Below are 55,897 nucleotides of genomic sequence, written 5' to 3' on the forward strand. Positions count from 1 at the left end.
GCGATCAGCCCCTGCAATCCGCCAACCGAGCGGGCCCAATCCAGTGAAAACAGATAATCCTCAACGGCCAGCATGGATGGGGTGTTGATGGTCTCACCGATAAAGATGCCTTCGATCAGCTTGCCGCCTTTGGTCAGGCGGAAAATCTTGGGCAGGGGCCATGGCGGCGTGTAGCTTTCCAACCGCGCGACGGCGCAGGGCGACAGGATCAGCATGCCATGGGCCGCTTCGCCACCCAGCACTTTTTGCCAGCTGAAGGTCGTGACATCCAGCTTGTCCCAAGGCAGGTCCATCGCGAATGCGGCAGAGGTCGCATCGCACAGCGTCAGCCCGGCACGATCCGCCGGGATCGCATCGCCATTTGGCATCCGTACGCCAGATGTCGTGCCGTTCCACGTAAAGCAGACGTCATTGTCATAGTTCAGCGCGGCCATATCCACGATCTCACCGTATTCGGCGGTGTGGACGGTGTGGTCGATCTTCAGCTGCTTGGCAACGTCCGTGACCCAGCCTGCGCCAAAGGATTCCCATGCAACCATTTCGGCCGGGCGTTCGCCCAGCAGCGACCACATGGCCATTTCGTAGGCACCGGTGTCCGAGGCAGGAACGATGCCGATGCGGTAGTCGTCCGGCACGCCAAGGATATCGCGGGTGTCGTCGATGGCCTGCTTCAGCCTGGCCTTGCCAACGGCTGCGCGGTGCGAGCGGCCCAAGGGTGCGTCGGACAGGGCGGTCAGATCATGTGTGGGAGGTTTGGCACAGGGGCCAGAGGAAAAACGCGGATTCGCCGGCCGCGTTGCCGGTATTTGAGTAGCCATTGCTGCTATCCTTACAGATAATCGCCCTTCGTTGGGGAAGGGTGTCCCGCGTTCGCATCTACGGGCGTGGTCGGGGTGGTGCAAGCGGGGATTGGGGGCTATAGCGCCGCTTGACCATTTAATTGCGACACGCGCGTCGCCTTTCGGAAACTCGGCTCATGTTTGTTTGTACGCTGCTGACGGCCCCCGCCAATCCCACGCTTGACCCGGCCCTTGTGGACAGTATGCGCAATGCGTGGGGTGGGGGGATGCGCAATGGCTGGCGCCGGACGAGGCTGTCGCCTTTTCGCTTGTGAGCATGCCGGACAACCAGTGGGACGTCTGGGCGGATGTGCAAGGCCTGGGTGTCGATCTGGTGATCACCCCCTGGCGGGGCGTCGCAAGGCGATGCTGATCGCAGACATGGACAGCACCATGATCCAGCAGGAATGCATTGACGAACTGGCCGATGTTGCTGGTGTCGGCGACCGGGTCAAGCAGATCACTGCGCGCGCGATGAATGGCGAGTTGGATTTTGAGGAGGCCATTCGGGAGCGTGTTGGCTTGCTGAAAGGTTTGCCAGAGACTGTGATTGACGAGGTGCTGGCCACGCGCATCACCCATATGCCCGGCGGCGCGGTGCTGCTGGCGACGATGAAGGCGCACGGTGCCTATGCCGCCCTTGTGTCCGGTGGGTTTACGGCCTTTACCGCTGCGGTTGCCGGTGCGCTTGGCTTTGATGAAAACCGTGCCAACACTTTGCTGACCGAAAATGGCGTTCTGACCGGGCAAGTCGGGATGCCGATCCTTGGCCAGCAGGCCAAGGTCGATGCACTTGAGGACATCACCGCGCGCCTTGGCATCGCGGACACGGATGTGCTGGCCGTCGGGGATGGGGCCAACGATCTAGGGATGCTGCATCGCGCCGGTCTGGGTGTGGCTCTGCACGCCAAGCCAAGTGTGGCTGCGCAATGTGACGTCCGGGTGAATTTCGGTGACCTGACGGCCCTGTTGTACCTGCAGGGCTATGCGCAGTCTGAATTTGTGAGCGCCTGAAGGGGCTCTGCCCCCGGTTTTTCGGACTGCCCCCGGATTTTGAGTCAGCGAAGCCCGACTGCCGCGCTGTGGGAACGGTGCGTTTTGTGATATACTGCACAAAGCCAAAACGGGAAGGGAGCCGGATCATGCCGAAATTCATGTTTGCCTATCACGGGGGCGGGATGCCCGAGACACCGGAAGAAGGCGCGCGGATGATGGCCGCCTGGAATGACTGGTACGCTGACATGGGCGAGGCGCTGGTCGACGGCGGTGCCCCGGTGGGTCAGTCCATGACAGTGTCCAAAAGCGGGGTGGCAAGCGACGGCGGTGCGAATCCACTGTCCGGTTATACGGTCGTTCAGGCGGATACGATTGAGACAGCGTGCGAGATGGCCAAGGGATGCCCCATGATTGCGGACGGGTCAGGATCAGTTGAGGTCGCACCCGTCATCGACATGTAACCCTGCCATCACAGCAGGGCAGGGGCCGCACGCAGGTGTCCGGTTTCGAGCCCATCCCAATTCTTGATCGGGCCATTTGTATACGCCAGCGCCTCGGGGTGATTGGGATCGAGCGCGCCGAGTTTGACGAGGATTTGCGCCATCGCGCATTCGCTCGCGCGGGTGCCGCCATCGGTAATCTTGAGGGCCACGCCAAGTTTCTGTTCGGGCAGGATCGCGATGTTGTATCCTTCGGCCCCTGTCTTGATCGCAACGCCGTGCCCTGCGGCGCGCATCTGACGGGTGCAGGCGCGCCCCTCGCCTGCGACCAGTTCCGGGTGCAGCGCCATGGCATTGCGCAGTCTTCCCTGCGGGCTTTCGTTGTCCGCCACTGCGTAGCGCGCCATGGCCCGCGCCATTCCGTGCAACGTGCAGGCAAAGTTCGGAGCCGAACAGCCATCGACACCGTGACCGGGTGAGGTTTCTTCGGTCATCCGCTCGAACGCGTCGAGGCAGGCCTTTTGCACCGGGTGATCGAGGGCCACATAGTCTGCACTGCCACCCAGATGCTGTGACAGGGTCAAAAACCCTGCATGTTTGCCCGAACAATTGTTGTGAATGCGGCGCGGATCCTGATGGGCGCGTATCATCTCTTCGCGCACCTCCTTGTCGCGGGATATTTGCGGCCCGCAGCAGAAATCATCGTCGCAGCATCCGATATGATCGAGCCATGCACCAACCTTTTCCGTATGGATGGCCGCGCCCTGATGGGACGCACAGGCAAGGGCCAGATGTTCAGTTCCAAGATCCCGTGCCTTGGCTGCGCCGCTTTCGATCAGGGGCAGGGCTTGCAGCATCTTGGAGGAGGAGCGCGGCAGGACGACCGCGTCGGGGACGCCCCATGCCTGAACGATCTGGCCCGTTTCATCACAGACGACAGCGTGGCCCTGATGTGCGCTTTCCAAAAACGGTCCGCGCCACGCTTCGACCAATGTGACGGCGTCGTGGGCTGGATGCGTCATATTTTCCCTCACATCTGCGCGAAAACCTGCCAATTGGCCATTCCCGCGTCGCGCGTTTCGCGCTAATGTGCCACTTGTCGAGAAGAATTGCCGCCCTTGCAAGAGAATGCACCGAAAATGGTGCACCACATGTGCGGTTGCGTGGATTGAGGTTAGGACAGCTTGGAGGCTGTAGACATGGGATTTATTTCTAAGATCGCACTTGGTGTGGGCGCGCTGTCGCTCATGGCGGGTGTTGCGGTTGCGCAAGAGCAAAGCACGAACCGCGTTGCCGCGAAAACGGACTGGAGCGTCTTTGTCGAGGACAACCCGACCGAATGCTGGGGCGTGGCCACACCCAAGGAAACGGTGAACACCCGCGAAGGTCGCGTTGTTGCCGCCACGCGCGGTCAGATTCTGCTGATGGTGTTTTACCGCCCAAGCGCGCAAGCCAACGGGCAGGTCGCCTTTACCGGCGGCTATCCGTTCCGGTCGGGATCGACCGTCAACATCAACATCAGTGGCAACGAGTTCGAGCTGTTCACCGATGGGGAATGGGCATGGCCTGCGACCCCTGCAGACGATGCCAAGATTGTCACAGCCATGAAACGCGGCGCCGATGCGATCGTGACCGGTGTGTCCAGCCGTGGCACCACAACCAAGGATACCTTTTCGCTGCTGGGCTTTACTGCCGCGGTTGAGGATGCCGAGGTCGCGCTGCGGCGGCTGACGGTTTCACACCAAATCAAATCCACGAGAGCGGCTGTGCGGACATGCACGGCCGCTTTCGCGTTTCGGACTATTGGGAACTAAGCGGTTCCGTATTAGCTGTTCAGTCATGCAACCCGAAAGGATACCGACATGGTTACCACGACAGTACATACGCTTGATACAGCGCCAGACGCTTCCAAACCCCTGCTGGAAAATTCAATCAAGGCCTTTGGCCGTCTGCCCAGCCTGCACGGCGTTATGGCGGAAAGCCCCGGACTGCTGGAAGGGTATCAGCATCTCCATCGCCTCGCGATTCAAGGCACCGCCTTCACCCCCGAAGAGCGCACAGTTGTCTGGATGACAGTCAACGTCGCCAACCGCTGCCACTATTGTGTGCCTGCCCACACCGGCATCGCGAAGATGGAAAAGATTGACGCGGATATCGTGAACGCGCTGCGGGACGAGACGCCGTTGCCTGCCAAGCTGGAGGCGCTGCGCACCTTTACGCTGGCCATTCGTGACACACATGGCCGCCCCAGCGCGGATGCTATCGCAGCCTTTGAAGCGGCCGGTTATGGCGAGCGTGCGATCTTGGACACCATTCTGATCTACGCCCAGAAGGTCATGTCGAATTTCACCAATGCGCTGTTTGACACGCCGACCGATGCGGCCTTTGCCGCCTTTGCCTGGGAACCCAAGGCCGTCGCTGCAGAATGATACCGGGGAGGGGGCCAGCCCCCGCCCTTCGGGCCCCCGGAGTTTATCTGGCAAGATGAAGGAGCAGTGGTTTCGGACCGCGGCTCTTTTTCATGTCGGGCGAATCCTTTTGATCGTCCGCGGTTTTCCTATATAGGGGCGCATCACCTTACCATTTGGACCTTTGCCATGGCTGACGCGCCGATCACTCAGGATGTTTTGACGATCCCCCGGAAACTGCCGGAGGGGCCTGTGAACCTGGTCGGGCTGACACGCGATGCGATGCGGGAAGCACTGATCGCCCATGGCACGCCGGAAAAGCAGGCCAAGATGCGGGTCGGGCAGATCTGGCAGTGGATCTATCAGTGGGGCGTGCGCGAGTTTGACGTCATGACCAACCTGTCCAAAACCTATCGCGCGGAACTGGCGGAAAAGTTCGTCATCGAAATCCCCGAGGTTGTGTCGAAACAGGTCAGCGAAGATGGCACACGCAAGTGGCTCGTTCGTATTGCCGGTGGCCACGAGGTTGAAGTTGTTTACATCCCCGAGGAAGGGCGCGGCACGTTGTGCATTTCCTCGCAAGTCGGCTGCACGCTGACCTGTTCGTTTTGCCATACGGGCACGCAAAAGCTGGTGCGCAATCTGACAGCGGGTGAGATTGTCGGGCAGGTGATGATGGCGCGTGACGATCTGAACGAGTGGCCCATACCGGGCGCGCCCAAGGACGAAACGCGCCTGCTGTCCAACATCGTGCTGATGGGCATGGGCGAGCCGCTGTATAATTTTGAGAATGTGCGCGACGCGATGAAGATTGCGATGGATGCCGAGGGTATCCAGTTGTCGCGCCGTCGTATCACGCTGAGCACATCCGGCGTCGTGCCGGAGATTGCGCGGACAGCGGAAGAGATCGGGTGCCAGCTTGCCGTTTCGTTCCACGCCACCACGGACGAGGTGCGCAACAAGCTGGTGCCGATCAACAAGCGCTGGAACATCGACGCCCTCCTGGACGCGTTGCGCGCCTATCCCAAAGTGTCCAATTCCGAGCGGATCACGTTTGAATACGTGATGCTGAAGGACGTGAACGACAGCGATGAGGATGCCCGCCGCCTGATCAAACTGATCGAGGGCATCCCGGCCAAGATCAACCTGATCCCGTTCAACGAATGGCCCGGTGCACCCTATACCCGCAGCTCAAACAACCGTATCCGCGCCTTTGCCGACATCATTTACAAGGCCGGTTATGCCAGCCCGATCCGCACCCCGCGGGGCGAGGACATCATGGCCGCCTGTGGTCAGTTGAAGTCCGCCACCGAACGCGCCCGAAAATCCAGGGCACAGATTGCGACGGATGCAGGCCTGCAATGACGCTTGAGATCGTGACTGATCCGGCGCGGCTGGATTACGATCGCATCATCCCGTTTGTTCAGAACAGCTATTGGGGCACCGGGCGGGCTGCCGCCGATATCCGCCGTGCATTTGCAGGTTCGGCTGTTGTGGGTGTGTTCGAAGAAGGGGCGATGCTGGGCACGGCGCGGGCCGTCACGGATGGCGTGTTTCACGCATATATCTACGATCTGTTTGTGTTCGAAGAGCATCGGGGCCGTGGTCTGGCCCATGTTCTGATGGATGCGCTGTTTGATCATCCCGATTTGCGGGATGTGGCGGGTTGGATGCTGTCGACGCGTGATGCCCACGGTCTTTATGAAAAGTACGGATTTGCCCCCATCGATCCGGGGCGCGTGATGTGGATGCGCCGGACATCAACCTAGGCAAATTCCCGCTATGATTGTGTCCAAAATGGTCACAATCTTTCCTCGCTTCGGCACCAATGCAGCCTTGGTCGCTGTTCAGGATGCGACCCGAGGGAATACGGAGATACTCAATGTCTATTTCTACGACACAAGACCGGTTGGCTGCTGAACAGGTCCTTGATCTGGCCACGCGGGAACGTGCCAAGGCACTGTCACGTCGTGAATGGAAGCACCGGTTGGCTGGTTTTGGTTACAACATCCGCGAAACGGATGCGGGTGATGTGATCGAAACGCTGCGCAGCTGCGTGCAGGTGTGCGTGCTGCCGTCGGCCCTATCCGCCTAAGCCCAATCCGACGCGGGCGTTGATCAGCGCCCGGGGATGTCCCCACGCTTTTCCAGCGGCCCCCACCCGTCGATGATGTCGATGGCTTCGGCGGCGCTGTCGACAAAGCGGAACAGGTCCAGATCGTCGGCTGAAATCGTGCCGGCATCCGACAGTGCATCCCAGTTGATGATCTTTTCCCAGAACGCCCGACCAAACAGCAGGAATGGCACACGCGCCATGCGCCCTGTCTGGATCAGAGTCAGCGCTTCGAACAATTCGTCCATTGTGCCGAACCCACCCGGAAAGACACAGATTGCCCGTGCGCGCATCAGAAAATGCATCTTGCGGATCGCAAAGTAGTGGAAGTTGAAGGCCAGATCGGGCGTCACGTATGAATTCGGGGCCTGTTCGAACGGCAGCACGATGTTCAGACCGATAGACCGCCCACCCGCATCATAGGCGCCACGGTTTCCCGCCTCCATCACGCCGGGGCCACCACCTGTCACCACGATGTTTTCGGTTCCGCCACTGGCCATGGATTTCTCGGTCATCAGCCGGGCAAAGGTGCGGGCCTCGTCATAAAAATGGGACAGGTCCGCAAGTGTTTTGGTGCGTGCCTTGTCCTTGTCCACGGGGTCCGGAATGCGCGCACCCCCGAACAGGACGATGGTTGATTCAACCCCTGCCTCATTCATCAGCATTTCAGGTTTGAGCAGTTCAAGCTGCAACCGGACGGGGCGCAGTTCGTCCCGGCACATGAATTCGTCATCGGCAAAGGCCAGCGGATACGAGGGCGACCGCGTCTGGGGCGTATCGGGCACCCCTTCGGCCGCTTCGCGGTCGGTGTGGGCGTCACGAAACGGGCTTTGGCGGTCGTCTTTCATGCGGCAGTGCTCCTTTGGCTGACCAAAGGGGTATCGCGCACGGACCAGCTTGCCCAGATGTGATTGCACCGGAGCACGGATTGTTGTCTAAGCGCCGCGATCAATTGGGGAGACCGCGCGATGTCCAACGCTCAGCTTGAAACCGCCATCGAAGCCGCCTGGGAGGCGCGTGATACCATCACGCCCGCCACAACAGGTGAGACCCGCGAGGCCATCGAGGATACGTTGAACGCGCTCGACAGCGGGCAGTTGCGTGTTGCGGAAAAGCAGGTTAGCGGCGACTGGCATGTGAACCAGTGGGCCAAGAAGGCGGTCCTGCTGGGCTTCCGCATCAAGGACATGGAACAGCACGATGGCGGCCCGCAAGCAGGTGGCTGGTGGGACAAGGTTGATTCCAAGTTCAAGGGTTGGGGCGACACTCAGTGGAAAACCGCAGGGTTCCGCGCCGTGCCCAACTGTGTGGTACGCAAGTCCGCCTACATCGCCCCCGGCGTCGTGCTGATGCCGTCATTCGTGAACCTTGGCGCTTATGTGGACAGCGGCACCATGGTGGACACCTGGGCCACCGTCGGGTCCTGCGCCCAGATCGGCAAGAACGTACACCTTTCGGGCGGCGTGGGCATTGGTGGCGTGCTTGAGCCCATGCAGGCCGGTCCAACGATTATTGAGGACAACTGTTTTATCGGTGCGCGCTCTGAAGTGGTTGAAGGCTGCATCGTGCGCGAGGGTTCGGTTTTGGGTATGGGCGTGTTCATCGGCCAGTCGACCAAGATCGTGGATCGCGAAACCGGTGAATTCACCTATGGCGAAGTGCCCGCCGGGTCAGTTGTCGTTGCAGGGTCCATGCCGTCCAAAAACGGTGTGAACCTGTACTGTGCGGTGATCGTCAAACGCGTCGACGAACGCACCCGCTCCAAAACGTCGATCAACGAGCTGTTGCGTGACTGATACGGGCAAAAAGCCCAAAAAACCGTCGCGTCAGCAGGTCTACACCCTTGTGGTGCAGATCGGGCGCAAGGCGGGGGATGGGTTGCCCAAGGATGCGACGGGTGCCGCGCTGATGTGCTATGCCAGCGGCGTCGACGAGGCCGAAGCGGTGCGCGAAACGGTTGCATTGCTCAAGCAAGCCGATACTGCCCCACTGGATGTCACAGGCTACGGCACCCTTGCCGAACGCGAGGCCGAGGGCCATGAGATTGGCGATGATGAACGGGCACTGATGCAGCGCGCCTTGGAAGAAAACGCGGTGATCGTGGCCCAGATGACCCCGTTTTATGGTGATGAGCCCGAGACCGATTAAGCTGCGCGCTGATCCAGCAGTGTGACTGCTTCGAATGGGCGCAGCACCTGATGGAATGGTTTGGCGTGTTCCGGCAGCAGGCGGCTTGGCACACCGGCGAGGACGCTGGCCGCAAGCCGGTCTTCATCCCGCCTGATCCGCCCGATATACAGGCTTTCGACAGCGCAACCCGCTGCCATCAACACCTCGTGCCCCGGCAGCACGACCTGCACATATTCCACGATGGCACGCGGTGCCGCCCATGTTGCGGCATGGCCGTTCACCACATGCCGTGCGGGCACAAGCACCGCCTCTTGCCCAAAGTTGTACTCGACGTCGGATCCTTGCAGAACAAGGCGCTGTTCCGGGGCCACGATGATGTCGCGGGTCAGGCCAAAATAGGGGGCACGCAGCCGGACGGGCGCAAAACTGCCGCGTGCGGGCACGCGCAGACGCACCGTGTTCAAAACTGGCACAACAGCACCGGTATTGGTCAACACCGTATCCCCGCGTTGCAGACGGCCTGCATCGCAATACCCATCCGGTGTCGCAATCGGAGTTGCCGGGTGCAAAGTGGGCATCGGACCGATCGGGGTGATGTCCGTGGTCAGCGCGGCAAAGAGCACTTCGTGAGACAGGGTGCGACCGGCATGGCCAAGCATAAGGTCGCGCAGGTCGTTTGCAACCAGTGGGCGGGGTGTGTGGACCACGTTGGTCAGCGGCTGCGCGCCCTCGGGTTGTTCAAGCGCAAGGCGGGCCCAGCCAGACGTTACATCCCACGCATAACTTACCCGCAGCGAATGCGCGCGCCCGTCACCCACCCATTGCAGGGCAGAGTGGACAATATCCGCACTGTGTCGGTGCACCATTGCGATGCCACCGCCGGGGATCGCACGAAACGTCAACTCGCGCGGCCACGGGCACCCATGGGCCACACCCAAAAGATCGTGCGGGCGCATTTGCCCTGCCACATGGGTTTCAAACATGAACGTGCCGCGATCAAGCAGCTTGGGCAGTGGTTTGTGTGCGCCGTCCCCGCTTAGTCCCGAGGGCGCAAATCGTCCCTCTTCATGGTCCGTCAGGCCGACCCAACTCATGCTGCCGCCTGTGCCGTCCGCCAAATTGTCGCCTCGTACCCTTTCAGCATACGGCGTGCCGCCGGGCTGTATCCGTCCCCGGTATGTGGGTCTAACTCGGGGAAAATGGCACAAATCTCGTCCACGACCTGCGCTTCCATGCTTTTGACAGTCTGGGGACCGGGCAGGAAACTTTCGGTGGCCAACCCGTCTGAAAACACCACCTGATGCTTGTCGAACATGAGGTGGACATACGTGACCTCGCCACCTGTCATGCGGATGACCGAGTGATCGTTGACAAGGTCCTTGGCGGCGACCAGCACCTCTGCCTCTCCGAACAGCAACTCGGCAAGACTGTCCCGGATCAGCACGCGATGCAGCGGAGAAACCTGCACATCGCCGTGCCGCCCGAAAGTGCCTGCCCGAATGAGGATGGGTGCAAAGTCACCCGATGCAGCGACCGCGCGGCTGCCAACCCAGCGCAGCGCCTGTGGGCCATCATCCTGAGTCAGAACAAGGTCACCCGGTTTCAGATCCTCGACCTGCACGTCCCCGTCCGGTGTGCTTATCCGGGTTCCGGCCACGAAACAGGGAATGGAGGTGGCATTCACAAAGCCGGTGTCGGTGTTGACGCCGTCCGTGATCGCGTAGGTGAAGTTGAAGTCTTCGACATCGCCGTCGCCGGTCACGGTGAATTCACCGCCCGCACCAAGCGTTACGGTCTGCCCCGTGGGCAGTTGGATGGTGCTGCCAACACTGACAGACTGACCGTTGATATGGGTCACCGTCAGCGTCGAATTGGTGGGGCTAAGATCATTGTCGAGCACATTGAACGACTTGGACCCGTTGGCGTTCACAAATACATTGTCGGTGATCGCAACAAGGTCCGTCTGGACCGAGTTCGCCGCAATCATCAGGTTGGAATCGAATGAGCTGTCACTGACATCCGCGATCCCGATGCGGATCGAGTTCACCTCGTTGGGGTTGACGACCATCGTGAGGCTCAGGGTGATCGTGAACCCGTCCATCTCGGTGTTGAAATCGTCGCCGGTGTTGTCGACGTACAGGTTGGTGTTGTTGGTTTCGTTGACGTTGCCGGGGTCGATATCGCCGTTCCCGATCTCCATCTCGACCAGCTGGCCGTTCACCCAGACGCCCACAAAGTCCTGAAAGATCGAGTTCTGGAATTCAGGATATTCCTCTGAGCTGAACACGAACTGCATCGTCATGACTTCGTTTTCGGGAATGAAATCGACGTCCAGATAGGATGCGTCATAGGTGCGCGTCCCGGCGGCGGTGTTAAACTCGCTGTTGTTGTTCTGACCGGATGTGTTTGTCGATGTCTGGGTCGACTGGTTCGCCTCGCCAGAGGAATTCGTGTAATCCTCTGCCTCGCCTGTCGACAGGATGACGCCGCTGCGCCCCGGTGTCGAACCCAGTGACGAGTTCTTGTCCACCGTGAAGATACCGGCGCTGTCCTCGTCCCCGGTATAGGACGCGGATACGACCGTGACGCCATTGCCAAAGATCGTTTCGGCCATGTCCGTGGCGTCAACGCCCTCGCGGACTGTCCTGATCGGAATTTCCGATGCTGTAACCATGTTCTGCCCACCTCAAAGCCGACGGCAGAACAGGCGCAGCGCACGCGGTTTTTCCACGTGTCAGATCGTGCTGGTTTTTGCACTTGTGTGGCCACACGTTGGCGGCCGAACTGCTGTTACCCTGCCTCGGGCTGTATTATTATCGTTAACTCTAGCACAGAAATTAACCTCCTGTTAACTCTCATGTTGCTCCAAGGTGCCGAAAACGCGACCTTTTCGCCACAACTTACAGTAGGAACGCTTATGCCAGACATTGATCCCGCAGCGCTGACGGCCAAGCTGGTGCGCTGTCAGTCGGTAACACCGGCGGACGATGGTGCCTTGGATGTTCTGCATGATTTGCTGTCCGACGCACAGTTCGACTGCACGTGGGTTGATCGTGGTGGCATTCGCAATCTGTTCGCACGGTGGGGCAAACAGGGCCATGCCCGCAGTTTTGGCTTCAACGGCCACACCGATGTCGTCCCCGTTGGCGATGAGGCGGCCTGGACAAAACCACCCTTTAGGGCGGAGATTGAAAACGGCATCATGTATGGGCGCGGTACGACCGACATGAAGTCAGGCGTTGCCGCTTTTGCCGCTGCTGCCTTTGATTTTGTGCGCCACACACCCCCTGACGGTGCCGTGATCCTAGCGATCACTGGTGATGAAGAAGGCGACGCGATTGATGGTACCACTGCCCTGCTGGATCATATGGATGCGGCGGGTGAGGCGATGACCGTGTGTCTGGTGGGCGAGCCGACCTGCCCCGAGACGATGGGCGAGATGATGAAGATCGGGCGCCGCGGTTCGATGTCGGCATGGTTCACTGTGACAGGCATTCAGGGCCATTCGGCTTACCCGCACCGAGCGAACAATCCGCTGCCGCCGCTGATGCGTTTGATGGACCATTTGGCCAGCCATGAACTCGACACCGGCAACGATCACTTTGACGCCTCTACGCTGGCAATTGTAACTGTTGATACCGGCAATCCGGCGACCAATGTGATCCCGGCGCAGGCCAAGGCGACGGTCAACATTCGGTTCAACGACTCACATAGCGGCGACAGCCTGTCGGCGTGGCTGCGTGCGCAGGCGGATGCGATTGCAACCACATATGGCGTCGATATCGATGTGCGCATCAAGGTGTCCGGCGAAAGTTTCCTCACCCCTCCCGGCGCTTTGTCGGATCTGGTGGCGCATGCGGTCGAGGCGGAAACCGGCGTTGCGCCGGTGCTGAGCACAAGTGGCGGGACGTCCGATGCCCGCTTTGTCAAAGACCATTGCCCTGTCGTCGAATTCGGTCTCGTCGGGCAGTCGATGCACAAGGTGGATGAACACGTCCGCGTCGACCATATCCACCAGTTGAAGGCGATCTATGGGCGCATTTTGCGAGACTATTTCGCATGAATTGGAAGATTTCCCAGACGGACGACCTTGCGACCTGCCATGCCCTGCGCCGCGTCGTCTTTATCGAAGAACAGGGCGTCAGCGTGGCGGATGAAGTCGACGGACGGGACATTGAGGCGCTGCACGTTCTGGCCACTCTGGACCAAAAACCTGTAGGCTGCGCCCGCATCCTGATCGCCGGGGATACAGCCAAAATTGGCCGCGTCTGTGTGCTGAAAGAGGCGCGCGGCTCCGGGTTGGGCGCGGCCATTATTACTGCCTGCCTCGACACCGCACGCACGCAACCCGGTGTCACGCGCGCGATGTTGGGCGCACAGACCCACGCGTTGTCCTTTTACGAAAAGCTGGGGTTCGTCGCGTTCGGACCCGTCTATGACGATGCCGGTCTGCCGCACCGTGACATGGATCGCGCCCTTTGAAGCCGACGCTGGTGATCATGGTGAAAGTGCCGCGCCCGGGCCGGGTCAAGACACGGTTGGGGCGCGACATCGGGATGGTGCCAGCCGCGTGGTGGTTTCGGCATCAGGTGATGCGGCTGCTGCGTCGGATCAGGGATCCGCGCTGGCACACGGTTTTGGCCGTCGCCCCCGACGTTGAAGGGTTGCAAAGCCGGTGCTGGCCCGCAGATTTCGAACGATGGCCGCAGGGTCAAGGCAACCTGGGTGACCGAATGGTGCGGATGATGCGCCGTGCCGGTGGGCCGGTCTGCGTAGTTGGTGCTGATATTCCGGGCATTACGCGCGCGCATATCGCCGAAGGGTTTGCAGCGCTGGGCCGCAATGACGTGGTGTTTGGCCCTGCCCCGGATGGTGGGTATTGGCTGATCGGGGCCAAGTTAGGGTCTGTTTTGCGCCCCCGCGTGCTGGACGATGTGCGTTGGTCGACAGATCACGCGCTGAATGACAGCCGCGCGGCTTTTGCCGGAAAGCGGGTCGCCCTGATCCGCACTCTGGCCGATGTGGATACGGCTGACGATTTGCCATGACGCCATTTGGTGCGCGTGCTACCTGATGGGTCATGAGCCGTATCCCCACCAAGCCGGAAATCCTCGACTGGATCGCCGCCAATCCGACCCTCACCGCCAAACGTGACATCGCCAAAGCCTTCGGGATCAAAGGCGCTGCGCGGATCGACCTTAAACGTCTGCTGAAAGAGCTGGCGGCCGAAGGTCATATCGAAAAGCGCAAGAAAACCTATCAGGATCCGGACCGCCTGCCGCCGGTGAGCGTTTTGCTTGTCCTGGCTCCGGACGACAACGGTGACTTGTTTGCGCAACCGATGGAGTGGCACGGCGCCGGGGTCGAACCAAAGGTGCTGGTGATCCCGCGCGCGTCCGATCCGGCGCTGGGTGAGGGTGACAGGATTCTTGCCCGCCTCACGCTGGTGCAGGAAGACGATCACAATTACGAGGCGCGGCTGATCCGGCGCATCGGCACCAATCCGGCCCGTATTCTGGGCGTTTTCCGCAAAGGCGCCGAAGGCGGGCGTATCATGCCCGTTGCCAAGGGCAGCCAGAATGAATGGTCTGTTGCCGCCGATGCCACGGGTGGAGCCAAGGACGGCGAGCTGGTCGAGGCCGAACAGGCCGGTCCGAAGTCCCGCATCGGCCTGCAGCGCGCCCGCGTGGTCGAACGGCTGGGCAATCCAGCTGCGCCCAAGGCCGTGTCGCTGATCGCCATCCATGAACACGGAATCCCGGATTCGTTCCCGGATGATGTGATTGCCGAGGCGGATGCCCAAAAACCAAAGGGCCTCAAAGGGCGGACAGACCTGCGCGACATGCCCCTCATCACGATTGATCCTTGGGATGCGCGCGATCATGACGATGCCTGTTATGCCCATGCCGATGAAGACCCAAAGAACGTGGGTGGTCACGTCATCTGGGTCGCGATCGCGGATGTGGCGGCCTATGTCACGCCCGGTTCTGCGCTGGACCGCGAGGCCCGCAAGCGCGGAAACTCGACGTATTTTCCGGACCGTGTTGTGCCGATGCTGCCCGACAGGCTGTCAGGCGATCTGTGTTCGCTGCACGAAGGGGTGCCGCGCGCTTGCATTGCCGTGCGGATGCAGATCGACGTGCAGGGTGAAAAAATCGGGCACAAGTTTGTGCGTGGTTTGATGCGCTCACCTGCCTCGCTGAACTATGAAGAGGTGCAGGCGGCCATCGATGGTGCGCCGAATGACCGTACAAAGCCTTTGTTAGAGCCTGTTTTGCGCCCGCTTTACGGCGCCTACGCCGCTTTGGTGGATGCACGTCATCGCCGCCAACCGCTTGCGCTGGACCTGCCTGAACGGCAGATCGTTCTGGAAGATGACGGCACTGTGTCATCCGTGAATTTCAAGGATCGTCTGGATGCCCACCGGCTGATCGAGGAGTTCATGGTTTTGGCCAATGTGGCGGCTGCCGAAACGCTCAACTCCAAAAAATCGCCATTGCTGTTTCGCAACCACGAAGAACCGGCGCCTGAAAAACTGGAGGCGTTGCGGGAAACGGCGCAGGCTGCCGGCCTCAATCTGGCCAAGGGACAGGTGCTGCAAACCGCGCATCTCAACCGGTTGCTTGATCAGGCGCGCGACACCGACGACGCCGAGTTGATCAATATGTCGACGTTGCGCTCCATGACGCAGGCGTATTACGGGCCAGTCAATTTCGGGCATTTTGGCCTCGCGTTGAAAAACTACGCGCACTTCACGTCGCCCATCCGGCGCTACGCCGACCTGATCGTGCATCGCGCTCTGATCTCGGCCCATGGCTGGGGTAATGACGGCTTGCGGCCCGAAGACATTGAGATGCTGGAAAAAACCGGGACCCATATTTCCGACACCGAGCGTCGGTCGATGGCGGCGGAACGGGACACAACGGATCGTTATCTGGCCGCGTATCTGAGCGAGCGGGTCGGGGACGAGATGGAAGGGCGCGTGGCTGGCATTGCCAAGTTCGGGATTTTTGTAAAGCTGGATGACAGTGGCGCTGACGGCCTTGTTCCGATGCGCGCGATTGGATCCGAGTATTTCCATTTCGACCGCGACGCGGGCACATTGATGGGATCAGATACTGGCCTGACCATCAGTGTCGGCCAGCGCGCCACGGTCAGACTGGCCGAAGCGGTGCCGGTGACCGGAGGCATTGCGCTCGATCTGCTGGCGCTGGATGGTAAGTCGCTGCCCAAGGGGCGCACCAGCCCCGCCGGTCGCAGCCCGCGCCGCAAGGCAGTCAAATCCAAACGGCGCGGTGACAAGGTCAAGCGCAAGGTGAGCCGCAAGCGTTAACCGAATGCTTCGCTTGTCCGCGTGACGTAGGCGCTGAGGATTTCGTCGTTCTTCACACGCTGGGAGAGGGCCGTTTCACCCGGTGTTGCGGCCATGGCGGCCAGCATCGGTGCAACACTGGCATCCGCTGCCGTTGGGGTTGATCCAAACAGGAACGGCCCTTGCCAAAGGCGGTGCGTGATGGCCTGTAAGTCCGGCTCTACACGCGCCAGCCGCTCTGTCGCTGTCAGACGGCCCAAGCCTTGCGTTTGCATCCCTTTCAGAACGGTGCGCCGCAGCCCGCGCGTGATGATCCTGCGCGGCAGCGACGGGATTGAGGCAAAATATGTGTCTCTAACTATGGGCCAAACAGTGTCATCGCCCCATCGGTCGAGCATAATGTGAAAGTACAAATGCTCTTCGGCCATGCGGATGAAGGCACGTGACGTGGCCCGGTCAAGGTCGCTCAGAGATCCGTCAAACTCTGCGCCGTTCTGTTCGAGCCATGTGCGAATGTTGTCGCTGTCGCCGATGATCTCGTCCTTGATCCAAAGCGCTGGAAGTTTGCCCTTGGGCCAGTTTCTGGGGTCAGGCGTGTCCTGGCGCTGCCATTTCTGGCCGGAGTGATTCAAAAGATACATGGCCTTGACGCAAAACGGGCTGGCGCTGGGTTGGCCAAAGGCGGGGGGATAGGTGATCAGGGTCAGCATCTGGTCCTCGACTGTCTGTGCGGTCGGGTTGATCTACGGCGCTATGCTGACAAAAATTGGCAGGACATGTGGTAGGGTGATGATATGACCCGAACACACCGCCTGTTTCAGTTGATGCAAACCCTGCGCCGCATGACGCCGCCGATCACGGCGCAGTCTTTGGCCTACGAAATGGATGTGTCTCTGCGCACCATCTATCGTGACATTGACGAATTGCGGGGCCTTGGTGCTGTGATTGATGGCGAGGCGGGGTTCGGCTTTACTCTGATCGAGGATGCGACCCTGCCCCCGTTGGGGTTTGAGGATGACGAGCTGGAGGCACTGGTGCTCGGCCTGCGTGATGTTGCGGCCATTGCCGATCCCGCTTTGGCTGATGCGGCGACGTCCGCGCTTGTCAAAATTCAGGCGCGCGTTCCGCCAAAGCAGGCGCACCGTTTGCAACATGCGGTTCTGGACGCGCGCAGGTTTCGGTGCCGCGATCCGATCCGGATCGACGTGGCCGCCTTGCGTCAGGCGACATGGGATGAGGTCAGCGTGCGGTTCGCCTATCGCGATGCCAATGGCACCCCGACCAAGCGCGCGGTCAAACCCCTTGGGATTGTCTATTTCGACGAAACGAACATCTTGTTGGCATGGTGTCACCTGCGTCAGGATTTCCGGACATTCCGGCTGGACCGGATGGATGATCTGGCGGTGACCGGTGACAGTTTCCGCCCGCACCGCGTGTCACTGCTGCGCGATCACCTGGCGCGATTGCGGTCCGATAACGAAGAACGGGCGAGGGTTCGCACAGCCGCAGATTGAACCCTTTCTTGCGCGCGCGTTTTTCGGTATGTTGGACAAAACGCGAAACAAGCGAGCATGAGGCAAAAAATGCGGTGGGCAGTCTCTCTTGGGGCCGTAAGCGGCGCCCTTTTCTTTGGACAAATGGCTTTGGGTCAGACGATCGCTGGATCGCTCCGGCCGGAATTGCGCCCGGATGGAGCTGTGGTATCACGCGCTGCCGCCACGCCGCTGATTGCGCTGGATAACACGTCAGTGTCCCGGCCAAAGCTGAGGCCCGCCAAAGCGCCGCCAAAGACGTCATTGGCTGTCGAGCCGTCTGCCAAGGATCCCGGATTTCAGAAGTGGCTTGGTGGATTGCGTGCGCGTGCAGCGGCACAGGGCATCGATGCGAATGTCTTTGAGCGTGCATTTCGAGGGGTTCGATATGATCCCGACGTGATCAAGCGCGACCGCAACCAATCCGAATTCACCAAGACCATCTGGGACTATCTGGACAGTGCCGCCTCGGAGTCTCGAATTGAGAATGGCAAGGCCGCATTGCGCGAACACGGCCGCACACTGGACGCGATCGAGGCGCGCTATCGCGTTCCCAAGGAAGTCGTCGTGGCGGTCTGGGGGCTGGAAAGCAATTATGGCACGTTCCGCGGCAAAAACGATGTGATCCAAAGCCTTGCGACCCTGGCATATGACGGTCGGCGCGGTGCGTTTTTCGAGGAGCAGATGATCGCGGCCCTCAAGATCCTGCAAAGCGGCGATACTGCGCCGCGCAATATGACTGGGTCGTGGGCCGGCGCGATGGGGCACACGCAGTTCATTCCGACGTCATATCTGGACTATGCAGTTGATTTCACAGGCGATGGCAAACGCGACATCTGGTCGGATGACCCGACGGATGCACTGGCCTCGACAGCGGCCTATCTGGCGAAGTTTGGCTGGGTCAGTGGCCAGCCGTGGGGCGTTGAGGTTAAGCTGCCCCGGAGTTTCGACTTTGCATCCGCAAATCGCAAAGTGACGCGCATGCCGTCCGAATGGGCCCGGTTGGGGGTGACGGGAGTAGATGGCAAAGCGGTGCCGGACTACGGATCAGCCTCGATCCTGTTGCCTGCGGGCAGTCAGGGCGTGGCCTTCATGATCTTCAAAAACTTCAGCGTGATCGAGCGTTACAACGCCGCCGATGCCTATGTGATCGGTGTGGGACATCTGAGCGACCGGATCGGTGGTGGCCCTGAATTTACCGCCAACTGGCCCCGCGGTGACCGCGCGCTGTCCTTTGTGGAGCGTAAGGAGATGCAGAAACGCCTGACGGCGGCGGGTTTTGACACGCAAGGTGTGGATGGCAAGATCGGCCCGAAAACACTGGAGGCTGTGCGCGGGTTTCAGCGGGCGCGTGGCCTGACGCCGGACGGGTATGCCTCATTGAGCTTGCTCAAGACCTTGCGCTGATCCGAATGGGGCTGCGCCACGACATGTTTTAGGGGGCGCTGGCCCCAAATTATTTTCAGTCAGAAGATGAGTTAGGCCGGTGACATCCCGCGCAGCCGTTCACTGCGACGCCGCAGCAACTCGACCGTGGTGAGCAGGCAGATCGAGATCACCACGAGGATCGTGGCCACAGCGAGAATCGTCGGGCTGATTTGTTCGCGCAGGCCGATGAACATCTGCCAAGGAAGCGTCTTTTGGCTGGCGGAGCCGACGAACAGGACCACGACCACCTCGTCGAACGACGTGATGAAGGCGAAGAGACCGCCCGAGATCACGCCCGGCAAGATTAACGGCATCTGCACGCGAAAGAAGGTGGTAACCGGCCCGGCGCCCATGTTGGCCGCGGCCCGGGTGAGGGAGCGGTCAAAGCCGACAAGTGTGGCTGTCACCGTGATGATCACGAAAGGAATGCCGAGGACGGCGTGGGCAAGGATGACTTTGACGTAGCCCACGAACCCCTTGTCGAGACCCAGCGTGCCTTCCATCCAGTTTCCCAAGGACGAGTAGAAGAAGAACATGCCTGTGGCCGAGATGATCAGCGGGACGATCATGGGCGAGATCAGGATTGCCATGATCGTGCCCTTGAACGGCACGTGGCTTTGCGACAGGCCAATGGCGGCCAATGTACCGAGGCTCACCGAGATAATCGTCGCGATTGGGGCGATGATCAGTGAGTTCTTCATCGCCAGTTGCCATTGCGGGTTGGTGAAGAAGTCTTCGTAGTGTTTGAGCGAGTAGCCTGCCGGATCGAGCCGCAGCATTTCCGGCGTGAAGGTAAAGAAATCCTGCGCGTTGAAGGACAGCGGCATGACCACAACGATGGGCGCGATCAGGAAGAAGAAGATCAGCCCACAGATGATGCGAAAGCTGTAATACCAGATCCGCTGACCCAGCGTGGCATATGGTGGAAGTCCCATGTTCTTTACCCCAGCTTCACGTTGTCGATGCCCACGATCTTGTCATAGGCCCAATAGAGAATGAGCACCGCCGCCAGCAGGATCGTCCCTAGCGCAGCCGCCAGACCCCAGTTGAGCGATGACGAGATGTGGTAGGCGATCCGGTTCGAGATGAAGACGCCCTTGGTCCCGCCCACGATTTCCGGCGTGATGTAATAGCCGATGGCGAGGATGAAGACGAGGATGCTGCCCGCACCGATCCCGGGAATGGACTGGGGGAAGTAGACCCGCCAGAAAGCTGTCCAGTTCGTGGCCCCGAGCGACTTGGCGGCGCGCAGGTAGCTGGGGTTGATCGTCTGCATCACGGAATACATCGGCAGGATCATGAACGGCAGCAGGATATGGGTCATCGACACGATGGTGCCGAACTGGTTGTTGATGATGATCAGGCGGTTGTCATCGGCCACCAGCCCGATCCAGACCAGCACGTCATTGATCACGCCTTGTTGTTGCAGCATGACTTTCCATGCGGATGTGCGCACCAAAAGCGACGTCCAGAAGGGCAGCAAAACGAGGATCAGCAGCAAGTTGGCCTGCCGCATCGGCAGATTGGCGAGCAGCCATGCGATGGGATAGCCGAGCAGGATGCACGAACACATGATCAGTACGGACATCCAGATGGTGCGGCCAAACAGCGTGATCAGGATTTGCTTGTTTTCCGGCTGCCACGCCATACCATCTGCCGTTTTCTGGGCGTCGACGGCGTTCAGGAAATAGCCGCTGGTGAACTTGCCTGAATGGGTCTGGATCGTCTCCCACGGTTCGGCTGTGCCCCAGTCTTCGTCCACTTCTGCAAAGGCGGCGGTGAAATCCGGAACCGGCAGGTCCGCCTCTTGCGCCATGCGCAACCGATCTGCTTCGGGTCCGTCATAGCTGCTCAGATCGGCGGTTTTCAGGTCGATCAATAGGGCGGGGGCGACAGCCTCCCACGGGTCACGAGTGGCGGGGTCGCGACCATCCTGCGTTGCCACGAAAATCGCCCATGCGGTGTATTCGCGTGCGGCCAGCGGCAACAGTGCGGCGACTTCAGCGTCGGGGGCGAAATTCACCTCGCCCGTTGTTTCATCGTCAGTCAGACGGGCAATGCGCCCCCTTTGCGCGGCCATCAACGCGGTGTCCGCGTTATCCCGCGCGTTCATCAGGGCATACCACGTCTCGCCCTCATCCCACGCGTCATCGAAATCTTCGAGCGGTTCGTAGGATATGTCGGCAATGTCGTCCAATTGCCGCCCGGACTGGCGGAAAAGCGAAGACAGACCTGTCGTTTCATAGTTCAGGCGGGTGCCGAGCCGCGTATGCCGCTTGGCCTCGGCCGCAACAAACATATCAAAGAACATCGCCTGAAAGGTTTCGTCAGACGGCAATGCATCCTGATCAGAGTCCCAACTGGCAAGTTCCTGCACCGTATAAGGCAGCGTGTTGCTGACGATTTCGTTCTCGACCGACCGGAACAGCATCGAGGCGATTGGAACGATGAACGTGATCAGCACGAACAGCAGCAGCGGGGCAATCAGGCCAAGGGCACGCAATTTCTGGCGGCGCAGGGCGCGGGCCAGGCTGCGTTTGAGGGGGTGCCATCTGCGGCCAGCATCGTTTCGGCCATGGCTCAGACTCCCTCGACCACAATGATGGTGCTGGTGGCGGAGCGGTGACGTATCTTGGCCACTTCCTGATATTCGGGGTCGTTATAGGCTGCGAGGGCGGCCTCATATGACGGGAATTCAAATACGACGTGCCGGTTCTGGGTGTCGCCTTCCATCACCTGTGCCTGTCCGCCGCGCACGATGGGAACAGCGCCCATGGCCAGCAGGATCGGCGTGTCCTTTTCGATGTACTCTTTGTACGCCTCGGGATCGTTCACTGTGATGTGGCCGATGATGTAACCTTTGGGCATCGTCGTCTCCGGGTATCTGGGTGGCGAGGCGGGAGTTATCCCGCCTTGCCCGGTGTTTTGACGTAAGGCGGGGTTAACCCCGCCCTACAGACTTATTGTGCCAGCCACGCCTGGAATTTGGCGTCGATGTCGTCGCGGTAATCCGCCCAGAACTCGTAGTTGTAGAGGAACGTGTTCTTGGCGTTCTCGGGATCGGTTGGCATGTGTGGCGCCATATCGATACCCAGTTCCGCGTGCTGACCGACCAGTGGGGCCGAAGAGGCACGTGCGGGACCGTAGCTGATGTACTTGGCCTGATCCGCCAGACGCTGTGTGTCTGTCGCGAACTTGACGAAGTCCAGCGCGCGGGCTTCACGCTCGGGGCTCAGGCCCGTCGGGATGATCCAACCGTCAAGGTCGAACACCTGCGCGTCCCACAGCATCGCGATGGGCTGGTCCTGCTCTTCGATCGCGGCAAACAGACGACCGTTATAGGTCGAACCCATGATGACTTCGCCATCGGCGAGCAGCTGGGGCGTGTCCGCACCGGCAGACCACCAGATCACGTCGTCCTTGATGGTGTCGAGCTTGGCCAGAGCCTGATCCTGACCTTCGGATGTTGCCAGAACGTCATAGACTTCGTCCTTGGCCACACCGTCACAGAGCAGAGCCCATTCCATGTTGTTGATCGGGCGCTTTTCGAGGCTGCGTTTGCCGGGGTAGGCGTCTGTGTCGAACACGGCGCAGACATCGGTCGGTGGTGTGTCACCCACGAGGTCGGTGCGATAACCGAATGTGGTCGAATAGACGATCTGCGGGATAAAGCAGTCGCTGACCAGCAGGTCACCGAAATCGTCCGAGGCGGATGTGCCATCGGGGGCAGCGGCAAGCTGTTCGTCCGCATCGATTTCCAGCGCAAGGCCTTCGTCGCACAGGCGGATCGCGTCCGCGGCCACCACGTCAACGACGTCCCATGTGACGTTGCCCGCTTCGTTCATGGCGCGCAGTTTTGCGACAGCCTCGGCCGAGCTTTCGTCCCAAACGGCGGTGACGCCGGGGTTCATCTCGACATATGGTGCGACATAGGCGTTTTGCTGGCTGGCTTGATAAGCGCCGCCCCAGCTGACCAGTGTCATTTCGTTGGCCATATGGCCGTCCGCGAATGCAGTTCCCGAGGCGACGGTGAGTGCCGTCGTTGCCATAAGGGTTTTTGCGAGTTTCATTGTATTACTCCCACTTTTTAAGCCCGTAGTTTGAGTGTGGAAGGCCAGACGTCGGGCGTCCCCCGGCCTTCTTGAGATGCTCAGGCGTCCAGCGCCCGGCAATCGTGTGGCATCCAGCCGATGTCGATCTTGGCGCCGGGTTTCAGGCGGATCTGATCGGGGGCATTGCGTGTCTTGATCACGAAATCATCACTTCCCGCGACGCGCAGTCGGGTGCGAAAGATGTCGCCCATGTAGATGAATTCGAGCACTTCTGCCTTGAGCGTATGTGCATCGGGGTTCAGGCGGCCCTTGTCGATCTCGACCCGTTCGGGGCGGATGGACACGCGGGTGCGCTGCCCCGTTTCGGTGACGTTGATCGGCTTGGCATCGATGATGCTGCCATCATCAAGTTTGACTTCGCAGGTGTCGCCCTTGATCTGTTCAACGACGCCCATCAGCGTGTTGTTCTCGCCGATGAACTGGGCAACAAAGCTGTTTTGCGGTTCTTCGTACAAGGTGTCGGGCGGGGCGAGCTGCTGGATGCGACCATCGTCGAACACGGCGACGCGGTCTGACATGGTCAGCGCCTCGGTTTGGTCGTGCGTCACGTAGACCGTCGTGATGCCCAGTTCATGCGCAAGGTTCGTGATCTCGAATTGCAGGGTTTCGCGCAGTTGTTTGTCAAGCGCGCCCAGCGGTTCGTCCATCAGAACAAGCTCGGGTTCGAACACCAGTGCGCGCGACAGGGCGATCCGCTGTTGTTGGCCACCGGACAGTTGCGCCGGGCGGCGTCCGGCAAAGTCCTGCATCTGCACCATACCCAGCGCGCGCATCACTTTTTCTTCGCGCTCGGATTTGCCGATCTTGCGAACTTCCAGCGGGAAGGACAGGTTTTCTGCCACAGTCATATGCGGGAACAGGGCATAGTTCTGGAACACCATGCCGATCCCGCGTTTGTGTGGCGGTATGTTGTTGATCGAAACACCGCCAAGGCGGATATCGCCATGCGTGGCCGTCTCAAAACCCGCCAGCATCATCAGGCATGTTGTCTTGCCGGACCCGGATGGTCCGAGCATGGTAAGAAACTCTCCCTTGGGCATGGATAGGTTCAGGTCTTTGACGACAAGGTTCTCACCGTCATAACTTTTCTGCACGCGTTCGAATTCGACGAACGCCTGATCGGTCGCAGTATCGGCCAAGATTGGCTCCCCGTGATAGCTTCCGCGGTTACCCGCTTGTTGCCACATGTAAAACTGGACCGCCCGCGTGTTGCAACCAACAAGGTAACAAAATGAGGCAGAACACCGAAATCTGGTCGATTTCACTGCGTAAACACGCCTGTTTGGGCAATTATAATGCCAGAAGTACAAGGAGACGGGCATGGGAATCAGGGACGCAGCGTTCGAAGTTGCGGAGTATCGCAGCCGTTTGGCGCAGGTTCGGGCTGCCATGGATACCGCTGGGCTGACCAGCCTGCTGATCACCGACCCGTCAAACATGTGCTGGCTGACTGGCTATGACGGATGGTCTTTTTATGTCCATCAGGGGGTTGTCGTGACCCACGACGCCGACCCTTTGTGGTGGGGTCGGATGCAGGATGTGGCGGGCGCGCTTCGTACGGCCTGGATGGCGCCCGATCGTGCGGTGGGATACGGTGAACACTACATTCAGACGCCGGACCGTCACCCGATGGAGGATCTGGTGCCGCACCTTTCGGGCCGGATCGGAGTTGAACTCGACAACTACTATTACTCGGCCAAGGCGCACGCGGTGCTTGACCATGCCGGTCTTGACCTTGTTGACGCCACGGGTCTGGTAAACTGGTGCCGGGCGGTCAAGTCGGATGCAGAGATTGCATTCATGCGTTCGGCGGCGCGCATATCAGAGGCGGTTGTCGATGGTATGGCCGAACGGATCGAGCCGGGTGTTCCCAAGAACGAAGTGGTTGCCGATGCCTTTAGGGATGCCATTCGCGGCGTTGACGGAGCGTGGGGGGACTATCCCGCCATCGTCCCGCTGGTGCCTTCGGGTGCGGATGCAGCCGCCCCACATCTGACGTGGGATGGCCGCCCCTTTGAACGAGGTGAAGCGACAACCATTGAAATTGCGGGATGTTATCGGCGCTATCACGTGCCTTTGTGCCGATCCGTGTTTCTGGGGGAACCGCCAGACGAAATGAAGCGCGCCGAGGGTGCCCTGATTGAAGGGCTAGAGGCCGGGCTGGATGCGGCTCGCGCAGGCAACCACACCCGCGATGTGGCAGCGGCCCTCAACCGCGCGCTGAACAAGGTCGGGATCGAACGGACGGCGCGGTGCGGCTATCCGATCGGCCTGAGCTATCCCCCCGATTGGGGCGAGCGGACCATGTCCCTGCGCGCCGAGGATGAGACGATCCTGCAACCGAACATGACGTTTCACTTTATGCCCGGTCTGTGGATGGACGGCTGGGGGCTGGCCATCACGGAAAGCATCCGGATCACTGAAAATGGTTCCGCTGAATGCTTTTGTGACCGGCCACGGGCCATGATCGTCAAGCCCTGAAGCCGGCGATTTAAGCGGCGGGCTTCAGCATATCCTGCTCTTTCAGCTGGGCGTGGCATTCGTCCAGTGCCTTGCGGGCGCGGCGTCCGAACTCCTTGATTTCATCCGGGTTGATGATCAGCGGGGGCGAGATCACCATGCGGTCATAGACATGCCGCATCACCAGATTGTTGGCAAAACAGCGTTCGCGGCACATGAACCCGGCTGTTCCAGCCTCCATTGCGAATTTGGCGCGGCTTTCCTTGTGCGGCGTCAAGGCGAGGGACCCCATCATACCCACGATGGTCGTCTCTCCGACAAGCGGGTGGTCGGACAGTCCGTGCCACATCTCGTGCAATGCGGGGCCGGCCACATCGCGCACATGGTCCAGCACGTGTTCCTCTTGTAGAATGCGCAGGTTTTCCAGCGCAACGGCGCTGGCCACCGGGTGGCCGGAATAGGTGTAGCCGTGATTGAATTCGCCTGACCCGATGACCTCAGCCACCTCATCACAGACAACCGAGCCACCGATTGGCTGGTATCCCGAACTCAATCCCTTGGCGATGGTCATGATGTGCGGCTTGATCCCAAGCGTTTGACTGCCAAACCAGTTGCCTGTTCGACCAAAGCCGCAGATGACCTCATCCGCGATCAGCAGAATTTCATACTTGTCGCAAATGCGCTGGATTTCGGGCCAGTAGGTTGCGGGCGGTATGATCACACCACCCGCACCCTGAATGGGTTCGGCGATGAAGGCGGCGATGCGATCTTCGCCATGTTCAAGGATCGCCTGTTCAAGCTCTTGCGCCCGTGCCAGCCCAAAGGCGTCCGGGTCCATGCCGCCACCCTCGGCCCACCAGTTGGGCTGGTTGATGTGATGAATGTCGGGAATGGGCAGGCCGCCTTGTTCGTGCATTGGCGTCATGCCACCGAGGGACCCCGATCCAACGGATGATCCATGATAGGCGTTCTTGCGGCTGATGATGATCGACTTGGTCGGTTTGCCCTTCATCGCCCAATATGTGCGCACCATCCGGATATTCGTGTCATTCGCTTCGGATCCCGACCCTGCGAAAAACACTTGGTTCAGATCGCCTGGCGCAAGTTCGGCAATCTTCTGAGCCAGCGCGATGGCGGGCACGTGGGTGGTCATGAAGAAGGTGTTGTAGAAGGGCAGTTCGCGCATCTGGCGGGCGGCGACCTCGGCCATCTCTTCGCGGCCGTAGCCAATGTTGACGCACCATAGACCGGCCATTCCATCAAGGATTTCATTGCCTTCGCTGTCGTGCAGATACACGCCCTTGGCCCGCGTGATGATGCGCGCGCCCTTGTCGGCAAGATCCTTGTTCGTGGTGAACGGATGCATGTGGTGGGCCGCATCCAGCGCCTGAAGTTCAGCGGTGGGCAGGTGATTGGTGATGGCGGGCATGAAAACCTCTGAAGTCAGGACTGTGCGGAGAATATGGGCATTGCACGCGCCGTCAATGCGCCAAGTGCAATCGCGCTGGACGAGTCCCATAAAACTTGTTTTCATGATGTGCGACCCCGGAAAGGGGCGATTTACGGGAGTACACCATGAAAAATCTGATGCTGAGCACGACAGCCGTCGTTGCCCTTGCGGGTGCTGCGCTGGCCGATGAAGTGCGCGTTTACAACTGGTCGGACTACATCGACGAAGAGTTGCTGACCAAATTCGAAGAAGAAACCGGGATCAACCTGATCTATGACGTGTTCGACAGCAACGAAGTGCTGGAAACCAAGATGCTGGCGGGATCGTCGGGTTATGATGTGGTCGTTCCTTCCGGCACATTCCTGCAACGCCAGATCAGCGCAGGTGCCTTCCAGAAACTGGACATGTCCAAACTGCCAAATGCCGAAAACCTTTGGGATGTCGTTGAGGCGCGCACCGCGCAATACGACCCCGACAATGCTTACTCCATCAACTACATGTGGGGCACAACTGGTATCGGTGTGAACGTCGGCAAGGTTCAGGAAATCCTTGGCGAAGATGCCCCCTTGGGATCGCTGGAACTGATTTTTAATCCCGAGAATATGGAAAAGCTGCAAGCCTGCGGCGTTCACTTCCTTGATGCCCCGACCGAAATGATCCCGGCGGCACTGAAATACATCGGCGAAGACCCCGACAGCCATGACCCCGACGTGATTGCCAAGGCCGAGCCGGTCCTGCTGGGTGCCAGGCCCTACGTTCAAAAGTTCCACAACTCCGAATACATCAACGCGCTCGCCAATGGTGACATCTGTGTGGCCTTCGGCTGGTCTGGTGACATCCTGCAGGCCCGGGACCGTGCCGCCGAGGCCGATAATGGTGTGGAAATCGCCTATAACGCGCCCAGCGAAGGGGCGCTGATGTGGTTCGACCAGATGGCGATCCCGGTCGATGCGCCCAACCCGGATGCAGCCCACGTGTTCCTAAATTTCATCATGGACGCGCAGAACATGGCGCAGGCGTCGAACTATGTTTACTACGCCAACGGCAACGCGGCCTCCAAAGAGTTCCTGGTCGAGGATGTGATCGGCGATCCGGCGATCTATCCGGATGAGGCGACGCTGGAAAACCTTTATACCACAACGCCGTACCCTGCCCGCGTTCAGCGGACGGTCACGCGCATGTGGACCAAGGTGAAATCGGGCACTTGAGCCTGATCTTTTCGGGCGCGGGCACTTGCTCGCGCCCACTTCAATTTTGATCGGACATTCCGTTGGCAGAAACTGAATTCGCCCCGTGGGACGACCCGGACCAGAAACCCCTGATCCGGTTTCGCAATGTCACCAAACGATTTGGCGATTTCACAGCCATTGATGACCTCACGCTCGATATTTTCGGACAAGAATTCTTTGCGCTGCTTGGCCCATCGGGCTGCGGCAAGACGACGATGATGCGGATGCTGGCCGGTTTTGAACATCCGACGAGCGGTACCATCGAACTTGCCGGACAGGACATCGCAAAAGTACCGCCAAACAAGCGGGCCGTGAACATGATGTTCCAGTCCTATGCGCTGTTTCCGCACCTGTCGATCTGGGACAATATCGCCTTTGGCCTGCGCCGTGAAAGCAAGGACAAGGCCGCGATTTCCGCCCGTGTCGAAGAGATGCTGAAGCTGACCCGGCTTGAGAAATTCGCCCGCCGCAAGCCGCACCAGATATCAGGGGGTCAGCGACAGCGCGTTGCTTTGGCCCGCTCTGCTTGCCAAGGCCCCGAAACTGTTGCTGCTGGACGAACCGCTGGGCGCGCTGGATGCCAAGCTGCGCGAGGCCACGCAGTTCGAATTGATGGATATTCAGGAAAAAACCGGCACCACTTTCGTGATCGTCACCCACGATCAGGAAGAGGCGATGACAGTTGCCAGCCGCATCGCCGTGATGGACGAGGGGCGTGTGATGCAAGTGTCCACGCCCGACAAGATTTACGAAGCACCGCATTCTGTCTATGTTGCTGATTTCATTGGAGATGTGAACATCCTTGATGGTCAGGTTGCTGGCAGCGGTGACGGTATGTTCCGGATCAGCTTTGCCGACAATCAGCCACCCGTTCTGGCCGCTTCTGACAAGCCGTTTTCGGACGGGCAAAGAGCGCATCTTGCCGTGCGTCCGGAAAAAGTATCGATCCATACTGAAAAGCCTGACGGCGTGGACAATCTGCTGGAAGGCAAGGTGCTGGACATCGCTTATCTAGGCAACCTGTCGACCTATCATGTCGAATTGCCGGGCGGGCACGTCATCAAGGCGCAAACCGCCAATACCCGTCGCTTGTCACGCCGTTCGATCACGTGGGAAGATCCGGTTTGGGTCAGTTGGACCAAGACTGCCGGGGTGCTGTTGGAGAAATGAGACGTGCGGTCCTCATAGCTGTTCCATATGCGTGGCTGCTGGCGCTGTTTCTGATCCCGTTCGCCGTTGTTCTCAAGATTTCGCTGTCCGACATTGCACTGGCCATTCCGCCGTACACGCCGACGGCCAAGGACGGCATCTGGAACATGCTGCGCGGGCTGGATTTCGAGAATTTCGTCTTTCTCAGTGAAGATGATCTGTACTGGAAAGCTTACCTGAGCTCGTTGCAGATTGCGCTGATTTCCACGGTTCTGACACTCTGCGTGGGCTACCCGATGGCCTATGCGATGGCGCGCGCGCCGGATCAGTGGCGCGCGACGCTGCTGATGCTGGTGATCCTGCCCTTTTGGACCTCGTTTCTGATCCGCGTTTATGCGTGGGTCGGCATTCTGTCGGGTGAGGGGTTTCTGAATCAGTTCCTGCTGTGGATTGGCGTGATTTCGACGCCGTTGACCATCCTGAACACGAACACGGCAGTCTATATCGGGATTGTTTACACCTATCTGCCGTTCATGATTTTGCCGATCTATTCGGCCTTGGACCGGCTGGACGGGTCCCTGATCGAAGCCGCCGAAGACCTTGGATGCTCGCGCTTGAAAGCGTTCTGGCTGGTGACGGTGCCGCTGTCGAAAAACGGCATCATCGCGGGCTGTTTCCTCGTCTTTATCCCCGCCTTGGGCGAATTCGTGATCCCGTCACTGCTGGGCGGATCGGGCACGTTGATGATCGGAAAAGTTCTGTTTGAGGAGTTCTTCTCCAACCGCGACTGGCCTGTCGCTTCGGCGGTTGCGGTGATCTTGCTGCTGATCCTGATCATTCCGATTGTCCTGTTCCAGCGCAATGAACAGCGTCAGGCGGAGGCCGAGAAATGAGCCGCCTGAGCCCCTTCAACGTCGTGTCCCTGACCCTCGGATTCGTGTTCCTGTACGTGCCGATGCTGATCCTTGTGATCTACAGCTTCAACGCGTCCAAGCTGGTCACGGTCTGGGCCGGATTTTCGACGCAATGGTACGGCGAATTGCTGTCCAACGATGCATTTCTGGACGCGGCGTGGGTGACATTGCGGGTCGCCGTGATCTCATCAACTTTCGCAACTGTTCTGGGCACGATGGCGGCCTATGTCCTGGTCCGGGCTGGGCGATTTTATGGGCGCACACTGTTTTCGGGCATGATCTATGCGCCTCTCGTTATGCCCGAAGTCATCACCGGCTTGTCGCTTTTGCTGTTGTTCATCGGCATCGGTATGGATCGCGGTGTTCTGACAATCGTTCTGGCGCACACGACCTTTTCGATGTGCTTTGTGTCGGTGGTCGTCTCGTCCCGCCTGATGACATTCGACCAGTCGCTGGAAGAGGCGGCGCTCGACCTTGGCGCATCCCCGTTCGAGGCGTTTCGCCTGATCACATTGCCGATCATTGCACCCGCAGTGATTTCCGGCTGGCTGTTGGCTTTCACGCTCAGCCTCGACGATTTGGTGATCGCATCGTTCACCTCCGGGCCGTCAGCCACAACCTTGCCCATGAAAATCTGGTCGTCCGTGCGCCTTGGGGTCAGTCCGGAGATCAACGCGCTTAGCACGATCCTGATTGGGTTGGTGACGGTGGGTGTCATTGCCGCCTCGATTGCCAGTAAACAATCGGCCTTGCGGGCCAAGCGTGACGAACAGGCAGCTGCGCGCGCGCAATGAAGCGCATTTTTTTCCAGTATGCCTATGGCAACGGCCCCCGGTCGGAATGTTGGTGGGACACCATGGCCGAGATCGCTGCAAACTCTGTTTTGAAGGGCGAAATTTCCTGTGACGTTGTGATTGTCGGGGCCGGGTTCACTGGGCTGTCGGCGGCCTATCACCTTGCCCGTGCCGGAGCTTCCGTGGCCATCCTTGAAGCCAATTCAGTTGGGTGGGGCGCGTCTGGTCGAAATGGCGGGTTTTGCTGTCTGGGCGGAGCGAAAGCGTCAGATGCAGCACTGGATCGTCGCGTCGGTCAGGCCGGGCGCATTGAGTGGCGGCAAACTGAAAAAGCGGCAGTTGCGCTTGTGGACACGCTGTTGTCTGACCTTGCTTTGGATGTTGACCGCCATTCGATGGGTGAAACCTGTCTGGCGCATCGGCCACGCGATGCACGTAGCTTTGACAGGCAATGCGCGCGAGTTGAAGAAAACTACGGTGTGACTCCGGATGTGTTGGCGTCAGATGAACTGTCGTCCGCAGGCATGTCTGGCCCATTCCACGGCGCGATGACCATTCCTGTCGGATTTGCCTTGAATCCACGGAAATTCGTCGCTGGCATGCTTGCTGCCGCAGTGTCGGAAGGGGCACGGGTTTTCGATCAAAGTGCTGTCACAAAAATTGACAGCGACGGCGTTTCGACGGCGTTGGGACGCGTCTCGGCAAAGCAGGTGATCCTTGCGACCAACGGGTATTCCAGCGAAGACGTGCCGCCGGCGATGGCGGGGCGCTACATGCCAGCGCAATCGACAGTCATTGTGACGCGGCCGTTGGAAGAGGCCGAACTGGCCGCGCAAGGCTGGACCAGCGACCAGATGGCCTATGACAGTCGCAATCTTCTGCACTACTTTCGGCTTATGCCCGATCGACGGTTTCTGTTTGGTATGCGCGGTGGCATCCTGTCTTCTGATCGATCCGAGGCCGCGTCCCGTGCCCGCGTGATCCGCGACTTTCGAAATATGTTTCCGGCTTGGGCCGATGTCGCCATCCCTCACGTGTGGTCTGGCCTGGTTTGCCTGACGCGTGGATTGGTGCCGTTTGCAGGCCCGCTTGGGAAGCATCCCAATGTTCTGGCGGGGTTTGCCTATCACGGAAACGGTGTGGCGATGGGGACGCATACGGGCAAGGTTCTCGCCGAGTTGGCCCTTGGGCAGAAGCCCGACCTTTATCCGCGTGTCATGAAGGATCCTGCAAGACGGTTTCCCTTAAGCGGATTGCGACGAGCACTTATGCCGCCGCTTTACGCGCTCTATGCGTTAGATGATTTTCGACCTTAAACCGGTTCGCGCAGTCCAAGCACGTTGGCAGCGTCGATCATGTATCCACTGCCCAAGACCAAGAGTGTGGACCCATTGTCCACACGAGCCTCGGTCACGCGCGAATATGCGAGTGCCGGTTCAGTCACCAATACTTCACCATTTGACTTGCTTTCGATCTGAAAACTGTACTCGCCATAAGCAAAGGAGGATCCGTCCGTTTTGCGCCCATCCCAAAGGAAGGTTTCAGCACCGGTGGGCATCGCCTGCCTTTGCACCTCGGTTCCTTGCGCGTTTGTCACGATAAGGGTGACCTCATCAGCGGCGATGGGCGGATTTGGCGCAATGGAGATTGGCGCTCCCTCGAACTTCGCCGGACCCTGAACCAGTGCTTCCATCCCGATCCAGTTTGCGGCACTGGCCATGTCATTTGCGCCCAGCGCAGACAGAATCTGCTCCATCAGATCATTGGTGGTGACCTGCTGTTCGACCATCGAAAACTGGGCAAGTTGCGCGGCGTATTCAGAAGAATCGATTGGCTCAAGCGGATCTTGATACTCGGCCTGTGCCGTCAGCATCTGAAGGAATACTTCAAAATCCGAACTGAGAACGGCATTGCTGGTCGCATTGGCTGACGCAGCGGTCGCCGCTGTCGAAGGTGTGGGTAGAATGTCCATTTGTGTCAAAGCCTCATGTCTATGCCGTCGGGCGCTATTGCCAAAAGAGATGTTGCGCCAGGTGGAAGCGTGGATGCTTCAGGCGCCAGAAGTTCGATCGTAGTCTGGTCTTTCTGGCCGTTGTGATGTTGCGAAGCGTCATCCGATGTCTGACCGCTGTGACCAAAGGAGAAGCTGATATCCTCATACCCAAGCTCCGCAAATGATCTGGTCAGATCGTCAATGTTGCGCCGCATCAGTTCCAGCGTTTCCGGTCGGTCCGCAAGAATGCTCATCGTAACACCGGTTTCTGACGGGTTCAGGATCATGCGGACGCGACCCAGTTCCGCAGGGCTCAGCGCAATTTCGATAGATTTGTCCGTACTGTTGCGCATGGCGTCCGCGATCTGATGCGTAACGCTGGCCGCCAAATCGACACGCGGTGGGGCGGCGGCGGGTGTTGTTCCTGTCGAAGTCAAATGCGTGCGAATATCTGGGCCGACTTCCAATGAAATGTCGCCATGCGATGCATTTGTGTTCAGTTCTGTGATGATATGGGATGCATTGAAGGTGCTCATGCTGGCGTTCTGCATTGTCGCATTGAATACAGCTTTTGGGTGTATGCCCAACTCAGCGGCACCGGCCATGCCGGGCGATGTCGGGCCCGAGAAAGATGTCACCGAATTGTTCGCATCGCCCCGAATGCCAAGCGTGAATATAGTGCCAGACTGTTGAACTGGCATATGCTCAACAACCAGCCTGGCTGCATGTCCGCCGAGATGGCGTTCGAGCAGTGTCATTGCCGGTGGGCCTGCAAACTTGGTCGCCGTTACAGCGTCTCGCGGTCCTATTCCGGTTTCAACGGACGGGTTCGGCGCGGTTGACGTTTTGGCAGTTGGTTCGTCGAAGGAAGTTCGCGCCGGCGTACTGGCCGCACTTTGCAGGCCGCCGTTGATATTTCGCGTTGTTGACTCCGTACTCGCCACTTGCACTCGATTGACCGACGGTTGTGCAGTTTCTGAGTTGCCCTGCGATTTTGGCGTATCGAGAACCGTAGCTGCGTCAGATGATTGGGTATTCTTCGCAACGTGCTGTGGACTGGCGATTGTAAGTGGGACCGCCTCGTTTCCATTATTCCTGGAAACCGAATCGACAGCTGTATTGCCGATGACGACGTTGTTTGACCGCTCAGAACGCGTCGTACTGGGCGCCTCAGTCTGCGCCAAAGCAGGGTGCGTTGAGGGCTGATCTTGTGTATTGTTCGGCTTCGCGACAAAGGGTGCGTTCGATGAATTTGACTCGACTTTTTCCTGGGCAATACTTCCAGTACTGAATTCCGGCTCTCCACGAGAACTGTCCTGTGCGGCGGGGAGGGAGCCATCAGCCTGAACATCCTGTCGATGGGTACGTAGTAGCGTTTCGGATGACCCGGCTTGGTTTTTCACAGGAACGTCTTTGGCAGCCATTTCATGGCTTACCGCCGCCTCATTTGTCATTTCGGCGTCCTGCGCAGCCTCATGACTTTTAAAGGCACTCTCAAAACCGTCGTGGGACGAATTCCGATCCACGGGCAATTTGCCTGGGTCCGTCCGCGAGGACAGTTTTGACAACGCATTCAGATCCATGGGCGTCTCCGGGATTTCTTCCACTGAGCCTGCACTATGGGCTGCGATGGTTACCGGTTCTTTACCGCTTGTTCTGCATGATGGAAAAAATCGATCCAATTGAAAGGATGTCGGCATGCAGTTGACCCCGATAGAAACGAGTCCCCTCACCAGTGCCAATAAACACGACACAGCATTGCGTGCCGCAGCTGAAAAACTGGAGGCGACATTTCTCGCAGAGATGCTCAAATCCGCTGGGCTGGGGGAAACGCGGGATGCCTTTGGCGGTGGCGCGGGTGAAGACCAGTTTTCGTCCTTTCTGGTGCAGGCACAGGCGGAAGAAATGGTTGCGGCAGGTGGGCTTGGCCTCGCCGAAGCCCTCTTTGAGGCCCTAAAGGAGCGACAGATCGATGGATGACGAAATTCTCGTCGCTATGGACGCACTCGAAGACCTGCTGGATGCGGAAAGAGCGGCTTTGTTGGTTGGCAAACTAGATGACGTGTCGCGTTTGCACCCGCAAAAGGAAAGGTTGATTGCAGTACTCAGGGACCATGCTTCAGAGGATCGCGACAGGTTCAAAGGGTTGCACCATAAAGTCGAACGCAATCAGGTCCTCTTGGACAGTGCCCTGAACGGCATCCGGTCGGTTGCGCGGCGATTGTCAGCGATCAGGCAGGTGCGCACGTCGCTGGATACCTACGACTCTCTGGGTAGGAAAAAGTCCGTCGACCTGCGCCCATCCGGATCTCTGGAAAAGCGAGCTTGAACGAGATTGAGTCAAATGCGCGGTATTCGCATCGACGCGGTTAGGGTTGCATTAGCTAAATTGGCGGCATGTTCCACGGGCACTCGGAACGGGTGGCGCACAACCCCGAGTGGGGGGCTGCATTTGTCAGAACGGCAATTGGACCATCCCGAGCGGGACTGGTCATAACCCCTGGCGCAAAGCGCCGTGACAAAAGGACATCAATATGTCGAGCATTCTTACGAACAATAGCGCAATGGTTGCGTTGCAAACCCTCAAGTCGATCAACAAGAACCTCGCAATGACGCAAAGCGAGATTTCGACCGGTAAATCAGTCGCAAGTGCGAAAGATAACTCTGCCGTCTGGGCCATCTCAAAAGTGATGGAATCTGACGTCAAAGGTTTCAAGGCCGTTTCGGAAAGCCTTGCACTGGGTGACAGTACAGTTGCCGTGGCTGCAAACGCATCAGAGACAATCACCGACCTTCTGAATGAAGTGAAGGGTCGTATCGTTGCGGCGCAGGAAGAAAACGTTGATCGCGATCTCGATCCAGCAGGACATCACCGCACTGACGGAACAAATCGGCTCTGTCGTGGCTGCCGCGCAGTTCAACGGTCTGAACCTGATCGATGGATCAAGCACTGATGCGGTTCAAATCCTGTCGTCTCTGAACCGGGACAGCAGCGGTGCGGTCACGGCTGGTCAAATTGATGTTGTGCGTCAAAACCTGTCGACAACGACTCCTGCATCGGCTCAGGGCTTTGGTGCCGGTGCTTCGACGCAACCTCTCGCGAACGAAGCGATTCAGGTGGGCGCTGCCAACACAGGATTTGCTGCGGCAGCAACTGATCCCGTAACGTCGGTTACTGTGACCGGTGGTACCAACACCACTGTTTCCATTGGCGCGGTGTCGGCCGGCAACAGCTATCAGCTGACCCTTGATGGGCTGTCGATCAACACCGCAGACGGAAGCTCCGCCACAGGCCGTCGTGACTTCCAGTATGTCGCAAGTGCAGAAGATGGTCAGGCTGACGTCATCAACGCCTTGGCCAATCAACTGAGTGCTTTCTTCTCTGCGGCGACAAACAGTTCCGATGGATATGCAGTTACCGTTGACATCGCCAACAGCACCCTGACATTTGCGACCGGTGCGACGGCGGGTGACGTTGATGTGGGCGCTGTGTTCCAAAACGCAGGTACACCAGGTTCGACTGCATCCTCCGGTGGTCTTGGGCTGTTGCAGACCCTTGATGTGACAACTGACGCAACCGGTGCTTTGGCTGCAATCGATGGCCTGATTGGGCAGTCGATCAGTGCTGCTGCCGCATTCGGTACCGTGCAGAACAGGATCGAGACACAGTCGGAGTTTGTCAGCAATCTGACCGACTCGTTCAAGTCCGGTATCGGTTCGTTGGTTGATGCAGACATGGAAGAAGTGTCGGCCCGTCTTCAGGCGTTGCAGACACAGCAGCAGTTGGGCGTTCAGTCGCTATCGATTGCCAACCAGGCGCCACAGACCATTTTGTCGCTCTTCCGTTAAGGCAAATAGACGAGGCGCTATTTCTTGGCGCCTCGTCACCTCAATGAATACCCCAACAATCAGGTGACAGTGTGAGCGCGACTTCCCAAGCCTTGCGAGGCTATGCCACAAACGCCGCGTCAACCCGCAGCGACCGCCGAGCGGAATACGAGATCATTGCACGCGTCACTCAAGAGCTACGCGATCGTGCCGTGAAGCAAAAGTCGGATTTTCCAGCTTTTGTCGAGGCTCTGCACAACAATCAACGACTTTGGACAGCGCTTGTTGTCGACGTGGCAGATATCAAAAACCCACTCCCTAAGGAGTTGAAGGCACGGATTGTCTATCTTGCGGAATTTACGGCCAATCATTCCCGCCAAGTTCTCAAGAAGAAAGCATCCGTCATGCCGCTTCTCGAAATCAACATGGCAGTTTTGCGCGGCCTCAAAAAAGAAGGACCTGTGACATGAGCGGCCTTATCCTAAAGCTTAGCCCTAAAGAAAGAGTCCTGATAAACGGTGCCGTCATCGAGAACGGAGATCGCCGAAGCAGGCTGGCTGTCATGACGCCGGATGTGCACATCTTGCGCTTGCGAGATGCAATCCATCCTGAAGATGCCAAAACGCCGGTGCGACGCATGTGTTACGCAGTGCAACTGGTGTTGTCTGGCGACTCCGACAAGGACGGCGTACGCAAGCAATTGCTGCGCGGGGTCGAGGAACTCAGCCAGGTTTTCGTCGACGATGACAGTCGCAAACATCTGGATATTGCTTCGACGGCACTTGTTGGCGACGATCATTATCGCTGTCTGAAGGCCCTGCGCGCGTTGCTGCCTCGCGAACAGCGTCTTCTAGCCGCAGGAAGCTAAGTGTTATGTATCAGCCAGTCATCATTTCGTCCGGCCTGGTTGGATGGCAGTTTCTGCAACGCACTTACGACCAACAGTTTACCGCGTTTAATCAATCGGCTGAACTGAAACGGGACACGGACCACTTTATTGAAAACATCGGTAGTGTGCGTAGTGCAGAAGACCTCGTTTCGGATCGACGCATGCTGACAGTGGCGCTGGGCGCATTTGGTCTGCAGGATGACATCAATAATCGCTTTTTCATCGAAAAAATGCTAAGCGATGGAACGACCGCCAACGATGCCTTGGCCAATCGTTTTACCGATACCCGCTATCAAGATTTTTCAGCGGCCTTTGGTCTGGGACAAGGTGAAATCCCGCGAACTTCGCGACCTGATTTCGCGGCAGAGATTATCTCGAAGTATCAGGCCAACAGTTTTGAAATTGCCACGGGGAACCAGGACGACACGATGCGCGTGGCTTTGTATGCGGAACGGGTTTTGCCTGACGTTGTCGGCGGCGATGGAAGCTCTGCGCAAAAATGGTTCTCCATCATGGGCCAACCTCCGCTAAGGAATCTGTTTGAGACGGCTTTGGGGCTACCTGACGCATTCGGGCAGGCCGACATCGATTTTCAGCTCGGTGTGTTCCAGGATCGGGCAGAGCGCATTTTCGGAGTGAGCGATCCTGCCGAGTTCGCAGAACCTGAAAATCTTGAGCGTGTTGTCAATGCCTTCCTGGCCAGATCGCAGCTTGAAGCGGGCGGAGCAGGCAGTTCTTCTGCCGCGATTGCGTTGACCTTGCTGCAGGCATAGGCGCACCAGCCGCTCTATTGTGTGCAACGTGTCAGTAATCTGACTTTCGCAATGCGTTCACAGTTGTTTGGCGGTAGATCTGACTACAAACCTACCGCCATCATATCGCTGCCATGATGGCGTTTGGCTTGTGACTTTTGCGCTTCATTTCCGGAGGTATTGGTCTGTCAGAGATCATTCACCCACGGGTTCAGTTTTTGGGCCTGCCCGCGCGGCGGAGTACAAGATTGAGTTGGTCGAAACTGTGCGCTTGCCCTTTGGAATGTTGCACTGCCATGCTGTCATCCAGTGAGGACCAGACTTGAATCGCCGCGTCAATTTCAGGGTCTGTCCCATGCGTATATAGCCCGGCTGTTATCATCATCTGGTTCTGAGCGTACACGCTGAAATGTTTCCTCACCTGACTGATGGTTTCGTTTTCCTCGACAGTCGCCGCATCTGGCAGACTGCGCGACACGGATCTTAAGACGTCGACTGCGGGAAACCTTCCACGCTCCGCGATTGTTCTGTCCAGCACGATGTGCCCATCCAGAACACCGCGCAGAATGTCGGCGATGGGTTCATCCATATCCGACCCGGCAACGAGGACGCTAAACACGGCTGTTATGTCGCCCTGATCTTCCGACCCCGGCCCGGCCCGTTCGCAAAGCGACATGATCAAATGGGACGTGGACGGGGGAACCCTCGCAACACTGGCGCTTCGCCAGCGGCGACGGCCACTTCGCGATGGGCCTCGGCAAATCGTGTTACAGAATCGGACAGAAGCAAAACGGAGAGGCCAAGGTCACGGAAGTACTCGGCGATGGCCATTGCGGTCCATGCACATCTGCGACGCACCAGAGCGGCCTGATCAGAGGTCGCTGCGACAACTATGGTGCGTTTGCGCCCTTCGGCACCCAACACGTTGTCAAAGAAGTGACGTACTTCGCGCCCGCGTTCACCAATCAAGGCGACCACGACAATGTCCGCTGCCATGGTTTTCGCCAATTGCCCCATCAGGCTGGATTTCCCGACACCGGACCCTGCAAACAGACCGACGCGCTGGCCGCGCACAATGGGCAGCATCGTGTCAAATACCAGATAGCCGGTGTCCAGACGTTTGCCCAAAGGGCGTCGCGTTGCCGCAGCTGGCGGGCTGGCGTGCAGCGCATGCTGTGTGAATCCCGATACCAAAGGCCGCCCATCCAGAGGGTTCCCATCCGGATCGATGATCCTTCCGATCCAAGAACGATCCGGAGCGATTCCTGAACTGCGATCCAGAACAACACTGTCGCCCTGAGCCACGCCGCTGACCGCCCCATCTGGCAACAGGATGATGCCATCCGGTGACAATTGTACAACCTCTCCACACAAGATCGTGCCGTCCCTGCGTCTCACTTCGGCTCGATCACCGATCCGTGCGTCGCCATCCAACCCGCTGGCTGTGATCATCCCGCCCTTCACGCTGGTGACACGGCCGAGTGCGCGGGCGGTTTTGATTTCGGACAGGTGCGCGTGGAAAGACTTCAAACGAGCTGCTTGCTGCATTGGACCCTCTAAGTGGCTGCAAACAGTTTTTAAAGGAATCACAGTTAAGCCTTGGTTGAAATTACACGAGGGAGAAGCCCCGATGTTCCAAAATCTGACTGTTTTCGAAACGGCCCACGCGATGGCAGTACACGCTGGGCAGCGTCAGGCTGTCATTGCGCAAAATGTCGCAAACGCAGACACGCCCGGATTTGTCGGGCGCGACTTGCCAAGTTTTCAAGAGATTTACTCCCCGGATCAGGCCAACTCTTCGCTGCAGCGCGCAACGCGGGACGGGCATTTGAATGGGGCAATTCTGCCCGACGCCGAAGGCATGATACGCGAAGACCGGTCTTTCGCCGCGCCGGATGGAAACTCTGTTTCTTTGGAAACCGAAATGCTGCGTGCCACAGACGCCAAACGCCAGCATGACCGGTCACTGGCCATCTACAAATCCGCGATGAACATTCTGCGATCCAGTCTTGGACGCCAGTAAGGAGCATCTGCAATGACTGATTTTTCAAAAGCATTGGGTGTGTCCACCAGTGGCCTGCAAGCGCAGGCCGCGCGACTGCGTCACTTGTCAGAAAACATCTCCAATGCGGACACGCCGGGGTATCGGCGCAAGACGGTTCCGTTCCGCACCGCATTCGATGCGGGAAGCGGGGTGTCCAAAGTCGAGGTGGGCCGTGTGTCACTGGACGACCGCGAGTTGGAACGTATTTTCGATCCCTCGCATCCCATGGCCGACGAGTCCGGGCACTTCGACGGATCGAACGTCGATCTTCTGATCGAAATCGCTGACGCGCGTGAGGCGCAGCGCAGTTACGAAGCCAATCTCAAAATGTTTGAACAGGCCCGGCAAATGTCTTCCGGGTTAATGCAACTGCTGCGTCGTTAAGCGACGCGGGCAACAATGGAGATCCAGAATGGATTCAGCAGCACTTTCCGCAGTTCAGAGTTATTCCGCATCGCGGGCCGCAACGCAGCCGGGCAAGGCGTCCGGCGACAGCATGTTCGGGCGCATGGCCATGGATTTTGCCCAAACGCTGGCGCAGGGCGAACAGGTTGCCCAGCAATCGATGACCGGAGATGCTGATCCGCATGCCCTCGTTCAGGCGCTTGCGCAAACGGAACTGGCCGTCGAAACAGCCGTGACGGTCAGAAACAAAGTTGTTGAAGCCTATCAGGAAATCCTGCGGATGCCCGTGTAGGATGCTCAATGAAGTGATCTTTTACGACACCATGCGCCAGGGCCTGTGGATCGCAGTTATTGTTTCGGTCCCAATTCTGACGGTTGCGTTGGTTGCCGGGGTCTCGATCGGCCTGGTGCAGGCGCTGACGTCAATCCAGGAAATGACCCTGACCTTCGTGCCGAAACTTGCTGCGATCATGATCGTGTTCTGGATGTCCATGGGTTTCATGACGCAGACGATGGTGTCGTTTTTTCAAGATTGGATCATTCCCCTGATCATCGGAGGTTAAGATGGACAGTACCGGCTACATTACACTGACACGGCAATCGGGTCTCATGCGCGAGATGCAGGTTGTGGCCAACAACATCGCGAATGCCGCAACCACCGGATTCCGGCAAGAAGGCGTGGTGTTTTCCGAATTTGTGCGCGGCGTTCAGGGGGGCTTCGCTGTCGATGGGGCATGGCAACGGTCGCCACAGTTCGTTCGAGCAAGGCAGCCTCACACAGACGGGTGGAACATTTGATTTTGCCATCGAGGGTGACGGGTATTTCCTGATTCAGACGCCCGATGGTGAACGTTTGACCCGCGCAGGAAGTTTCACGCCAAACGGAGCGGGGGACCTCGTAACCAACGAAGGACATCCGGTTTTGGACGCGGGCGGTGCGCCGGTGTTCATACCGCCTGACGCGCGTTCAATTTCAGTTTCGCCCGATGGGACAGTCAGCGCGGATGGAGCGCTTGCGGGTCAGATCGGACTGGTCACTCCGGCCAATCCGGGCGCGATGATGCGCGAAAGTGGAGTGATGTTCCGTGCGGAGGAGGGGTTTGAGCCCGCTGAAAACGCACGCATGCTCCAGGGATTTGTCGAAGAATCCAACGTGGATGCCATCAGCCAGTTGGCGCGCATGATCGAAGTACAAAGGGCCTATGAGATGGGCCAAAGCTTTCTCGATTCAGAAGATGAACGCGTTCGCCGAGCGATGGACGCCATGTTGAAATCCAACTGAGGAGACGCAGATGCGCGCCCTGAAAATCGCTGCCACAGGCATGCTGGCCCAACAGATGCGGGTCGAGACGATTTCGAACAACCTCGCCAATATGAGCACGACTGGCTACAACGCCCGCCGCGCCGAATTTGCCGATCTGCACTACCAGCAAATGACGCGGCCCGGTTCGATCAATGCCTCGGACGGAACAGTTGTGCCAACGGGCGTGCAACTGGGTCTTGGCGTCCGGCCCGCGGCGGTGTCAATGCAATTGGCCCAAGGGTCTCTCGCCGCCACTGGCGGGGACCTTGATGTCGCAATCGAGGGCAAGGGTTTCCTTGAAGTCACACTGCCATCTGGTCTGACGGCCTACACCAGAGATGGCGGCCTCAAGCGTACGGGTGAGGGCGTGATTGTGACGTCGGATGGGTATCCGGTGGCCCCGGAAATTGTGATCCCTGACGATGCGCGTAGCATCTCGATCAACGGCGATGGAGAGGTCTATGCCTACTTCACCGACACGCCCGAGGGGCAGTTGATTGGTCAATTCAACCTCACGGGGTTTACGAATGCCAAAGGACTAGAAGCGCTTGGCAGTAACCTTTTTGCCGAGACAGAGGCATCGGGCCCGCCAATCACGACAACTCCGGGGCTCGACGGACTAGGCACGCTGCGCCAAGGATTTCTTGAAGAAAGCTCGGTCGATGCCGTGCGCGAGATCACTGAACTGATCGCCGCGCAGCGCGGCTACGAGATGAACTCAAAAGTCATATCTGCGGCTGACCAGATGATGGGCGCAATGACGCAGATACGATGATGCGATACTTCTTTGTCTTCATTTTATTCGGGTCGGTCTGCATGGCGGACGTGGTGACTCTGACCAGGACGTTGCGGCCGGGAACGCTGATTACCACCGCCGATCTTACCCTCAAGAACGCGGATCAGAACGGCATGTTTGATCGCGTTGAAGATGTGGCCGGTCAAGAAGCGCGGATCGCCCTTTATGCAGGCCGCCCAATCCCGTTTGAGGCCATTGGACCGCCTGCGATTGTCAATCGAAATGAAATCGTGGCGCTTCATTTTCAGTCCGCTGGATTGACGATCACGACTGAAGGGCGCGCGTTGGAGCGTGGCGGGGTTGGGGACAGAGTTCGGATCATGAACCTGAGTTCACGCGCCACCCTTTTCGGATTTGTACAACCGGATGGATCTATAAAGGTGACGCAATAATGATCTTTGCAAAATCTCAAAAGCCGCGGGTCATGGTGTCCTGTCTGTTGGTTCTTGCTGCCGCGGCATGTGGACGAAGTGATCATCTGGGGAAAGCCCCGTCATTTTCAAATCCACTGGCGACCCAAGAACACTCTGCGATGATTTCGGCGAGCCTGCCAAACGTGATCGAAGAGACAACCGCTCTGGATCAGGCGTCGCTTTGGAGTCGTCAGCGCGGGTCCCTTCTGGGGACCGCCGTGCCGTGCAACGCGGTGACATTATGACGGTCGTCATTGAAATTGACGAACGTGCGGAAATCTCGAATGAGACTGAACGCTCTCGCAGCGGCTCAGAAACACTGGGGATTCCTCAACTTGGCGGGCTGCCACAACGTCTTGATGAAAACCTGCCCGAAGGTGCCTCCAGCTCGGAACTGGTGTCGATTAATTCAAACAGTAATTCCAGCGGTGATGGGTCAGTGAAACGCAACGAAAAACTGACACTTAGGGTGGCTGCTACGGTTGTTGATGTTTTGCCAAATGGAGTCCTTTCAATTTCCGGCTCCCAGGAGTTGCGCGTCAACTTTGAGCTGCGCGAGTTGCTTGTTACCGGCTACGTGCGGCCGGAAGACATCTCGCGGCAGAACGAAATCACCTACGACAAAATCGCGTCTGCGCGCGTGTCCTATGGTGGTCGCGGCCAAATAACCGACGTGCAACAGCCGCGTGTGGGCCAACAGGTTCTCGATGCTGTCTTGCCATTTTAGGAAAGTACAATGCTCAAAAAGATTCTGCCCATTGTTCTCGTTCTTGTCGGTGTTGGCGCCGGTGTTGCAGCAGGTGTTTTTCTGAGGCCGGAAGAAATACCTGTTGCTGTCGAAACGGATGCTGACAAGGCCTCAATCCAGACGGGGCCATCTGCTGAGGCCGAGGCGTTGTCACGAGAATACGTCAAAATGAACAACCAATTTGTGGTGCCGGTGGTGAGAGGTGAAAGCGTCCAGGCGTTGGTCGTACTGTCGCTCAGTCTTGAAGTGCCGGCGGGGCAGAAAGATGCCATTTATTCCCGCGAACCAAAGCTGCGGGATCTCGTTTTTACAAGTCATGTTTGACCATGCCAATGTTGGTGGATCTCGATGGTGAATTCACCAACGCCAACAATCTGGATATCTTGCGCAGCGCACTGCGTGAAGTGGCGCAAAAAGATATGGGCGACCAGATTTCTGATGTTCTGATTGTTGAGATTGCCCGCCAGGATTACTAGTCCGGTTTGCCAAACACAGAGTGATCCATTGCCGAATGCAGTTGTGATTTCGATTTTGTGTCGCGACGCGTTGCAGCGTCTTCGTTTGCAAGCGCCTCAGCCACGATCTTGCGCCCATTGGCCTGTCGATGTCGGGCCATGAGAGTTTCTTTCTGTGCCAGCACACCCGCCAACGAGATGTTCAATTCTCGTTGAACTTTACCCACCCATTTGAGCCAGATGATGTCGGCCCCAACTGCACGCATCTGCGCATGTGATGGGTCCTGGGCTTGCGTTGTCCGGGCATACTCCCGCATGCGTGCCAACTCTGCGCGTAACTCGTTTTCGCGCCGCAGGAGGCCGGACAGTGCCTGTTGGCTTTTTTCAAACTTCAATGAAGACAGTTTTTTGAGTTGGTCCAGATCCACTTTCAGAAACCCTTTTTCGCGCGGACGCGCATATCGTCGGCGAACCGAATGGCCGCAGCCACAGCCTGATAATGCTCCGGGGCGACTTCGTCCCCGACGTTTGTCACAGAATGAAGGGCGCGCGCAGTCGGCGGGTTGCTGTGAATCGGAACTGCGGCCTCCATCGCAACTTCGCGGATGCGCAACGCTATTTCATCGACGCCTTTGGCGACACAAACCGGTGCGGTACCGGGCGCGCGTGTCCATTTGAGGGCGACGGCATAATGCGTTGGATTGACGATTATGACATCCGCAGTCGGCACGTCTGCCATCATTTGCTGGCTCGCAATCGCTTGCGCACGCGCACGCCGCTCTTGCTTCAGATGTGGATCGCCTTCGGAATTCTTGGTCTCATCCATGATTTCTTTGCGCGACATGCGGTTTTTTCGGATGTGTTCCTGATGCTGCCAGACGGCATCGACCGAACCGAGTGCTGCGGACACAACCACAACGATCAGCAAGAACGCGATGCACAACTCGGCCAACAGCATGACGACCACGCCAGGTGCGCTGTGCACGACCGTGATCATTTCTGGCAAACGCGCGTTCAGGAAGGCAGCAAGGCACGCGGAATAGATCGTTAGTTTTACAAAACTCTTTCCGAATTCAAAGAATCCGTTGCGTCCGAATTTCTGCTTGGCGTTCTGGATGAGCGAGATCTGCGACAGCTTTGGTTCCAGCTTGGAGGGTGCTGCGACAAACGCGCGCTGGGCAAAGATCGTCGCGAGAACAGCCAATCCCGGGACGATGAAAATTGGCGCAAGCACCCATGACGCATTAAACAGAATCCTGCCCATCTGTGCAGTTGCGCCACCGCTGAACATGACATCTGAAATCTCCGCCGCCTGATCCAAGAGAACTTGCATTTGGCCACCAAAGCTGATGACCGTTTGGGCGCCCAAAGCCAGAAATGCAAGGGTCAGGCCTGCGTAGCCCGCAGCAGTCTGCAACTCGACGGACTTTGCGATTTCGCCCTTTTTCGCGCTTCCAGCAACTTTTGAGGCGTTGGATCATAGGACTTGTCGGTATCTTCGTCCTGTGCGCTCACGGTCGCGCTCCAAAAGGATTGGCCATGAAATGATCAAGGGCTGACAACCAGGCACCAAGCATGGTTGGCGCCGCGAGGAACAGAAGGAACAAGCCGCCAAGGGTGATGACCGGAGCGCCGACGAAGGCAACCATGAGTTGAGGCATTGCCTTGTTGATGACGCCGAGTGCCAGATTGTAAAGCACGGACATCAACACGAAAGGTGCGGCCAAAACGAACGCAAGTTCAAACGCGCGGGCCACCTGCGAAAGCCCCCAGTCGGCCACGTCGCTGCCGCTGGAGAACAAACCCATCGGGAGCAGCACATAAGAGTGGATCAGCAGCTGCGCAGCTTTAACGTGGAGCCCGGCCATGACGGCCAGCGCGATCGCCCCGATGGTCAGCACATACCCCATTGCGGGAAGCGGTTCGATCGCTGCGCCGCCCAGGATTTGAGACAAGGATGTCGACTGCGCTGCGATTGCGCCGGCGGTTTGGAGGGCCAGAATGAACAGTCTGACTCCAAGGCCGATGAGCACGCCGGCAAGCGTTTCGGTGGCACCCAAAAGCGCAAGCGATCCTACTGAAAATACAGGCGGCGCGACCGACAAAGCAGCGGAAACGATCACCGTGAATGCGACGGCAACGGCCAGTTTGATGCGCATCGGCAAGGACTGTTCACCAAAACCCGGCAGCAGGGCAGACGCAGCGGCCACTCGTAGAAAAACGATGAAACCAAGCCACAGTTGCGACTGTGTCAAGGCCAGGAACTCTTCGACATTGTTCATGCCGCAACAACACCGACAAGGGCGGGCTGCGCATCAACACCGATCTCTTCAAAGGAAAGAACCGGGTTTGAAATTCCTTTGGCACGCATCAGCGTTTTGACAAATCGACGGCGCCGCGTGCTCGTGACCACGGCCGGGAAAATACCTTGCTCGCTGACATCCTGAAGCTTGTCAGACATGTTTTCCGCCAACCTGTTGAACAGGTCCGGGGGGAGTGCGACATCGAGACCGCGTTCTGCATCGACCTGATAATTTGCGAATGTGTCTTCCCATTCCGGTGCGAGCTGCACCAAAGGAAGACTGCCGTCGGAGCGACGCATCTCGGCGACCAATTGGAAACCGAGCCGCTGACGAACCAATTCACAGATCGCTTCGGGTTGGGCATTGCGCCCCCGCGCTTCCGCGGTGGCTTCGAGAATGAGCGGCAAGTTTCGAATGGAAACCTGCTCGTCCAGAAGCAGGCGCAAAACGGTGTGAAGTACGTCGATCGGCACTTTGTCCGGTATCATTTCGTCCAGCAGTTTGCGATTGGCCTCGGCCCGCGTTGGATCGGATATGTTCTGCATCTCATTCAGCAACCGACGCAGCGACTTGAGTGTCAGCAGCCGACTGAAATTGCGCTTAACCACCTCGAGAAGGTGCGTGGCCAAAATTTCCGTTGGTGTTACGATTGTAACACCGGACAGAACTGCATTTTCCTGATCTTTCTGCGCAATCCACCGTGCGGGCGCGCCGTAGACAGGCTCTGTCGTGTCCTGACCTGCGGGCATTTTGCTGCTGTCGTCAGGAGTGAGCGCGAGTATGTCACCAGACCTCAAAGTGCCTCGCGCCTGCTCGACGCCCTGGATGCGCAGGACATAAACACCGCTTGGCAAAGCAGGGTCGTCGGTCAAGCGGATTTCAGGAAGGATCAAGCCAAAATGCGAGGCAACATGGGTGCGCATGTTGGCAATGCGCGCATCAAGGCCGGTGCCCGGATCCAGGACCATGTTCACAAGGTCAGGTGCAAACTCGACATGGATATCGTCCAGTTCAAGGACATCACCCAGCGACTTCTCAGGTACGGCCAAGGGCATTTCCTCGTCTTCGGACGCGTTTGTCTCGATCGCCTTCAAGCGTTTGTTCACAAAGAATGCAGCAACAGCAAGTGCCGCGCCGCCCGCCATGAACGGGGCGAACGGCAAACCGGGCATCAGGCCAAACATGGCCATAAGAATGGCCACTGTGGTCAAGGCGGCAGGATGCTTGCCAAGCTGGCTGAAAACAGCCAAGTCGGTTGCACCTTTCGCCCCGCCACGTGCCAACAACAATGCAGACGCAATTGAAATGACGACTGCGGGAATTTGCGAAACAAGACCGTCACCGACAGTCAGGATCGCGTAGGTTTCGAACGCGCTGCCCAACGGCATACCGTGCACGAAAATTCCCATGATGAGGCCAGCGACCAAGTTCAAAAGCGTGATCAAAAGGCCAGCAATCGCGTCGCCTTTGACAAATTTGGAAGCACCGTCAAGTGAGCCGAAGAAAGTGGTTTCGGCTTGTTCCAGCTCTCGCCGTGCTTTCGCCTCCTGGTGTGTGATCGCGCCGGCGGACATATCGCTGTCGATGGCAAGCTGCTTGCCCGGCATCCCGTCGAGGGCAAATCGCGCTCCGACTTCCGCCATGCGCGTGGCACCCTTGGTGATGACCATGAAGTTAACGATCAAGAGTACGCAAAATACGACGAGGCCTAGGAAGACACTGCCACCCATAATGAATTGCGCGAATCCGTTGATCACCTCACCAGCGGCCTGAGTGCCGGTATGCCCTTGGCCAATGATGAGTTTTGTAGACGATACATTCAACGAAAGGCGCAGCATAAGCGACGCAAGAAGGATCGTTGGGAATGCTGAAAAATCCAGAGGTCGTTCAATAAAGAGAGTGATGGTGAAAATGAGAATGGCCAGTGCAAACGATGCAGCGAGGCCAATGTCGAGAACCCAAGCAGGCATCGGTAGTATCATCATCACGATGATCGCCATGAGTGCGACAGCGAGCATAACCGTGGGGTTGAACAGGCTGATTTTGGAGAGATTCAAATTGGGCTTATCCAAGGAAGATGTCCCCCAACCTAAACCTGTCCGGAAGTGATGTTTTGCGAACTCGTGTTTGGACAAGGTCACGATCAATTAATAGCTTAACTATTGTGTCGAACCTCTGCCGAATGCTTGGCTCTGCTAGAAATAGACCACGGATATGATTTGAATCGAAGCGTCCGGTTGCACCCCCACGGCATGCGGTGTGACTTTCCGATGTCGAAGTCCCAAGAGACTGAATTTTGTCGGCGATCGTGCTGCGTGAGTGACGTTTCCATACGGCTGTCGCAGGCCATCCAAGTGCGCCGTTCACGACTGTGGGTAGACGGAAGGTACCAAAGCACTTGGAATTGTTTTGCTTCTGGATTTGAAACAAGGTCACGGTTCCTCTGTCACGTTCTGCGACAGGTCAACGTTACGAGCGGGACACTTTAGATTTGGTAACCAAGTTGTCGATTCAAGTTTTATTGTTCTGACTGAAGTGGCAGCTCACTGGCGGCGAGCAAATCTTCGATAGCAGATCGCGCAGTTTCACTTTCCGAGATCGTGGTTCCTGCACGTTCTAGCATGCCTTCCGTTTTTGGATCGTTAGGCAGAACGCTTTGCGCAACCGCAACCATGGGTCCAAATACCGGTGTGACCTCTTCCACCAACACCGACCACTCTTGTGACAACCAGGCCGCACGGTCAGAATCTGCAGTGTTATCCAGTGCAGAATAGATCGAGTGAGCTCCCGAGAAATCACCAGCACGTGCCTCAGCTCGTGCGCGCAGAAGGGATGCGTCCTCTGACTCTTGACCGAAAAGATGCGCCAATGCTTCGTATGGACGATCCAAGGACAAAGATATTTCTGCCTTCAGCAACGCTGTCCTGGAACTATTTGAATATCCCTCTCCGGAATTCAAAACTGTTTCAGCTTCTCTTGGGAAACCAAGTTGGTTAAGTCGCTCGGCGAGCTGGAAGCGCGTTCTTGGTGAAAGCGTTTCTGGCGAGTTGCCAATTTGCGCAAATGTGTACTCAAGAAATTCGACGTCACTGGCGTTCAAGGTAAGCAAATCCAGCACGGATGAGCGCAAGGTGTCATCACCGCGCTCCAAATTCCTCTCACGAACCTGGGAAAGTGCGTCGAAAGCAGCTTCGAACTGACCAGACTTGCCAAGTGCTAACACATGTGTTCGCCGCAGTTCCGTTCCGATCGGGTCATCCCGCATCTCCAGCGCATAAGCTTCAACCAGTGTCGCGACGTTCTCATCGATCTCTGCATCTTCCGCCAAATGTGAATCGACAAACCGTATCAGAGCTTCGGCGGATTGTTCGGTGTTTGACGTGACAACTTCTGCCAATCGAACTTGCGCCTGAGAATTGTCGCTACGTGCAAGTTCCAGGTCTGCCTTGGCAAGATTGGCACTCGGACCCAGTTTCTGTTTCGAACGTTCAAGGCTCCGCAAGGCGGCAGACGCAGAATCGGCATCGCCATACTCGAGCAACCGTTTGCTTAGTTCCGGGGCCAGGAAACTGCGCAAATGCATTGGTAGCGCGCTGACCGTGCGCAGTGCGGCATCAGTGTTGATGACCTTTGTAGAAGGCAGCGTTTGAGAAGAAAGAATGGCCCACAAAGCAACATCGCTATCACACTCAAAATAGTCTGAGAGCGGTTCGGGATTTGGGCTAAATCCATATTCCATAATGTCGGCAATAACCAGCAACGCTGCATGGAACTTAGCCAGATCGGGATCAAGGGAAATTGTCTGCCGTGCCTCTGCGCCGAACCCAAAATGGAGATATGTCCGGGCGAGCTGTACTGCTGTGTCTTTGTTCAGCTCATCAAACTCGCCGTAAAGTCCGCTTCTGAGATCAGCGATCTGGGATGACAGACTGGCCCCGTTCCCCCAGTCCTGAACCGCCAAATCTGTAGGGGCGATGCACGCTATTCCTGCATCGAGAGCCGCCGCAACTCCCGCGTTGATATTGGGCAGAACGTCACTGCTGCTGGTCACCCTGAGATTTGTGGCTGTTTTTGTCGTTGTTGTGGATTCCGGCACAGGCACTGCAGACGAGTCGAATACTCGTGTGTCGATTTGTGGCTGTGTTTGTTTGTTCATCAAATCAATCTGCGACCCGACCGGCGACAGAATTCCGCGGGTTGCAGCGTTGCCGATCTGCTGCGTGATTTGGTTTCTTGCCTGCTTCAGTCGTGATGCGTTTTCAGGTGCATCGAATTCTTGAGCTGGGAGTTGACGAAGAAAACTCGGTTCCAGTCTGTTTTGTCGAACCGGTAGTTCATTCAACATCACTGTTTTGGCTTTGTCGGGTAAAGCGGGCTTGTCGCGTTCAATTGGTTCAAAGCGCAATGTTGTTGCGCCGACAAAGTCGAGCGAAGAGGCGTCAACACGTCCAGCGCCAACAGAAGCAATGTCGGCTGAAATATCCACTACGACCATGCGTGCGCCCGCATTGAACACACGTGCACTGCAATCACACGAGTAGTTGATCCGGATACTTGAGCGATCCGCAGAGACAGAAGAGACGAAAGAACGGTTTATTCGATCAAAAACAGTTGATGTATTGAACCCGTCTTCGTGCCCATCAAGCGTCACGCTTGCTCCGGTTTCGTCCTGTTCGACGTCCCATGTCGTATTGGCCGGAACGTCCAGCACGATGCGGGTGAAACTGTCATGCGCACCAGATCGCACGGAAACCTGTTGAGCCAATGCAGGGCAGGCCAACAAAAAGAAAAGAAGAGCGGCGCGGCTGATCATGCGGCGTTCTGCTTGGCAGCTTTCAGGGCCTCTTCCAACTCGGAGAAAGATGGACGGCAATGTGATGGCGTGTTCTGCCGGCCCACCTCAATGCAGATGTTCGTTGCGTGATCATGCAGGTTGGCGACAAGAACTTCGCGGATGAGTTGGTAAAAATGGCCATCGTGCTCAACCACGGCTTTCACCTTTGCCGCGAAGGGACCAACCAGACCATAGGCGAGAAAAACTCCGAGAAACGTGCCGACAAGAGCGCCACCGATCAGTTTGCCAAGAACTTCGGGCGGTTGGTCAATGGATGCCATCGTTTTGATAACCCCGAGAACCGCCGCAACAATGCCCAATGCCGGTAGGCCGTCCGCAACAGTTTGCAGAGCATGGCTGGAGTGCATCGCATGATGCATGTTCGCCTCCATCCGCTTCTCAAGCACTTCTTCGACCTGATGCGGGTCATCATAATTCATTGATGCAGACCGCATCGTGTCGCATATGAGTGCAGTCGCCTCTTTGTCAGCCTGAATTTTGGGATAGCGCGAAAAGATGGATGAGTTTTCGGGGTCTTCGATATGCTCTTCGATACCAACGGGATTCTGTCGAGCGAGGCGGATCAACTCGAACAGCATGCATAGGAGATCTTTGTAGTCTTCATCCGACCATTTTGGGCCTTTGAAGACTTTGCCAAGATCTTTCATCGTATGCTTGACCTCAGCAATCGAATTGCTGATGAGAAATGCGCCAATCGCCGCGCCCATGATCATGGTCATCTCAAACGGCAAAGCCTTGAGGATGATCCCCATCTTGCCGCCAGCGGCAAGGTAGCCGCCAAATACCATCACGAAGATGGTAATGATCCCTATGATACCAACCATCCAGAAAACTCCCTTAACAGCGATGTCCGCAATGTCGCAGAGAGCGGTTAATAAAGGCTATTCGAGCGTCAGGTTTTTGGCGCCAAGGCGTTGCGACCAGCCAATATTGCGCTGATGGAGTAAGCGGCTTGTGGGTCAAGACCCGACATGATTTTCGCCGCGATGTCGGGACGCATGCGCGCAAGAAAACCTGCCGCGAATTCCGGTTCCATCGCCTCGAAAAGCGCCGCGGCCTCTTTGGGCTTCATGTTTTCGTAGACAGTCGTGAGACGCGCCAAATCATCTTCCGCGGCTGTTTGCGCCTGCGCCAACGTGGCGCTCAACCGCTCTTCTGCCAATTTCAGCGCCTCTAGCCGTCGTTCTATTTCGACTTGGGCGACATCCAGCGCCTTCGCACGAACCTTTAACTTATCTTCTTTTTCGGCAATCCTGTTTTCCCGCGCAATTAAAGCGTCAAGCAGCGATCCGACCGCTGCACGGTCCGGGGAGGGAGAGCTGCTGTCAGCCTCATTTCCAGCGGTTGGTAACAGCAATTGGTTGGCAAATTCGCCTTCGGCCACCGCTGTGCCAGCACCGATACCCAAGCGCACAGCCGCTGATCCAATCAAAAGAGACGAGATCAGTAGTATGGAACCACGACCGTTTGAGCGGCGGGATTTCTTTTTGCGGGACCCCATCATCTCGCCCCTGCTGCGCGGCGGGTGAACATTGGCTGGCCCGATGTCGGCAACTCTGCCTTCTGTGCAGGCTCTTTGACCGGGGCAGCTTCTGGTATGTCGTGAAAAGACGCCATCTGGAGTTCAATCCGCCGAGACGTCTGTTCAGCACGTGCCGTCAGCTCTGTGAGCGTTTCCGTTGATTTCGCTGCCGTTTCTTGTGCGGCAGCCAGTGTTTTCGTCAAGTCATCAACCTGTGCGGACAGAACTGCAACGGCGCCGCCAACACCTTTTTCAAGGTTGTTGAAACGGTTCAGCCGCCGGCCAAGGACAAAGCAATAAAACCCTGCACCAAGTGCGCCGGCAGCCAAAAGAATATCAGCTATCAAGTCCATTTCTCACCTTCAATTCAGCACAAATTCCATAATCAACAGATCGTTGACGCGACCGGGGCCCGCAACAATCTGAACGCGGCGCAACAGCTGGGCGCGCAGGCGTGTTAAAGCCGATGCGCTTTCTATGTCCCGTAGCTCGACCGCACGAAGATAACCGTTCATTACGTCCACCACCCGCGGCAGAAGCGTTTGAACATCGGCTGCATATTGTGTTGGCACTTCAAGTTGCGCCCTGAACCGCAGATGTCGCCCTTGTGCCGCAGGGCTGATGGAAATGGTCATCGGCTCCACCTCGACGAACGCAATGTTCGGCAGAGCGCCCGGTTCCATCGTTTCCTCAACCGTCCCGGGTGCGGTGTCGGGCCCGAGAATCAATCCGGAAAAAGCCGCATAAAAACCGCCTCCGCCCCCGACAAGCGCGGCGACAAGGCCCAATACCAAAGGCATTTTGGACGATTTTTTTGTCTCAGGCGAAACTTCCGCCACAGCGTCTGTCATTTCATCCATCCATTGATGTCAATCTGACTATTGCCACAGATCAACTAACCGATTGTTAAGGCTGATCGGTCATTGCTTGCGGAACGCCGGGCAGAACGCGCGGCAGGACGGAGGCGATTGTGCAGCAGTTGGTGAATGTCTGGATGGGTTTGGATATCCGTCGGCAAGTGACGGTCGTGGTGGCGACGGTTGCTGTGTTCTTAGCAGTTTTGGCGATGTCACGAATCGCGACCTCACCATCCATGACTCTCTTGTATGCGGGTCTTGAAAGCGGGGCTGCAGGCGACGTCGTGCGCGCTCTGGAACAACGAGGTGTCGCTTACGAGGTTCGTGGTGGCTCCATTTTCGTGGACGCGAGCAACCGGGACGAATTGCGTTTGACCCTTGCAAGTGAAGGTCTGCCTGCCAACAGCAACAACGGCTACGAGTTGCTGGAAAACTTGTCGGGATTTGGAACAACGTCGCAAATGTTCGATGCAGCCTATTGGCGGGCCAAGGAAGGTGAACTTGCCCGGACAATTGTTTCCAGCCCGCATGTTGGAACGGCACGTGTCCACATCGCATCAACAGGATCCAACCCCTTTCAACGCAGTGTAACACCGACGGCATCGGTCATGGTGACGCCAAATGGCGGGAATCTGTCTGCACAGCAGGGAAAGGCGATACGCTTTCTGGTGGCTTCCGCAGTCCCTGGGCTGTCGGCAGACGATGTTGCGGTAATTGATGCAAACGGTACGCTCATCGCGACCGCCGAAGAGGCCGTGCCAGCCGCCGGAGCAGAGGATAAAGCGCAAATTTTGCGGAAACGGGTGGAGCGCCTTCTGGAAGCGCGTGTCGGTGTCGGAAACGCGATTGTCGAAGTCAGCGTCGACACTGAAACTGAAACAGAAGAAATCCGGGAACGGCGCTTTGACCCCGAGGCGAGGGTCATTATCAGTACAGACACTGAGGAACGCAGCAGCAATTCAAACGAAGCCGGAAATGGCGATGTCACTGTCGCATCAAATCTTCCTGACGGAGATGGTGCCGCAGGTGACAGCGCGTCTTCCCAAAACTCAGAGACGCGCGAGCGGATCAACTATGAGGTCTCCGAAACAGAGCGCGCAATTACCCGGTCAGCAGGTGCAGTTAAGCGAATTTCGGTTGCGGTTCTGGTCAATCAGGAGGTGGATGCGACGGCCGAAGCGCCTGGCAGCCCAATCGAGCGTTCAACGGAAGAAATCGAAGCGCTGCGTGAACTTGTCGCGTCTGCAGTCGGATATGACGAAAGCAGGGGCGATATCATCACCATCAAGTCGATGGAGCTGCAGTCGATCGCACCGATTGGCACCGAAGCCCAGACGTCCTTTCTTGATATGTTCCAGGTAGATGTAATGTCTGCCATCCAAATGGCTATTCTCGCGGTCGTCGTTCTTGTGCTCGGGCTATTTGTCG

The 55,897-nt window shown here is 57.8% G+C and carries 53 protein-coding genes and 9 pseudogenes (2 of these 62 running past the window's edge); 38 read left to right on the plus strand and 24 right to left on the minus strand.

The annotated features are described in order from the left end of the window. On the minus strand, positions 1-818 hold the 5' portion of the coding sequence (locus ACERZ8_RS05930; RefSeq protein WP_407591276.1) for a phosphoserine transaminase. The gene continues 325 nt to the left of window position 1, outside the view; only the first 818 of its 1,143 coding nucleotides appear in the window; it begins with the start codon at positions 816-818; the stop codon falls past the left edge of the window. Between the two features lie 158 nt (positions 819-976). Between ACERZ8_RS05930 and serB the strand changes: the two are divergent. Together serB and ACERZ8_RS05940 are read left to right on the plus strand one after the other, a co-directional pair. After that, positions 977-1,853, plus strand: a pseudogene (serB, locus tag ACERZ8_RS05935) (phosphoserine phosphatase SerB). 128 nt (positions 1,854-1,981) lie between these two features. Next, the gene (locus tag ACERZ8_RS05940; protein WP_407591277.1) at positions 1,982-2,296 is read left to right on the plus strand and encodes a YciI family protein; all 315 of its coding nucleotides are present in this window, start codon (positions 1,982-1,984) and stop codon (positions 2,294-2,296) included. An 8-nt stretch (positions 2,297-2,304) separates the two neighbouring features. On the opposite strand, the gene ACERZ8_RS05945 is transcribed toward ACERZ8_RS05940, so the two are convergent. After that, positions 2,305-3,297, minus strand: a complete 993-nt coding sequence (locus ACERZ8_RS05945; protein ID WP_407591278.1) for an asparaginase — start codon at positions 3,295-3,297, stop codon at positions 2,305-2,307. Between the two features lie 177 nt (positions 3,298-3,474). Here ACERZ8_RS05945 and ACERZ8_RS05950 point away from each other — a divergent pair. The 5 genes and pseudogenes from ACERZ8_RS05950 to ACERZ8_RS05970 all read left to right on the plus strand — a co-directional run bounded on the left by ACERZ8_RS05950 (position 3,475) and on the right by ACERZ8_RS05970 (position 6,778). Further along, positions 3,475-4,006, plus strand: a pseudogene (locus ACERZ8_RS05950) (invasion associated locus B family protein). A gap of 131 nt (positions 4,007-4,137) precedes the next feature. Continuing rightward, positions 4,138-4,704 (plus strand): carboxymuconolactone decarboxylase family protein, encoded by a 567-nt coding sequence (locus tag ACERZ8_RS05955; RefSeq protein WP_407591279.1) that lies wholly within the window; start codon positions 4,138-4,140, stop codon positions 4,702-4,704. A gap of 168 nt (positions 4,705-4,872) precedes the next feature. Then, positions 4,873-6,048 carry a 23S rRNA (adenine(2503)-C(2))-methyltransferase RlmN gene (gene rlmN, locus ACERZ8_RS05960; protein ID WP_407591281.1) on the plus strand — a complete coding sequence of 392 codons (1,176 nt, stop codon included), beginning with the start codon at positions 4,873-4,875 and terminating at the stop codon, positions 6,046-6,048. Beyond that, the gene (locus ACERZ8_RS05965; RefSeq protein ID WP_407591282.1) at positions 6,045-6,452 is read left to right on the plus strand and encodes a GNAT family N-acetyltransferase; all 408 of its coding nucleotides are present in this window, start codon (positions 6,045-6,047) and stop codon (positions 6,450-6,452) included. Before rlmN ends, ACERZ8_RS05965 begins: the two co-directional genes overlap by 4 nt. A gap of 113 nt (positions 6,453-6,565) precedes the next feature. Next, positions 6,566-6,778, plus strand: coding sequence for a hypothetical protein (locus ACERZ8_RS05970; protein WP_407591283.1), 213 nt, complete (start codon positions 6,566-6,568; stop codon positions 6,776-6,778). A 23-nt stretch (positions 6,779-6,801) separates the two neighbouring features. Here ACERZ8_RS05970 and ACERZ8_RS05975 read toward each other — a convergent pair whose 3' ends face one another. Further along, entirely contained in the window at positions 6,802-7,644 is an 843-nt protein-coding gene (locus ACERZ8_RS05975; RefSeq protein WP_407591284.1) for an LOG family protein, read from the minus strand. 120 nt (positions 7,645-7,764) lie between these two features. Between ACERZ8_RS05975 and dapD the strand changes: the two genes are divergently transcribed. Together dapD and ACERZ8_RS05985 are read left to right on the plus strand one after the other, a co-directional pair. Next, positions 7,765-8,592 carry a 2,3,4,5-tetrahydropyridine-2,6-dicarboxylate N-succinyltransferase gene (gene dapD, locus ACERZ8_RS05980; protein WP_407591285.1) on the plus strand — a complete coding sequence of 276 codons (828 nt, stop codon included), beginning with the start codon at positions 7,765-7,767 and terminating at the stop codon, positions 8,590-8,592. Continuing rightward, complete coding sequence (locus ACERZ8_RS05985) at positions 8,585-8,944, plus strand: hypothetical protein (RefSeq protein ID WP_407591286.1); 360 nt, start codon at positions 8,585-8,587, stop codon at positions 8,942-8,944. Before dapD ends, ACERZ8_RS05985 begins: the two co-directional genes overlap by 8 nt. Here ACERZ8_RS05985 and ACERZ8_RS05990 read toward each other — a convergent pair. Then, positions 8,941-10,020, minus strand: a complete 1,080-nt coding sequence (locus tag ACERZ8_RS05990; RefSeq protein WP_407591287.1) for a Hint domain-containing protein — start codon at positions 10,018-10,020, stop codon at positions 8,941-8,943. The two genes, ACERZ8_RS05985 and ACERZ8_RS05990, sit on opposite strands and share 4 nt — an antisense overlap. Next, positions 10,017-11,600 carry a Hint domain-containing protein gene (locus ACERZ8_RS05995; RefSeq protein WP_407591289.1) on the minus strand — a complete coding sequence of 528 codons (1,584 nt, stop codon included), beginning with the start codon at positions 11,598-11,600 and terminating at the stop codon, positions 10,017-10,019. Before ACERZ8_RS05995 ends, ACERZ8_RS05990 begins: the two co-directional genes overlap by 4 nt. 243 nt (positions 11,601-11,843) lie before the next feature. On the opposite strand from ACERZ8_RS05995, the gene dapE reads away from it, so the two are divergent. Genes dapE through rnr form a run of 4 tightly spaced genes read left to right on the plus strand, consistent with a single transcriptional unit; the run spans position 11,844 to position 16,259 of the window. Then, a complete protein-coding gene (dapE, locus tag ACERZ8_RS06000; protein ID WP_407591290.1) occupies positions 11,844-12,989 on the plus strand; it encodes a succinyl-diaminopimelate desuccinylase in 1,146 nt (381 codons plus the stop codon). Next, positions 12,986-13,408 (plus strand): GNAT family N-acetyltransferase, encoded by a 423-nt coding sequence (locus ACERZ8_RS06005; RefSeq protein WP_407591291.1) that lies wholly within the window; start codon positions 12,986-12,988, stop codon positions 13,406-13,408. The genes dapE and ACERZ8_RS06005 overlap by 4 nt, the downstream gene beginning before the upstream one ends. Next, a complete protein-coding gene (locus ACERZ8_RS06010; RefSeq protein WP_407591292.1) occupies positions 13,405-13,974 on the plus strand; it encodes a TIGR04282 family arsenosugar biosynthesis glycosyltransferase in 570 nt (189 codons plus the stop codon). The genes ACERZ8_RS06005 and ACERZ8_RS06010 overlap by 4 nt, the downstream gene beginning before the upstream one ends. Positions 13,975-14,006: 32 nt before the next feature. Next, the gene (rnr, locus tag ACERZ8_RS06015) at positions 14,007-16,259 is read left to right on the plus strand and encodes a ribonuclease R (protein WP_407591293.1); all 2,253 of its coding nucleotides are present in this window, start codon (positions 14,007-14,009) and stop codon (positions 16,257-16,259) included. On the opposite strand, the gene ACERZ8_RS06020 is transcribed toward rnr, so the two are convergent. After that, on the minus strand, positions 16,256-16,948 hold the full coding sequence (locus tag ACERZ8_RS06020) for a glutathione S-transferase family protein (protein WP_407591294.1): 693 nt from the start codon (positions 16,946-16,948) through the stop codon (positions 16,256-16,258). The two genes, rnr and ACERZ8_RS06020, sit on opposite strands and share 4 nt — an antisense overlap. Positions 16,949-17,032: 84 nt before the next feature. Between ACERZ8_RS06020 and ACERZ8_RS06025 the strand changes: the two genes are divergently transcribed. Next, the gene (locus ACERZ8_RS06025) at positions 17,033-17,752 is read left to right on the plus strand and encodes a helix-turn-helix transcriptional regulator (RefSeq protein ID WP_407591295.1); all 720 of its coding nucleotides are present in this window, start codon (positions 17,033-17,035) and stop codon (positions 17,750-17,752) included. A 57-nt stretch (positions 17,753-17,809) separates the two neighbouring features. Further along, positions 17,810-19,177 (plus strand): lytic murein transglycosylase, encoded by a 1,368-nt coding sequence (locus ACERZ8_RS06030; protein WP_407591296.1) that lies wholly within the window; start codon positions 17,810-17,812, stop codon positions 19,175-19,177. Positions 19,178-19,248: 71 nt separating this feature from the next. Here the strand turns inward: ACERZ8_RS06030 and ACERZ8_RS06035 are convergent. The 5 genes and pseudogenes from ACERZ8_RS06035 to ACERZ8_RS06055 form a co-directional block, all read right to left on the minus strand. Next, positions 19,249-20,127, minus strand: a pseudogene (locus ACERZ8_RS06035) (ABC transporter permease); the annotation flags it as partial. A gap of 11 nt (positions 20,128-20,138) precedes the next feature. Beyond that, a pseudogene (locus ACERZ8_RS06040) lies at positions 20,139-21,775 on the minus strand (ABC transporter permease). Positions 21,776-21,778: 3 nt separating this feature from the next. Further along, on the minus strand, positions 21,779-22,066 hold the full coding sequence (locus ACERZ8_RS06045) for a DUF1330 domain-containing protein (protein ID WP_407591298.1): 288 nt from the start codon (positions 22,064-22,066) through the stop codon (positions 21,779-21,781). A 92-nt stretch (positions 22,067-22,158) separates the two neighbouring features. After that, a complete protein-coding gene (locus tag ACERZ8_RS06050) occupies positions 22,159-23,268 on the minus strand; it encodes an extracellular solute-binding protein (RefSeq protein ID WP_407591300.1) in 1,110 nt (369 codons plus the stop codon). Between the two features lie 80 nt (positions 23,269-23,348). Beyond that, positions 23,349-24,449 (minus strand): ABC transporter ATP-binding protein, encoded by a 1,101-nt coding sequence (locus tag ACERZ8_RS06055; protein WP_407591301.1) that lies wholly within the window; start codon positions 24,447-24,449, stop codon positions 23,349-23,351. Positions 24,450-24,630: 181 nt separating this feature from the next. Between ACERZ8_RS06055 and ACERZ8_RS06060 the strand changes: the two genes are divergently transcribed. Next, entirely contained in the window at positions 24,631-25,791 is a 1,161-nt protein-coding gene (locus ACERZ8_RS06060) for a M24 family metallopeptidase (RefSeq protein WP_407591302.1), read from the plus strand. Positions 25,792-25,801: 10 nt separating this feature from the next. On the opposite strand, the gene ACERZ8_RS06065 is transcribed toward ACERZ8_RS06060, so the two are convergent. Next, positions 25,802-27,199 carry an aspartate aminotransferase family protein gene (locus ACERZ8_RS06065; RefSeq protein WP_407591304.1) on the minus strand — a complete coding sequence of 466 codons (1,398 nt, stop codon included), beginning with the start codon at positions 27,197-27,199 and terminating at the stop codon, positions 25,802-25,804. A 146-nt stretch (positions 27,200-27,345) separates the two neighbouring features. Here ACERZ8_RS06065 and ACERZ8_RS06070 point away from each other — a divergent pair, with 146 nt between their 5' ends. The 5 genes and pseudogenes from ACERZ8_RS06070 to ACERZ8_RS06090 all read left to right on the plus strand — a co-directional run bounded on the left by ACERZ8_RS06070 (position 27,346) and on the right by ACERZ8_RS06090 (position 32,622). Next, entirely contained in the window at positions 27,346-28,428 is a 1,083-nt protein-coding gene (locus ACERZ8_RS06070) for a polyamine ABC transporter substrate-binding protein (protein ID WP_407591305.1), read from the plus strand. Between the two features lie 62 nt (positions 28,429-28,490). Beyond that, a pseudogene (locus tag ACERZ8_RS06075) lies at positions 28,491-29,619 on the plus strand (ABC transporter ATP-binding protein). After that, positions 29,616-30,491, plus strand: a complete 876-nt coding sequence (locus ACERZ8_RS06080) for an ABC transporter permease subunit (protein WP_407591306.1) — start codon at positions 29,616-29,618, stop codon at positions 30,489-30,491. The pseudogene ACERZ8_RS06075 and the gene ACERZ8_RS06080 overlap by 4 nt, the downstream one beginning before the upstream one ends. After that, a complete protein-coding gene (locus tag ACERZ8_RS06085; protein WP_407591307.1) occupies positions 30,488-31,306 on the plus strand; it encodes an ABC transporter permease subunit in 819 nt (272 codons plus the stop codon). The genes ACERZ8_RS06080 and ACERZ8_RS06085 overlap by 4 nt, the downstream gene beginning before the upstream one ends. Beyond that, positions 31,303-32,622: an NAD(P)/FAD-dependent oxidoreductase gene (locus ACERZ8_RS06090; protein WP_407591308.1), complete on the plus strand. Its 1,320-nt coding sequence runs from the start codon at positions 31,303-31,305 to the stop codon at positions 32,620-32,622. The genes ACERZ8_RS06085 and ACERZ8_RS06090 overlap by 4 nt, the downstream gene beginning before the upstream one ends. On the opposite strand, the gene ACERZ8_RS06095 is transcribed toward ACERZ8_RS06090, so the two are convergent. Beyond that, positions 32,619-33,278 carry a flagellar hook capping FlgD N-terminal domain-containing protein gene (locus tag ACERZ8_RS06095; RefSeq protein ID WP_407594180.1) on the minus strand — a complete coding sequence of 220 codons (660 nt, stop codon included), beginning with the start codon at positions 33,276-33,278 and terminating at the stop codon, positions 32,619-32,621. The genes ACERZ8_RS06090 and ACERZ8_RS06095 overlap by 4 nt on opposite strands. 5 nt (positions 33,279-33,283) lie before the next feature. After that, the gene (locus ACERZ8_RS06100; RefSeq protein WP_407591309.1) at positions 33,284-34,882 is read right to left on the minus strand and encodes a flagellar hook-length control protein FliK; all 1,599 of its coding nucleotides are present in this window, start codon (positions 34,880-34,882) and stop codon (positions 33,284-33,286) included. A gap of 115 nt (positions 34,883-34,997) precedes the next feature. Between ACERZ8_RS06100 and ACERZ8_RS06105 the strand changes: the two genes are divergently transcribed. The 6 genes and pseudogenes from ACERZ8_RS06105 (at position 34,998) to ACERZ8_RS06130 (ending at position 38,789) form a co-directional block, all read left to right on the plus strand. Further along, positions 34,998-35,279: a rod-binding protein gene (locus ACERZ8_RS06105; RefSeq protein ID WP_407591310.1), complete on the plus strand. Its 282-nt coding sequence runs from the start codon at positions 34,998-35,000 to the stop codon at positions 35,277-35,279. Beyond that, entirely contained in the window at positions 35,272-35,628 is a 357-nt protein-coding gene (locus tag ACERZ8_RS06110) for a flagellar biosynthesis protein FlgN (protein ID WP_407591311.1), read from the plus strand. Before ACERZ8_RS06105 ends, ACERZ8_RS06110 begins: the two co-directional genes overlap by 8 nt. A 205-nt stretch (positions 35,629-35,833) precedes the next feature. Continuing rightward, positions 35,834-37,148: pseudogene (locus ACERZ8_RS06115) on the plus strand (flagellin N-terminal helical domain-containing protein). A gap of 71 nt (positions 37,149-37,219) precedes the next feature. Next, positions 37,220-37,597 (plus strand): flagellar biosynthesis regulator FlaF, encoded by a 378-nt coding sequence (gene flaF, locus ACERZ8_RS06120; RefSeq protein WP_407591312.1) that lies wholly within the window; start codon positions 37,220-37,222, stop codon positions 37,595-37,597. After that, positions 37,594-37,995, plus strand: coding sequence for a flagellar biosynthesis repressor FlbT (flbT, locus tag ACERZ8_RS06125; protein WP_407591313.1), 402 nt, complete (start codon positions 37,594-37,596; stop codon positions 37,993-37,995). The genes flaF and flbT overlap by 4 nt, the downstream gene beginning before the upstream one ends. A gap of 5 nt (positions 37,996-38,000) precedes the next feature. Then, positions 38,001-38,789, plus strand: a complete 789-nt coding sequence (locus ACERZ8_RS06130) for a DUF1217 domain-containing protein (RefSeq protein ID WP_407591314.1) — start codon at positions 38,001-38,003, stop codon at positions 38,787-38,789. Between the two features lie 190 nt (positions 38,790-38,979). On the opposite strand, the pseudogene ACERZ8_RS06135 reads toward ACERZ8_RS06130, so the two are convergent. Continuing rightward, positions 38,980-40,316, minus strand: a pseudogene (locus ACERZ8_RS06135) (FliI/YscN family ATPase). 82 nt (positions 40,317-40,398) lie between these two features. On the opposite strand from ACERZ8_RS06135, the gene ACERZ8_RS06140 reads away from it, so the two are divergent. The 10 genes and pseudogenes from ACERZ8_RS06140 (at position 40,399) to ACERZ8_RS06185 (ending at position 44,953) form a co-directional block, all read left to right on the plus strand. Further along, positions 40,399-40,791, plus strand: coding sequence for a FlgB family protein (locus ACERZ8_RS06140; RefSeq protein WP_407591315.1), 393 nt, complete (start codon positions 40,399-40,401; stop codon positions 40,789-40,791). 12 nt (positions 40,792-40,803) lie between these two features. Next, a complete protein-coding gene (gene flgC, locus ACERZ8_RS06145) occupies positions 40,804-41,196 on the plus strand; it encodes a flagellar basal body rod protein FlgC (protein ID WP_407591316.1) in 393 nt (130 codons plus the stop codon). A 28-nt stretch (positions 41,197-41,224) separates the two neighbouring features. Beyond that, positions 41,225-41,509, plus strand: coding sequence for a flagellar hook-basal body complex protein FliE (gene fliE / locus ACERZ8_RS06150; protein WP_407591317.1), 285 nt, complete (start codon positions 41,225-41,227; stop codon positions 41,507-41,509). A gap of 1 nt (position 41,510) precedes the next feature. After that, positions 41,511-41,780, plus strand: a complete 270-nt coding sequence (locus ACERZ8_RS06155) for a flagellar biosynthetic protein FliQ (RefSeq protein WP_407591318.1) — start codon at positions 41,511-41,513, stop codon at positions 41,778-41,780. Between the two features lies 1 nt (position 41,781). Next, positions 41,782-42,499, plus strand: a pseudogene (locus ACERZ8_RS06160) (flagellar hook-basal body complex protein). A 10-nt stretch (positions 42,500-42,509) separates the two neighbouring features. After that, entirely contained in the window at positions 42,510-43,295 is a 786-nt protein-coding gene (gene flgG / locus ACERZ8_RS06165; protein ID WP_407591319.1) for a flagellar basal-body rod protein FlgG, read from the plus strand. Next, on the plus strand, positions 43,292-43,708 hold the full coding sequence (flgA, locus tag ACERZ8_RS06170) for a flagellar basal body P-ring formation chaperone FlgA (RefSeq protein WP_407591320.1): 417 nt from the start codon (positions 43,292-43,294) through the stop codon (positions 43,706-43,708). Before flgG ends, flgA begins: the two co-directional genes overlap by 4 nt. Positions 43,709-43,740: 32 nt before the next feature. After that, positions 43,741-44,456: pseudogene (gene flgH, locus ACERZ8_RS06175) on the plus strand (flagellar basal body L-ring protein FlgH). Between the two features lie 9 nt (positions 44,457-44,465). After that, the gene (locus tag ACERZ8_RS06180) at positions 44,466-44,801 is read left to right on the plus strand and encodes a hypothetical protein (protein ID WP_407591321.1); all 336 of its coding nucleotides are present in this window, start codon (positions 44,466-44,468) and stop codon (positions 44,799-44,801) included. Continuing rightward, positions 44,798-44,953: a hypothetical protein gene (locus ACERZ8_RS06185; protein ID WP_407591322.1), complete on the plus strand. Its 156-nt coding sequence runs from the start codon at positions 44,798-44,800 to the stop codon at positions 44,951-44,953. Before ACERZ8_RS06180 ends, ACERZ8_RS06185 begins: the two co-directional genes overlap by 4 nt. Here the strand turns inward: ACERZ8_RS06185 and ACERZ8_RS06190 are convergent. The 9 genes from ACERZ8_RS06190 to ACERZ8_RS06230 form a co-directional block, all read right to left on the minus strand. Continuing rightward, positions 44,950-45,360: a hypothetical protein gene (locus ACERZ8_RS06190; protein ID WP_407591323.1), complete on the minus strand. Its 411-nt coding sequence runs from the start codon at positions 45,358-45,360 to the stop codon at positions 44,950-44,952. The genes ACERZ8_RS06185 and ACERZ8_RS06190 overlap by 4 nt on opposite strands. Positions 45,361-45,362: 2 nt before the next feature. After that, positions 45,363-46,349 (minus strand): EscU/YscU/HrcU family type III secretion system export apparatus switch protein, encoded by a 987-nt coding sequence (locus ACERZ8_RS06195; protein ID WP_407591324.1) that lies wholly within the window; start codon positions 46,347-46,349, stop codon positions 45,363-45,365. Positions 46,350-46,443: 94 nt separating this feature from the next. Then, entirely contained in the window at positions 46,444-47,214 is a 771-nt protein-coding gene (locus ACERZ8_RS06200; RefSeq protein ID WP_407591325.1) for a flagellar biosynthetic protein FliR, read from the minus strand. Continuing rightward, positions 47,211-49,253, minus strand: coding sequence for a flagellar biosynthesis protein FlhA (gene flhA, locus ACERZ8_RS06205; RefSeq protein WP_407594181.1), 2,043 nt, complete (start codon positions 49,251-49,253; stop codon positions 47,211-47,213). Before flhA ends, ACERZ8_RS06200 begins: the two co-directional genes overlap by 4 nt. Positions 49,254-49,753: 500 nt before the next feature. Continuing rightward, a complete protein-coding gene (locus tag ACERZ8_RS06210; RefSeq protein WP_407591326.1) occupies positions 49,754-52,048 on the minus strand; it encodes a hypothetical protein in 2,295 nt (764 codons plus the stop codon). Continuing rightward, positions 52,045-52,914 (minus strand): flagellar motor stator protein MotA, encoded by an 870-nt coding sequence (motA, locus tag ACERZ8_RS06215; protein WP_407591327.1) that lies wholly within the window; start codon positions 52,912-52,914, stop codon positions 52,045-52,047. Before motA ends, ACERZ8_RS06210 begins: the two co-directional genes overlap by 4 nt. Before the next feature lie 68 nt (positions 52,915-52,982). Then, positions 52,983-53,594 carry a MotE family protein gene (locus tag ACERZ8_RS06220; RefSeq protein ID WP_407591328.1) on the minus strand — a complete coding sequence of 204 codons (612 nt, stop codon included), beginning with the start codon at positions 53,592-53,594 and terminating at the stop codon, positions 52,983-52,985. Further along, complete coding sequence (locus ACERZ8_RS06225) at positions 53,591-53,965, minus strand: hypothetical protein (RefSeq protein ID WP_407591329.1); 375 nt, start codon at positions 53,963-53,965, stop codon at positions 53,591-53,593. The genes ACERZ8_RS06220 and ACERZ8_RS06225 overlap by 4 nt, the downstream gene beginning before the upstream one ends. Before the next feature lie 9 nt (positions 53,966-53,974). Further along, entirely contained in the window at positions 53,975-54,463 is a 489-nt protein-coding gene (locus tag ACERZ8_RS06230; protein ID WP_407594183.1) for a flagellar basal body-associated FliL family protein, read from the minus strand. 119 nt (positions 54,464-54,582) lie between these two features. Between ACERZ8_RS06230 and fliF the strand changes: the two genes are divergently transcribed. Then, a protein-coding gene (gene fliF, locus ACERZ8_RS06235) for a flagellar basal-body MS-ring/collar protein FliF (RefSeq protein ID WP_407591331.1) crosses the window boundary here: on the plus strand, positions 54,583-55,897 show its 5' portion. 329 nt of this gene lie beyond the right edge of the window; the window shows 1,315 of its 1,644 coding nt (coding positions 1-1,315); its start codon is at positions 54,583-54,585; its stop codon lies beyond the right edge, outside the window.

This window comes from Tateyamaria armeniaca (assembly GCF_045797845.1).
GTDB lineage: Bacteria > Pseudomonadota > Alphaproteobacteria > Rhodobacterales > Rhodobacteraceae > Tateyamaria > Tateyamaria armeniaca.

Bases quoted from the DNA above. Each gene is read 5' to 3' on its own strand.
- ACERZ8_RS05945 (WP_407591278.1), bottom strand. From the start codon at position 3,297: ATGACGCATCCAGCCCACGACGCCGTCACATTGGTCGAAGCGTGGCGC.
- ACERZ8_RS06180 (WP_407591321.1), top strand. From the start codon at position 44,466: ATGCTCAAAAAGATTCTGCCCATTGTTCTCGTTCTTGTCGGTGTTGGC.
- ACERZ8_RS06060 (WP_407591302.1), top strand. From the start codon at position 24,631: ATGGGAATCAGGGACGCAGCGTTCGAAGTTGCGGAGTATCGCAGCCGT.
- ACERZ8_RS05975 (WP_407591284.1), bottom strand. From the start codon at position 7,644: ATGAAAGACGACCGCCAAAGCCCGTTTCGTGACGCCCACACCGACCGC.
- ACERZ8_RS06110 (WP_407591311.1), top strand. From the start codon at position 35,272: ATGGATGACGAAATTCTCGTCGCTATGGACGCACTCGAAGACCTGCTG.
- ACERZ8_RS06080 (WP_407591306.1), top strand. From the start codon at position 29,616: ATGAGACGTGCGGTCCTCATAGCTGTTCCATATGCGTGGCTGCTGGCG.
- ACERZ8_RS06095 (WP_407594180.1), bottom strand. From the start codon at position 33,278: ATGGACATTCTACCCACACCTTCGACAGCGGCGACCGCTGCGTCAGCC.
- ACERZ8_RS05990 (WP_407591287.1), bottom strand. From the start codon at position 10,020: ATGAGTTGGGTCGGCCTGACGGACCATGAAGAGGGACGATTTGCGCCC.
- ACERZ8_RS06025 (WP_407591295.1), top strand. From the start codon at position 17,033: ATGACCCGAACACACCGCCTGTTTCAGTTGATGCAAACCCTGCGCCGC.
- ACERZ8_RS05995 (WP_407591289.1), bottom strand. From the start codon at position 11,600: ATGGTTACAGCATCGGAAATTCCGATCAGGACAGTCCGCGAGGGCGTT.
- rlmN (WP_407591281.1), top strand. From the start codon at position 4,873: ATGGCTGACGCGCCGATCACTCAGGATGTTTTGACGATCCCCCGGAAA.
- ACERZ8_RS06070 (WP_407591305.1), top strand. From the start codon at position 27,346: ATGAAAAATCTGATGCTGAGCACGACAGCCGTCGTTGCCCTTGCGGGT.
- ACERZ8_RS05955 (WP_407591279.1), top strand. From the start codon at position 4,138: ATGGTTACCACGACAGTACATACGCTTGATACAGCGCCAGACGCTTCC.
- fliE (WP_407591317.1), top strand. From the start codon at position 41,225: ATGGATTCAGCAGCACTTTCCGCAGTTCAGAGTTATTCCGCATCGCGG.
- motA (WP_407591327.1), bottom strand. From the start codon at position 52,914: ATGGTTGGTATCATAGGGATCATTACCATCTTCGTGATGGTATTTGGC.
- ACERZ8_RS05940 (WP_407591277.1), top strand. From the start codon at position 1,982: ATGCCGAAATTCATGTTTGCCTATCACGGGGGCGGGATGCCCGAGACA.
- ACERZ8_RS06090 (WP_407591308.1), top strand. From the start codon at position 31,303: ATGAAGCGCATTTTTTTCCAGTATGCCTATGGCAACGGCCCCCGGTCG.
- flgC (WP_407591316.1), top strand. From the start codon at position 40,804: ATGACTGATTTTTCAAAAGCATTGGGTGTGTCCACCAGTGGCCTGCAA.
- ACERZ8_RS06020 (WP_407591294.1), bottom strand. From the start codon at position 16,948: ATGCTGACCCTGATCACCTATCCCCCCGCCTTTGGCCAACCCAGCGCC.
- ACERZ8_RS06105 (WP_407591310.1), top strand. From the start codon at position 34,998: ATGCAGTTGACCCCGATAGAAACGAGTCCCCTCACCAGTGCCAATAAA.
- ACERZ8_RS06155 (WP_407591318.1), top strand. From the start codon at position 41,511: ATGCTCAATGAAGTGATCTTTTACGACACCATGCGCCAGGGCCTGTGG.
- ACERZ8_RS06210 (WP_407591326.1), bottom strand. From the start codon at position 52,048: ATGATCAGCCGCGCCGCTCTTCTTTTCTTTTTGTTGGCCTGCCCTGCA.
- ACERZ8_RS06200 (WP_407591325.1), bottom strand. From the start codon at position 47,214: ATGAACAATGTCGAAGAGTTCCTGGCCTTGACACAGTCGCAACTGTGG.
- rnr (WP_407591293.1), top strand. From the start codon at position 14,007: ATGAGCCGTATCCCCACCAAGCCGGAAATCCTCGACTGGATCGCCGCC.
- dapE (WP_407591290.1), top strand. From the start codon at position 11,844: ATGCCAGACATTGATCCCGCAGCGCTGACGGCCAAGCTGGTGCGCTGT.
- ACERZ8_RS06100 (WP_407591309.1), bottom strand. From the start codon at position 34,882: ATGGATCTGAATGCGTTGTCAAAACTGTCCTCGCGGACGGACCCAGGC.
- ACERZ8_RS06065 (WP_407591304.1), bottom strand. From the start codon at position 27,199: ATGCCCGCCATCACCAATCACCTGCCCACCGCTGAACTTCAGGCGCTG.
- flgG (WP_407591319.1), top strand. From the start codon at position 42,510: ATGCGCGCCCTGAAAATCGCTGCCACAGGCATGCTGGCCCAACAGATG.
- ACERZ8_RS06085 (WP_407591307.1), top strand. From the start codon at position 30,488: ATGAGCCGCCTGAGCCCCTTCAACGTCGTGTCCCTGACCCTCGGATTC.
- ACERZ8_RS06140 (WP_407591315.1), top strand. From the start codon at position 40,399: ATGTTCCAAAATCTGACTGTTTTCGAAACGGCCCACGCGATGGCAGTA.
- ACERZ8_RS06045 (WP_407591298.1), bottom strand. From the start codon at position 22,066: ATGCCCAAAGGTTACATCATCGGCCACATCACAGTGAACGATCCCGAG.
- dapD (WP_407591285.1), top strand. From the start codon at position 7,765: ATGTCCAACGCTCAGCTTGAAACCGCCATCGAAGCCGCCTGGGAGGCG.
- flbT (WP_407591313.1), top strand. From the start codon at position 37,594: ATGAGCGGCCTTATCCTAAAGCTTAGCCCTAAAGAAAGAGTCCTGATA.
- ACERZ8_RS06230 (WP_407594183.1), bottom strand. From the start codon at position 54,463: ATGACAGACGCTGTGGCGGAAGTTTCGCCTGAGACAAAAAAATCGTCC.
- ACERZ8_RS06050 (WP_407591300.1), bottom strand. From the start codon at position 23,268: ATGAAACTCGCAAAAACCCTTATGGCAACGACGGCACTCACCGTCGCC.
- ACERZ8_RS05970 (WP_407591283.1), top strand. From the start codon at position 6,566: ATGTCTATTTCTACGACACAAGACCGGTTGGCTGCTGAACAGGTCCTT.
- ACERZ8_RS05965 (WP_407591282.1), top strand. From the start codon at position 6,045: ATGACGCTTGAGATCGTGACTGATCCGGCGCGGCTGGATTACGATCGC.
- ACERZ8_RS06225 (WP_407591329.1), bottom strand. From the start codon at position 53,965: ATGGACTTGATAGCTGATATTCTTTTGGCTGCCGGCGCACTTGGTGCA.
- ACERZ8_RS06220 (WP_407591328.1), bottom strand. From the start codon at position 53,594: ATGATGGGGTCCCGCAAAAAGAAATCCCGCCGCTCAAACGGTCGTGGT.
- ACERZ8_RS06130 (WP_407591314.1), top strand. From the start codon at position 38,001: ATGTATCAGCCAGTCATCATTTCGTCCGGCCTGGTTGGATGGCAGTTT.
- flgA (WP_407591320.1), top strand. From the start codon at position 43,292: ATGATGCGATACTTCTTTGTCTTCATTTTATTCGGGTCGGTCTGCATG.
- ACERZ8_RS06005 (WP_407591291.1), top strand. From the start codon at position 12,986: ATGAATTGGAAGATTTCCCAGACGGACGACCTTGCGACCTGCCATGCC.
- flhA (WP_407594181.1), bottom strand. From the start codon at position 49,253: ATGCTCGCTGTCGCACTCATGGCGATCATCGTGATGATGATACTACCG.
- ACERZ8_RS06030 (WP_407591296.1), top strand. From the start codon at position 17,810: ATGAGGCAAAAAATGCGGTGGGCAGTCTCTCTTGGGGCCGTAAGCGGC.